Below are 57671 nucleotides of genomic sequence, written 5' to 3' on the forward strand. Positions count from 1 at the left end.
ATTGCACCCTAAAGTCATAGAATGGGCTAAGAAAGAAGCTAAAAAAAGAGGTGTGGGCTATCAAACCATCATAAACGAAATACTATTGGCTAAAGCTGTATAAGTAGGTGTTCTACTAGCTTAGGACGTGAGGCACCAAATTCAATTCAATGAGTTGCATAGTTGATGGTTGGATCTGGAGTTAGTGATTCAAAATGTCTATTTCTGTCTGAATGCAGTTAACCAAAATAATATAATATTGGTATCAATTACGACATGCATTTCTTTACGCCACTCTCTTCTTCTTATGTGGAGTTATGAGCGCAACAGTGAGTTCTAAACCCAGGGGCTTAAGAAGGCGGTTGAGTGTGTCTTGAGTAGGATTATGTGCGGGATTGATTGCACGTAAAATGTTGGGACTTGCCACTTTCACTTGTTTGGAAAATTCTTTAACTCCCATGGCTCTGATGATTTTACCGAGAGCTTCTTGAAGGGTGATGCCTTCTTTAAGGGCTGCTAATAAAAACTCACGGGCAAATTTGGGATTTTGTAAATCTTGAGCTAATCCCTCATTCCAATCTTTGCTTCTTTTTGACATACCACTTACCTCTTCTTGTAATCAAGCCACAGAGCTTGAGCTTTTTTAATGTCACGACTCTGAGTGCTTTTTGATCCACCCATGAGCAGTAAAATTATTTTTCCACCATCCAAACCAAAATAAATCCTAAAACCTGGTCCAAAATCCAATCGAACTTCGAGCACGGCATCACCAACGGACTTGTAGTCACCCAGGTTGCCTAACTCGAAGCGAAAGATGCGTGCCTGAACGCGAGCCTTAAAAACATTGTCCAATGAGTCAAGCCACTCCCTGAAGGGAGACTTGCCTGAATCTGTGACATATTCTTTAACTGTTAAAGGCTTTTGCATCTGACTTCAGTGATATAAGTATCATATATGATAACTAAATACAAGCATCAAAAGCAGGTAAAGCCATGGTTGGAAAATGGTTGGGTAGAAACAGAACGTAAAAAAACATAGCTATTCGAACACCTACACTTAAGTTTGTTAAATACTAAATAAGATAAGGACCAGGAGGGGGTAATTCACGGGCGGAGGCTCTAGATAATTTGTGGAATTAAGTAATTGGTAAAATACAGAGAGAAGAGTTGGCTAAAATGATTAGGTACGGAACCTTAGGTACTCATGAGAGTAGAGGTTCGTCTGTCAGGACGATTGGTGCCGACGAGAGGACTTGAACCTCCACACCTTACGGTACCAGATCCTAAGTCTGGCGTGTCTGCCAATTTCACCACGTCGGCGTAAGATGATAAACTTTATAGATTTCAATAATCTAACTAGCTTTTATGCGCCTGTCAAATCATCACTTTTTGATCTGAAAATCGCCTGTGTGCCCAGAGTGTGCCTAGTCGGCAGATTTATGATAGTTAAAAATGAAAAAATAAAGAATAGATCAAACTTCGTTGTCTTTAAGAACTTTTTTTACAGTGTTAAGATCGGTTTCAACATGGGTAATTCTTTGTTCATGATTGTTCACAACCACTTCATGCTGTAGCACTGAGGTGGAGACTTCAAGTGCTGTATCAATCTTACTATGAATTTGCTCCATTAGAACTTCTAGACGGTGCGTTTTATCATCAATACGTTTTGTTAAAGTTGATTTAACTTCATTAACGCCAAGAATGAGGTTCTCAAAAATAGTGCCAATGTAATTGACCATCTCTTCTTTGGTCAAAGATGAGGATTTCATTTTAACAGGTTTTGGTTTTAAGATTTTTTTCTTTTGCACCATAAGGAGTCCCTTTAAAAAATTTGATTTAAACTAACAAAGGAACAACTAATAAGAAAGGGGAATTATATGTGTAACCCGTCTGGCGTGTCTGCCAATTTCACCACGTCGGCGTAAAGTGATTACTCTATTAATTTCAAAACTCAAAGGCAAGTACAACGATATCGCTTAATAAAATTCCCACCGTATTTGCCACAAGATCATCAGCCGCAACTTCACGATCAATCACCGTCTCTTTGGCTACACCTAGGGCAAAAGTTGTGAGACTTGCGTACAAAACAGATTTTAAGCGGGGTGTTTTGTATTTTTGAAAAATTTCGGTAAACGTAAAAGTTAATCCGTATGAAACCGCAACATGAAGTTGATGATCTGCCGCTTTGATATCAAACGGTCTTAAATCTTTCACGGCAGATGCTGAGGCTAAAGCTGATGCCGTAGCAGAAACTGAACTCAACATTAATAAAAAAACCAGACCAGCTTTAAAACACATGTCAGCTGTAGGTTTCCATCGTCGGACACGAACAAATAAGATTGCGATCGCCATGAGGATCATTAATGCGCGAAACACTTGGCCAAAATTTATGTTGTTTAGTCCATGGAGCGGGAAATGCCGCGCGTTCTCTTGAATAGGGATGTTCCCATTTATCAGCTATCACAGTGGCTGCTGTATGGGGAGCATGTTTTAACATATTGTCATCACGATCAAGTTTTCCATCTTCAATTTCTGTGATTTCTTTTCGAATTGAAATCATGGCATCACAAAAACGATCCAGCTCCCCTTGAGTTTCACTCTCAGTAGGCTCAATCATCATAGTACCAATAACAGGAAACGAAACAGTTGGTGCATGAAAGCCGTAATCCATAAGGCGCTTTGCAACATCCATAACTTCAACACCACTTGTGACTTTTAATGGTCTAAGATCCACAATGCATTCATGAGCCACAAGACCATGAGAACCTCTATAAAGAACGGGATAATATTTATCTAATTTTTTAGCTACGTAGTTAGCATTTAAAATTGCAACCTCTGTCGCTTTTTTAAGCCCGAGTGCACCCATCATTAAAATATAAACAAATGAAATGGGTAAGATACTAGCACTTCCCCAAGGAGCTGCAGAAATTGCTCCCACGGATTGTTCACCACCAACTTTAACCATGGGATTACTTGGCAAAAATGCAGTGAGATGTGATTTCACACCGATGGGGCCCATACCCGGACCACCACCACCATGAGGGATACAAAATGTTTTATGAAGATTAAGATGACAAACATCTGCGCCGAACTCGCCCGGTTTACATAATCCAACTTGGGCATTCATGTTAGCGCCGTCCATGTAGACTTGACCGCCATGTTGATGAACCACATTACAAATATCAATGATCGTTTCTTCAAACACACCGTGTGTTGACGGGTATGTGATCATCAGTGATGAAAGCTGTTTACTATATTGCTCAGCTTTTTTTCTAAGATCATCAAGTCGCACGTTACCACTTGCATCACATTCCACACCGACAACTTTGAGCCCTGCCATAACTGCACTAGCAGGATTTGTTCCGTGAGCTGAGTTAGGAATTAAACAAACATCGCGATGCCCCTCACCACGACTATGATGATATTTTTGAATAACAAGAAGCCCCGCATACTCGCCCTGTGAACCCGCATTTGGCTGCAGTGACACTCCGTCAAAACCAGTAATATCAGCAAGCATGGTTTCTAATCGGTCAGTGAGTTGTCTATACCCTTTTACTTGTTCTGCTGGCACGAATGGATGAATCTTACCAAACTCTGGCCAAGTCACAGGAAACATTTCAGCCGTAGCATTAAGTTTCATTGTGCATGAACCAAGTGGAATCATTGATGTGGTGAGCGAAAGATCTTTTGCCTGCAGTCTTTGCATGTATCTTAGCATTTCAGTTTCAGAATGATATTTGCTAAATACGGGATGTGTCAGATATTCAGTTTGACGTAAAAGATTTGTGGATAATACCTTTTCATTACTTATGAGTGATTCAACTGATGGAACTGTTTCACCTAATGAAAAAACTTGAAGTAGATCTTGAAGATCTTTTGTTGTGACTGTTTCATCTAGACTTACACTCACACATGTATTGCTGATTTTTCTAAAATTCATTTTTTGAATTTGTGCATGACTTAAAATTTTTGAGAGATCCTCACCCACTTCAATTTTTAGTGTATCAAAAAATGGAGTGGCGACTTTATAACCCAACTGTTCAAGACCGTAAGCTAAAGTTGAAGCTAAGCCATGCACACGTTGAGCTATTTTCTTAAGCCCCTTAGGGCCATGATAAACCGCATACATGCTTGCCATAACAGCCAACAATACTTGGGCTGTACAGATATTGCTTGTCGCTTTTGCTCGACGAATATGTTGCTCACGTGTTTGAAGAGCGAGTCGCAAAGCAGGTTTTCCATTAGCATCAATTGAGACACCAACAATTCGGCCAGGCATTTGACGTTTAAATTCATCTTTTGTCGCAAGGTAAGCTGCATGGGGGCCACCAAAACCAAGTGGAACACCAAAACGCTGTGTGTTTCCAACAACAATATCAGCTCCAAATTCACCTGGTGATTTGAGCAAACATAGACTCAAAAGATCAGCAGCAACAACGGCCATTGATTTATTTGCATGAGCTTTTGCAATGAAACTTGCATAATCGTAAACAACACCATCAGTCGCAGGATATTGAAGTAAAACGCCAAAAATATTTCCGCTAAAATTAAATTTTCGATGATCGCCGACAACAATTTCAATACCCAGCGGATTTGCACGAGTGCGAACTACATCAATTGTTTGTGGATGACAGTCTTCAGACACAAAAAAAGTTTTTGCACCTTCAACCGCATTCGCCAAACAAAGTGTCATTGCTTCAGCAGCAGATGTGCCCTCATCAAGCATGGATGCATTTGCGATTCCCATACCTGTTAAATCCATAATCATGGTTTGAAAATTTAAAAGTGCCTCGAGACGCCCTTGAGCAATTTCAGCTTGGTAAGGAGTGTATTGAGTGTACCATCCAGGGTTTTCAATAATGTTTCTTTGAATGACAGGAGGTGTGATGCAATCGTTATAACCCATGCCAATATATGTTCTAAAAATCTTATTCTCACTGGCAATGGCGCGCATTTCACTTAAAGCTTCATACTCGCTAAGTGCAATTCCCGTTTTTAGCGGATTTTTTGTACGAATAGCTGGAGGCACGGCATTTTTAATCAGCTCGTCTAAAGAAGCATAACCCACAGATTTCAGCATTTCCTGAATTTCTACTTCGTTGGGACCAATATGTCGGTCTACAAAAGCGTCTGTGGATTTAAACGGATCTTCAGATTTATTTTGGCGTGGAACTTGGGTCATACCCCCCCTAATTTTTATTTCTTAACAATAAGTTTTTCGTAATCAGCCGGGGTCATTAAGGTTGTTAATTCTTTTTCACTATCCATCTCAATGCGAATAAGCCAACCATCTCCGTACGGATCATCATTCACGCTGCCAGGATTATCCATTAACACTTCATTCACTTCGACAACTGTACCTGAAATGGGTGCAAATAAATCACTCACAGCTTTTACACTTTCAACGACGCCAAAAGGTTCGTTCTGCGTAACTTTTTGACCTTCTTCAGGAAGTTCAACGTAAACAACTTCACCTAATGCATCTTGTGCATATTCGGTTATGCCTACAGAGACCAAGTTTTCATCAACTTGTGCCCACTCGTGATCTTTTGTGTATAAAAATTCTGTTGGAACTGGGGTATTGGCCATTGTTTTCTCCTCACAATTTACTTCTGTATAAAGGGTGTTTTTACTACATGTGCCCTAACGTTTCGACCTCGAATTTGAACAAAAAATTCTTTTCCTTCTTGTGACAATTCCACAGGAACGTATCCAATGCCAATAGGCTCTTTAAGTGTGGGCGACATCGTTCCACTTGTTACCTTGCCGATTTCAATATTGTCAAATGAAATCAATGGGTAATCATGCCTTGGGATTCCCTTTTCCACCATTTTAAAGCCTACAAGTTTAGTCTTCAAACCTGCGAGCTTTTGCTTTTCAAGTGGCGCTTTACCGATAAAATCACCCTTTGAGAACTTAATAACCCACCCAAGCCCCGCTTCTAATGCCGAGGTGAGAGCCGTGATTTCATTGCCATAGAGGGAATATTTCATCTCTGTGCGTAATGTATCACGAGCGCCGAGCCCAATAGGCTGAACACCAAGATCTTCGCCTTTATTTAACAAATCGTTCCAAAAGCTAACGGCCTGAGCATTGGGAAGAAATACTTCATATCCATCTTCACCTGTATAGCCAGTACTGGCCACATACCAAGTCTGACCAAGTTGTGTATAAGTTTTAAACTCATTACGCTTAAGAGCTTCAACTTCCGCACCTAAAATATGCCCTAGAAGTTTTCGAGCCTTTGGGCCTTGAATGGCAATTTGTGCCCACTGAGCTGATTGGTTTTCAATAACAGCACCTTTATTATTACTGCTCATCCATTCAAAATCTTTGTCAGCATTAGAAGCGTTAACACACACGAGATAGTTCGTATTTTTTTCAATGCAATAAATAAAAATATCGTCGACCAAACCACCCTGAGGATTCAAAAGCAGTGAATATTGAGCTTGGCCATTTTCAAGTTTACTAACGTCGTTGCTCGTAAGCCACTGAAGTGTTTCAAGAGCTTTTGGGCCTTTAACGAAAATTTCGCCCATGTGACTTACATCAAAGAGTCCGACATTTTTTCGAACAGCTTCGTGCTCCTCAATGACACCTTTGTATTGAACAGGCATATGCCAGCCAGCAAAATCCACCATGCGGCCGTTTAGTTTGATGTGCTCGGCATTTAAAACTGTTTTTCTTATTTCACTCATTTAATTTTCCGATTCCCGCTCTATTTAAAACTTCAATGATGAGTTCTTCATTTTTAATAGCAATCAAATGAACACCATCGCACATATCTAAGTAATCGCGCACAAGCTCAGAGGCAAATTTAATTCCTTCTTCACTTGGATCCTTCGCATCTGAAAGTCTTTTAAAAAGTTCATCGGGAACAAAAATACCAGGGACCTTGTCATGGAGAAATTGCGCTGTTTTAATTGAACGCACTAATAAAATACCAGCAAGAACTTTTGTTCCAAATGGACGAACCTTTTTCATAAATTCTTCCATCAAAGTTCGATTATAAACAATTTGTGTCTGAAAAAACTGGGCACCGGCTTTAATCTTTTTTTCCATGCGACGAATTTGTGGTTCCATGGCTCGTCCACCCGGATTCACCACTGCCCCCGGAAATAAACCCAGTTTGCCTTTGAGTTCTTTACCGTTAAGATCTGTTCCTATATTCATTTTATTAATAAGGTTTAGTAGACCAACGGCCTCTACCTGAAAAACTCCTTTAGCATCGGGAGTATCACCTGCAGCTACGGGGTCGCCAGTGAGAGCAAGAATGTTTTTTATTCCAAGCCCCTTAGCACCTAAAATATCAGATTGAAGACCTAAAATATTTCGATCACGACAAGTAAGTTGATAAATTGGTTCAATGCCTTCACGCACTAAAAGTGCGGAGCAGGCCAGGCCACTCATACGCATAAGTGCTCGTTGATTATCAGTGACATTGAGTGCATGCACGTAGGGTTTAAAGAGCCTTGCACTTTTGTAAAAGTGCTCAAGGTCTGTTCCGTGAGGAGGAGTAACTTCAGCAGTGATGACTTTCTTACCCGCCAGGAGTGCTTCTTGAAAGGTCATAAAAGTCTGTGTGCTTCTTGGTGAAAAGCTAAATCCACAGTATTTTTCAGTAGCATGGCCACGGTCATTTGCCCAACACCTCCGGGCACAGGGCTCAGGGCGGCAACTTTACCTTCACAAGATTTAAAATCCACATCACCCATCATTTTGCCATCGATGTGATGCATTCCCACATCAATGACACATGTGTGTGAACCAAAATAACTGGCGTCAAACATTTCTGGCTGACCCGCTGCCACAACAACGATGTCTGCATCTTTAGTAAATCGTTTGATGTCTTTGGTTTTGGAGTGACACATCGTAACTGAAGCGTCAGCTGCTAATAAAAGTTGGGCCATAGGTTTACCGACGATGTTTGATCGACCAATGACCACAGCGTTTTTGCCACTGACTTGAATTTTGTAGTGCTCAAGGATACGCATAACGCCAAAAGGTGTACACGGCTTCACTCTTGGGCGCCCTGAAAGTAATAGCCCTAAATTTTCTGGGTGAAAACCATCGCTATCTTTAAGTGGATTCATCGCATTAAGAACTGCTTCAACGCTAAAATGTTTAGGCATGGGAAGTTGAACAAGTATGCCGTTAACTTCGGTGTCAGTATTGAGGCGTGTGATTAGTGAATCAAGCTCTTCTTGATTTTCTTCTTTATCTAAAGCGAATCTCAAAGATTGTATTCCCACCTCAGCGCAGGCTTTTTCTTTATTTCGCAGATATATTTTTGAGGCAGGGTCATCACCAACAGATACGACCGCCAATTGTGGTGAGCGCTTATATTTTTGTTTGAAGCGCGCAGAATCTTTTGCGACTTCTTCTTTAACTTGTTTAGCAACCGCGCGTCCATCCAGCAGGAGCATGGGGGCCTCCGGATTGTGAAGATGATAAATTTCAATAACTTGACAGTTTTATCGCGTCTAAGAGTCTATGACAAGCATGTTTAGAGATCTTACACACATGAACTTATTGCCCGTTGACTCAACGTAAGTATTTGATTATAGTGGCTTTGACGCTTGTTACGCGTTTTTAATACGGGCTTATCTAGCCTCATAACGGAGATTCGAATCATGGAAAAAGTTAAAATTTCAAAAGATGGCGAAAGTATCGACTTTATTCAAAGTGAAACTACACCCGTAAATCCCAAAAAATTTCGCGCCTCTGTTGAAGTTGAAAGCTTTTACCGATTTGTATTTGAAAATGATCTGCGCAAAGAATCTCTTGAGATTATCGAGAGAATAGCTGCAAAACGTAAAGTCATCAAAATGGCTGCTCGTGCCAGTGCAAAAAAAGCTAACGCAGCAAACTAAGATATAAAACCATTATAATTTAAACGCCTTGTCCGGATTCACAACGAACATCCGTATTATTTCGGACACCTGCAACTCACATCTCTATAAATCAATCTAAAACCAAACTTTACTTTGCACTTCGTCATGTAGACGGAGGATTTTATGATTAAAAACAATCGCGGACAAAGTTTGATCGAATATCTCATTATTGTGGCCCTCATTGGCGTAGGAAGCATCGCAATCATGAGAGGGCTTGGGCAAACCATTTACGTACGTTTTGCTAATATCACCAACGCTCTTCAAAATAAAAATGTCGAGCTCAATACTGAAAATGTAAAAGCTGAACATTTTCAAAAACGAGGGCTCGATGATTTCTTTAAAGCCGCTGGGGATTAAGGCTCAAAGTAGTCTTGAGTTTCTGGTTTCAGCGATAGCCGTCATACTCGTAATGTTTATGGGGACAAGTGTATTGCTTCATGGTTTCGCGACACTCATGTGTGCTCGCTTAGCCAGCTCTCATAGTCGCTGTCTTGTGACTGAAACAAATCCACTCATTTGTGAGAGCAAAACAAGGAATGCTTTAAAAACTTATTTTGGTTTTAAAAATATTGTCATACAGACAAAAAAAATACGCCAAATCGTGCGCACTGAAATCAACGCTCAACAATTTAGCGGTTTAGTAATACGTGCGAGCTATGACCTAGAACCCAGTGAATACAAACGAGTATCCCATGGGAAATAAAGGGCAAAGTCTGATTTTATTTTTAGTATTATTTCCCGTATTGCTCACAATCAGCGGGGTTATTGTTCGATCAGGACAATCAGCCCTTATACTCACCCAATCAGAAAATCTCTGCTCACAAATTGCACTTGATACTCTTGCTGAACAAGCCAAAGGAATTGAAACACTTGGTAAACTTAATCCCTATGCAAAACAAATTATTGATATGAAAAGAGAAGTTGAACTACTTATTCTTGCAGCAACAACCCAACCTCAATTTCTCCCCGCTCTGATTCAAGCACGTAAAACTTTAATTGCTTCTCAAAAAATCATCGCCATTAACCAACAAAACATTAAGCGCCAAGCTCTTGCACGATCATTTGCACGCATCAATAAGCAATTGCCTAAAAAATATCGTGGGAAACTCTTGTTTCGCTGGAATCCGGCAATGCCACTAATCTTACTTAATCAGAAGTTAGGATACGAAAATGAAACTGGAGCACCACTGGAATTGCCATTTGATTTTGAATTACGTTCAAAGCTTATCGGCACAGGGAAATTAGAAACTGAGAAGTTCTTATTACCCTGGCAAAATGCCGACGGTGAAAAATTTAAAAAATATTCAAGCTTAAGTTTAACCTGCAATGCATATATCAAAATGAAAGGAATTGGTGAGCCATGGGAAGTACTTCTCACAAAGGACAAGCCCTCATTGAAACTGCTATAGGTATTATTACTTTGGTTTTATTCATAAGCATGGGTGCACAGGTAAGTTTTATTTTGCTCAAAAACTTTAGGCATCATCATCTTGAACATCAAACGCCTCTTAAAAGTAAGGAATTGCCTTTTGAGATTATGTGGTCAAAAGATTTGATGTTTTTTAAAAAACAAAGTGCGCGCAAAATTGAGAAAACTTACAAAGATAATGGCTGGCAAGTTGTTCAAAAAACAAATTTAGGCACAGATATTTTACTTTTGATGGAAAAAGATCATGAGCAGATTCTAATTAACAATGAAATGGGAGTTAAGTTATGAGAGAGAAACTGCAAAAACTAATAAATGATAAATTTACCAAAGAACATTACATCCTTTTAGGTACACTCATCTTAACTGTTCTCATGAGTTTATGGATCGGTCAAAAACCTGTGGCGCAAGCCGAGCAAGAAACCACAGAGGTCAGCGTATTAATTCCAAAAGGTTTTCTTATGATTCCGCTACAACTGGCAAATGGAGACTCAATAGCAAGTCTGATTCATCGCAATGCCGTTATTGATGTTTTTAAAGCCGGACAAAAAATAGCTTTAGCTCAAAATCTCAGGGTTTTAAAACTTCCTCAAGAAGATGGGGCCCTCTTTGGTGCTTTGGTTCCATCAGATATTGCCGGAACACTGCAAGAAATTTTTAGTAGCCCGAAACTCAGGGGAGCAATTCGGACACTTAACTCGGGGGTAACGAAATTTAGTATTCCCAAACCCCGCAGCTCTTTACTTACAGAAATACATGTGGATGAGGATTTATGAAAAAATTATTTTTAATTATTTTAGTTAGTATATTTTCAATTGAGAGTTTTGCACAGCAAGTGTGGGTAACATCATCTCAATTATCATCACGTGATCAGCTGATTAAATTAGCGGATATTAGAAGGCCTGAATTTCAAGATATTGACCTTATCTCATGGCATGAAGCCCAATTAGCACACCCAATTACTAGAGAAGAACTAACGACACTTTTGCAGCAAGAAGAAAAGGCAAAAGATTTAAGCCTTAAAGGTGACTTTAAAGGTAGCCTTGGTCTTTACTTAAAACTTTTAGGTCAACTTGAAACTCTACCGAATGTTGCCGGAATAGAAAAAATTACTTTTGCGACTTTAGTTCGAATTGCTGAAATCAGCACTGTATTAAAAAAACAAGATGCCGGCTCTTGGTGGAAGCAGGCTCGGGGCTTTGTAAAAAATTTGAATTTTAAAGACCAGCAATTCTCGCCACAGGTCATAGAAAAATTAAAATCAGTTAAATTTAAAATGAATAAAATAATTTTAACCATTAACACCAATCCAAACGACATCCTTTACATTGATGGGCGAAGAATTTTTTGTTCGCAGGCTAATTGTGAGGTTTCAGTATTACCTGGTATTCATTTAATTGCGGCAATTTCCCCTGGCTCACAATGGGTAGTTCAAAAAATTAATATATCTGAGAGTGACAAAATTCCCAAAATATCTTTTTTATTTGAACCAGTAGTAACAGGTGATTGTGATCATCCACGCTATGTAGGGAAACAACTTCCTTCCAAAATAAAATTGCTAGCTCGTTTTCAAGGTACTGTATGTGAACGCGTATATGATGGCAAAAAGTGGTATTCAACGCAGAAAAAACCACTAGAAATGTATTTACCGGTAACGACATCTCAATTTGAGAATTTTGAAGCACCCACACAAAAATCTTGGTTTCAAAAAATGGTTCGCTCACCTTGGTTTTGGATAGGCGCTGGTTTAGTTACTGCGGGTACAGTGATCGCTGTTAAGAAAAGTCAAGAATCAGAAACAGTTATTGTCCCAACTCACACTAATAAATAATTTATTAGCGACCTGTAGATGTATTGGTTGGAACATTTGCTCCGGGATTGAAATAAGATGGTGTGGTTCTAACTCCACCAGTTACATCGAGGCCGAATTGAAAACCGGATGGACTACCATTATACCCACCGCCACCACCAGAACCGCCATTTAAACAATTCATTGAACCTGATCTTAAGCAGGCAAGTTGTTGTTGGGATTCCATGATGTTCTTAATGATATTGTATTCAAGTTCAGATTGACGACGCTGTTGATCCATCATTTGTTGCATGGCTTGTTGTTGAGCTTGCATCATGATTTGATTGTATTGAGCTCCACCAAAAGCATTTGCACCCATAAATGGATTTCCCACTTGTCCGTTTGCATAGGGATTAAATCCACCGGAACCATTAAAAGAAGGATTAAATTGCGAGTTTCCAAATGGATTAAATTGTCCGTTTGCACCTGGGTACGTGGTGTGAGGACCAGGATACATTGAACCTGGAGGACAAAAAGAGCCTCCTGAAAATCCGGGAGAGCAACCATAATTTCCGGGTCCACCGGGGCCGAACTGACCGTTTGGCCCGAACTGACCGTTAGCTCCACCATTGAGACCAAGTTGCGCCATGATATATGGATTGCCTGCAAGAAATGGATTCATCGATGCATTCCCACCAATACCACCGGGGCCACCAGGGCCACCGGCTCCGTACATAGCTGCGAGCCATGGTGGAAGACCATTGGCGCCAAAGTTTGCGTACACACCAGCATTTATGCCAGCACCTTGTCCGCCATTCGGGCCAAAATATCCGTATGGATTCATAAAACCTGGATTATACATTCCACCGCTATTTGGATAGCCGTTTCCATTATAGACATTACCGTTAATGCCATGGAACTGACCAGCGGGAGGAAATGGAGAATTATACATTTGTGAACAACCGTAAGAACCACTTCCCGTTCCGCCATTGATTGATCCGTAAAGACCGTAGGCGAAAAATGGAAACCCCGCAGAAAAGGGTGATGTCGCTGCTGAATCTGGTGGAACGTAACCTTCCTCAGCTAAAATATCTGCTGCATAGCGGTTGTACTCGCCTTGTTTTTTCATTGCGTAAATTCCAAGCCCAGCACCGACGGCTAATGGAATATAACTTGTCCATGGGCGTTTGTATGAACCACGCGCTCCATCACAGTCGCGGCAGTTTGTGCCAGCATTATCGGCGCGCATATCTTCGTCATCGATATCGTATTCGTCTCGTTCATTGTCGTAAGCTGAGTTAAAGTCACCAGATGCTTCTTCTGCTTCACGAATTATCGGAACTGAATCTTCTTGGACACTAGCCAATGTTTCTCTTGCTTCTTCATATTCACTTGCAGCTGTGCGACAGCCAGAAAGATCATTTTCTTTTTTGACTGTACTTGGAACACATAATTCGGCGGTTCCGATTTCTTTGCCTCTTGAACTATTGATAGCTTCATTACAACTTTGACGTGAAGATCTGGTAGTCATCACGGTTTCGCATTTCAGTTCGTCTTTTTGACCCTGACTAGCTTTAACTTTATTTGTACCTTCAACAAGTTTGTCAAATGAGCTGATTGTGATGGTGTCTTTTAATTTTCCTAGAAGTGCATCTGACTTTTTATCAAAGTTCTTCTGAGCTTTATCTAATGCTTCTTGAGCTTTTTTAGCTGCCTTAGATAATCTTTCAGAATTTTTCTTAAGCCTTTTTAGTTCATGATTACGCTCAATGATGTCGTCTTTTCTATGGCCCTTCCAAGGTTTACCACCGTAATCGCATTGTTGTTGCAAAAACTGTTGTCCACCTGGTTGGTACATCATGTTTTGTTGGCCGTAACCAACTTGGGCTTCTGCTCCGAAGCCAATGATAACCACCAGTGAGAAACTTAAAATATTCATAACATTCTTCATGAACCTGCTCCCTATAGATGTACGGTTCCAGTACTCTTCTCGACACCTTTGCAAATGAACTTAATGGCTTAGGACTTAAATCTAGGTTTCGACACCTGGTCTGGTTCTTTATCATTTTTTTGACTAAAATTTAGACATGCAACACATTATTCTCGTCGTCGACGACGAAAAGGACATCATTGATTCTCTTGAGCGCCAATTTCGTAAGCAATATAAAATTTTAAAGGCCACCTCAGGAATCGACGCCCTTCGTATTTTAAATCAAGAATCGGTTCACCTCATTTTAAGTGACCAGCGCATGCCTGAAATGACTGGTGTTCAACTTTTTGAACGAGCCCAAAAACTTCAACCTGATGCTATTCGAATTTTATTAACCGGCTATACAGATGTGGAATCTGTCATTGCCGCAATTAACAATGGTCAAATTTATCGATACATTACTAAACCTTGGGACCCAATTGATTTAGATATTATCGTCAAAAAAGCACTTGAGACTTTTGATTTAAAATTTGAACTCAAAGAGAAAAATAAAAAATTAGAACAAGCCCTTGAAGAACTCAAAAGCCTTGATCAGGCAAAAAGTCATTTTATGTTACTCATAGGGCATGAGCTTAGAACTCCGCTGACTACAATTTCTTCTTTCACTGAACTTTTGTTAGAGGAAAATCTCAAAGATGATGTTAAAAAATATGTTTCTCGAATATCGCAAGGCACAAATCGTTTGAGTGAAATAATTTTTGATGTTTTAGATCTTTTAGGTGCAGAAACGGGCCAGACAAAACTGAATAAATCTAAATCAAATTTGAGTGAATTAATTAATAACACAACAGATGAGTTTAAAGATTTGGTTAAAAAAAGATCATTAAAAATAAAATCAAATCTAAAAGCAAATAATGCTTTTTACGATTCTACTGTGATTAAAAAGGTATTTAAAAAAATTCTGCACAATGCTTTGAAATTTTCGACTGAGAATAGCGAAGTGATCATTTCAACAAGCGATGATAAAGATGGTGTAACTTTAAAAATAACAAATGACGGCGCACCTATTTCTCAATCTAAAATTCAGCAGATCCTAAAGCCCTTTACACTTGACGAAGACATCATGAATCACAGCCAAGGTTTGGGCCTCGGACTTTCTGTTTGCCAAAGCCTCCTTAAACACCATGGCTCGCTCTTAGTTGTTGATTCCCATGGGAATCAGACGTCCGTCGGATTTCACCTCCGGACAAATGCCTAAAGCACTCATTATATTCATTTTAAAGCCTACGCATAGTTTGCACATCTAAAAGGCATGTGGAAAACAATATTAATTTCTTTAACTCTACTATCTCAAAGCGCTTGGTGTGAAAACGTATTAGTAACACTTAGCCCTGGGGAACAAAAAATACTGCCCATAAGTCATATGACTACAATGACTGTGACGAATCCCAAGGCTGCCAAAGTAAGCATCATAAAAGGTGCAATAAAGATTACAGCAGTTCGCATAGGCACCACTCACGTTTTCACCAAAGGTGGTAAAACAAATATTGAGATAGTTGTTCACAGTTCAAAACTTAAGAGAGCAAAAGCGCAGATATCTCATTGGTTAAAAAATGTTCACGGAATCACGTTCTTAATCAACACCAATCACATTTTATTACAAGGAGAAGCATTTCGACTCTCGGATTGGCAAGTGCTTCACAAGTATAAAAAACTTTTTAAGTCGCAAATTAAAAGCGAAGTTAAACTTTCACAAGAACTTCAACCTGCGTTGAAAAAGGCAGTGAATGACGACCTCAATAAACGCTCAATTTCTTCAGCCTGGACAGAAAACGACAACGGAGAAATCTCAATTCAATCAAATATGAATAAAAAAGAAAAAACAGCCGTTAACGAGGTTATTGAAGATTGGGGCTTACCAAAGGCAAAATCTACTCATGCTTTAGAATTAAAACCTATGATTGAAATTGATGTGGTTATCGCTGAAGTGAAGAAAAACTCGTTAAGCACTTTAGGCCTTCAATTACCAGGCAGCTACTCTGCTACTGTAATCCCCACGAGTGATCTCAGTTCAGCAGCTTTTGCATTTAATCCGTTAGATATTGTTTTTAATGCTGCCTCTTCTCGTGGCGGCGGCCGAGTGCTTGCGAACCCAAAGCTTTTATGCCGAAGCGGTGAAGCAGCTCACTTTGTTGCTGGCGGCGAGATTCCAATTAAAATAATGAATACTCGAATTCACGATGTTATTTGGAAGCGTTATGGTGTGATTTTAGACATCACTCCACTTGCAGATTATCAAAATCGCATTTCAACAAAACTTGTAACCGAAGTTAGTTTAATTGATGACAGTCGCGTTATTGATGGAATCCCCGGGTTATTCACCAATCGCATAGAAACTCATTTTGATCTCAATGGTTCAAAAACAATTGCTCTCTCTGGTCTTATTAAGAGCGAATTGGGTCGAAGCACTACATCGAACTCACTTTTGGGAGAAATACCTATACTGGGAGAACTTTTTAAAAGCCGAGATTATAAAGATAGTAAAACCGAACTTGTAGTGTTCGTAACACCACGAGTGATTTCACCTTACGACACAAATCAAAAGCCTCCTCAAATTCCTCAGTGGAGTGATGATGACTTATGATGCATGAAAAAGCTTATTCAATTATTCAAGATACATTAGGAGATATGGGAGAAGAAAACTTAGAAAGTCTTCTCAAAAAGAATATTCAAAAAAATATTATATCAAATAACCATGAATCATCTAAACTTTTCACATCACTCTTTGAAGAGCTAGAAGGTTATGGGCCGCTTAAAGAATTAATGGAAGACAAGCTGATCACAGAAATACTGGTAAACGGACATCAGCATATCTATTATGAAAAAAATGGGAAATTACATTTCCACAACTCTCAATTCACATCAGAAATTACACTTAATCGACTCATCCATAGGCTTCTTATAAAAATGGACAAAACTGCCGACGCTCGTCACCCGCTTGTTGATGGCACAATTGATAATGGTACTCGAGTTCACATTGCCCTTGCCCCTGTGACCGAAGTTCCAACTTTAAGTATTCGTCGTCACACATTTCGAAAATGGACACTAAATGATCTTGTAAATACAGGTATGTTAACTAATGACATGCTTATAAAATTTAAAGGATGGATCACTGATAAAAAAAACATTCTCATCTGCGGCTCTACTGGTTCTGGTAAAACAACTCTCATGCGTGCAGCCCTTAGTTGTGTTTCCGAGCAAGAGCGTATTATTACACTTGAAGATACTGCTGAAATTGGAAAACTTGGCCCCCATGTTGTGAATTTAGTTACCCGTGAGAATCCTGACGATATGTACCCTGCGATTAATCTTCAAACGCTTTTGCGACATAGTTTAAGAATGCGACCTGATCGCATTATTGTAGGAGAAGTGAGAGGGGCCGAAGCTTTAGTACTATTAGACGCTTTGGCAACTGGGCATCAAGGCTCAATGTGTACGCTTCATGGGGCCACCGCGGCTCAAGCACTGAGGCGTTTAGAAAGTCTTGTTTCAAGAGCAGCACCTCAATGGGATATTTTAACAGTCAGACAACTTATTGCTGATGCAATAGGGATAATTATTGTCGTACAAAAAGAAAACGGCCTGAGAAAAATTACTCAGGCCGTTGAAATTTCAAGTTTTGAAAGCTTTGGCTTTCTCTTAAATCCGTTGATTTAAGATGCCCTCATCATGCTTCCTTGTTTAAGTGGAACATCATTCTCATCTAATTTTAGTGAACCTTCTTTTTCAAGAGTGCGCACTATTTCGACAAGCTTGATATGAGCTGATTCAATCTCGATGGGAGTAGGTTTTAATATCTCGAGAAGATTTGTAACTTCACGCTTTTTGAGATCGCGAAGTGTATGTGTTGCAATTGCAAAGGCTTCGGGCGGGAGACCCTTAAGACAAATCGCTAATGTACGTTCACTCAATCGTGTTGTGGCTTCACAAACTACGAGTGGATCCCATTTAAATATTTTTTCTGTTGTAAGAATTTTGCTTTTTATCATAGTGCCAAATTCTTTATCTTCAGCGATGATCATATTGATCAAATTTTCTCTTTTTTTACTTAAGCAAGTTTCCAAAAGAGCTAATAGCTGCTGAACACCACCTGGTTTGCGATAACGTGCAAGCATTGACATAGGAAAAACTCCTCCCCCGTTATGCAGGGCTCAATGACAAGCACTGCATTTATTACGCTGTTAAATCAAGTCGCTGACCAAACCCGGCCGGCGCTTCTGCCTTAACTGCTGTTTCTGTTATCGGTGTGACTGGTAACGGACTCGAAACCACACGTTGAAAAGCTGGTCCGCTTTCTACCGCATTTGGTTCAGTCATCCGTCTTGGTTTTGGAATTTCTCCAGAAATCAAAACCTGCCGCGTCGACGCCGGAATAATCTTACTGATCTTCTCCATGAGCCACCTCCATGTGTTCTGGAAAGAACTTATAATTAACTATCGGCGGGTCAGGACTAAACTTGAGTCTTGTATTTTATTATTTTGTCGATTTTTTTAACAGGACTAAAGTGGTGTTCAAAACCCCTTAATATCTTGGCTGAATTCAAATTAAGGCGTATGGATAAACTTATGTTAAGCAGAAAATAATTTGTGAATTACTTATGTTGCCTGACAGCTCAATTTCGATTTTACGAGCATCAAGACCCGACAGCTAGCTCGATTGCTCTTGGTAAGATTGTGTACACTACAGGGGCTACACCGGGTTGTTCGCCATCCATTTCAAGATAAACATCATCTACTGTTTCAATGGTTATTTCTTTACCTTGGTAATGATGAATTCCTGGCAGGTTTATAAATGTACCGTCGTACATACGATGGCCCGAAAGTACGATTTGATATTTAGGCATAGGTTCGCAAATAATTACTTCGAATTTTCCGTCATCTACTTGTGCCATGGGGGCCCAGCACATTCCTGCGCCGGAGTAACTTCCGTTTGCTACAAAGACATTTAGGCAAGCGCCATCATACACTAGTTGTTTATCGACATGAATTTTCATTAATTGACCTTTGGCAGCCAAAAAACTTAAAGCGACATTACCAAAATAGGCAATTTGAGGCGGAACAAATCGAGGGGTGTGATTTACTTTGCGCGCAACAATACCAGCAAGGCCTGCGGTAGCGATATTGAGAAAAAATCTTTTTTGTTCACGACCGAATTCATCTTTGAAATAGGCACAGCCTACATCAATTTTTTTAAAAATTGGATTTACCAAAACATCTACGGCTTCTCGATAATTTTCAGGAATTTCTACACTCTTAATAAAATCACAACCACGGCCTGCGCTCAAAATTCCAAGTTTTAAATTTGGATTGATCGGTTCGTTCTTCTCTGTAAATAAACCATTAATGACTTCATTGATTGTACCATCACCACCACCCACTATGAGAAGTTCTGTATCTGACATTGCAACTTGTGTGGCAAAGCGTGTGGCATCACTAGTTGTTGTAGTCATGAATTCTTCTAGTTCGCCTAATCGCCCCTTCACTTCATCGCGAATAGACTTCCACATACTCAAAGTGCGACCGCCACCTGATGCTGGGTTTACGATAATGGCTGATTTCAAGTTGTAACTCCTGTTTGCGGATTCACCACAAGATTTTGTGGGTTCACAACCTTCACGTGTAACTCTGCTAATTGATCGCGAGAAACTGTGCTTGGGGTACCAGACATCTGACACGCGGCTTTTTGTGTTTTAGGAAACGCAATGACTTCTCGAATTGCTTCTGTACCACAGAGAATCATGACGACGCGATCAACTCCCCAGGCGATTCCGCCATGTGGAGGGGTTCCGTATCTTAAGGCATCTAAAAAGAAACCAAACTTATGTTGAGCTTCTTCTGGGCTGATATGTAAGGTTCTAAACATCGCATCTTGAACTTCTTTTCTATGAATTCGAATACTCCCACCAGCAATTTCGTAACCATTACAAACCAGATCATAGGCTTTGGCTTTAATGTCTTTGAATTTATCTTCATCACCTTTAACAAAAGCTTCAAGATCTTGATCTTGGGGTGATGTAAATGGATGATGTCTTGCAGCCCAACGCTTTGCCAATGGATCAAATTCTAAAAGCGGAAAATCTATAATCCATAAAAGCGCATCTTTACTTGTGTCGATGAGTTTGAGTTTATGCCCGAGGTGTAAACGTAAGACACTTAAAGTTTGACAAACAACATTGTAATCATCGGCCACCATCAATACGCAGTCACCTTTTTTGGCACCAATAGTTTGGCAAAATGATTCTAATTTTTCAGGAGTAAAAAATTTTGCAATGGGAGTATTAAAAGTATCTTCCCATTTGATCCACACAAGGCCTTTGGCACCAGATTTTTTAGCCATATCTGTGAGATCATCAAAATCTTTACGAGAAAATTTCGCTCCACCTGGAACTGCAATCCCCTTCACCGCACCCTTACGGCTAAGCGCTTCGTCAAAAACTTTAAATCCAGAACCTTGAGCAAGTGAGCTGATGTCTTTGATTTCCATTCCAAAACGTGTGTCAGGCTTGTCATTACCGAAACGATCCATGGCATCTTGAAAAGTCATGCGTGGTAATGGCAATTTTAAATCAACTTTTTTAATTTCTTTCCAAATGCTTGCTACCGCGCGCTCATTGACATCAATGATGTCGTCAGCATCAACGAACGACATTTCAATATCAACTTGGGTAAACTCCGGTTGACGATCAGCGCGCAAATCTTCATCTCGAAAACAGCGGGCAATCTGAAAATAGCGATCAAAACAAGAAATCATCAAAAGCTGCTTTAAAGTTTGTGGGCTTTGTGGAAGTGCAAAAAAAGTCCCAGGATTTACTCTTGAAGGAACCAAGTAATCGCGCGCTCCCTCAGGAGTGCTTTTCCATAAAATAGGGGTTTCAACTTCGATAAAACCTTCTTGATCAAAAAAGTTTCTTACCAAATGTACAAATTTTGAACGCAAGAAAAGCTTTTTTTGTAAATGCGGTGATCGAAGCTCTAGATATCTGTATTTTAGCCTGAGCATTTCGTTTACAGATTCATCATCTGGTTGAAACGGAAGTGTTTCTGCTTCTGATAAAATTTCTAATTTCACCGCTTCAACTTCAATTTCACCGGTTTGAATTTTAGGATTAATCATTCCGGTTGGGCGTTTTTTAACAAGACCTTGAATGGCGAGTACATACTCACCGCGAATATTCTTCGCTGTTTCTAAACCTGATGCTTGCGGGTTAATGACAACTTGAGTGAGCCCCTCGCGATCACGCATATCAACAAATACAAGTCCCCCATGGTCTCTGCGTGTATTGACCCAACCCATAAGGACCACGGTTTTTCCGTCGTCGTTGGCTTTGAGGCTTCCACACCTATGGGTACGCTTGAGCTTTGAAATAAAAGAACTCACGATAATCTCCTTAACAACTCTATTTCTAAATCATCTAATTTAATATTTTCTTGAGTTTTAGTAGCCATGTTTCTAAAAACTGCAAAGCCTTGATCAATCTCACTGCCACCCATAATTAATGAATATTGGGCTTTTAATTTATCAGCACGCTTCATTTGTGATTTCATACTTTTACCTGTGTAATCAAGCTCTACTCGCACACCGCTATTTCGAAGTTTTTGAGCCAATACGAAAGCCAAATCTTGGCCTCGATCATCTGGTAAAACTATAAAAAGTTTAAGTTTTGGTCGAAATTGCTCAATGCGATCAGCGATAAGTAAAATAAGCCTTTCTACTCCACCAGCAAAACCAACCGCTGGTGTGTCAGGGCCGCCAAGTAGACTGACCAGTTTATCGTAACGGCCGCCTCCACCAACGGCATCTTGCGCACCCAACTGACTACTTGAAATTTCAAATACAGTGCGATTGTAATAATCGATTCCACGCACAAGACGTTTATCAACTACAAACGGTGTTTTGAGTCGCACGAGATGATCGCGTACTGAATCAAAATGTTCATGACAAGGTTGGCAGAGAAAATCAAGCATACACGGTAATACCGCAGCCACTTCTTTACATGTTGGATTCTTACAATCAAAAACTCTCAGCGGATTTTTTTCTAAGCGTATCTGACAATCAGGACATAAAACATTTATTGATGGCGTAAGTATTTTTACTAATTGTTCTCGATAAACGGGGCGACATGCTTCACAACCCAGACTTGCTAGTTTTACATTGAGGCCTTTGAGTTCAAACTTTTCGTAAAGTGATACGAGCATTCCGATAAGTTCTGCATCAATTTTTGGCGAGGCTATTCCTAAGACTTCGATTCCGTATTGATGAAATTGCCGGTATCTTCCTTTTTGAGGCCGCTCATATCGAAACATAGGGCCCCAATAATAAAGTTTTTGGACTGGTTCATTGTTTAAAATATTATGTTCTACAAGACTCCGAACCACACACGCAGTTTCTTCTGGCCGAAGGGTGAGGCTATCGTCGTTTCGATCTTTGAACGTATACATTTCTTTGGTAACAATGTCGGTGGTGTCTCCTACAGTGCGCGCAAATAGGGCTGTAGGCTCAACAATTGGAGTTTTGATTTCAGTGTAACCGTAGGCTTCAAAATGCATACGAATGAGTGTTTCTGCATGCCGCCAAGCAAAGATCTCGGGCTCTAAGACGTCATTCATTCCTTTAATAGATTTTATATTCATAAACGATTTTCCATTGTCAGAACACAAACATACGTCTGTCAGCTGTGAGTGTCAAATAGGCCTTTAAAAGTTGGCTCTTCTAGTGTAGAACCCTTTGTATGCCAAGTTTTACTGTAGAACACGATACAAAATTGTCAAAAACTGAGGCCTATCAAAAGGTCCAGGATTATCTCCGCAATAGCGAGAGTATTAAAAAGCTGGATAGTGACCTAAAGTATGATTTTGATGACGCGACTCATTCAGGCAAAGTCAAAGGGTCAAAGTTTGATTGTCAGCTTAAGATTACGGGAGACAGCCCCACAAAGGTTGCGATCACTGTAAATCTCCCACTGCTACTCACTCCGTTTAAGGGTAAAATACAAGAAACACTGCAAAACAAAATGTCTCAGCTATTAGGCTGATAAAAGTTAAAGTTAATGAAAAAAACAACCACCAAGAAGCCAGCAGAGCAGGTTAAGAAAAACCCTGCTAAATCAAAGTCAAAGAAGAGTAAAACCACTCTTAAGCCTGAAGTACTACAAGAAGAAAAACTTGATCCCAATATTGATGATTTAGATGCAAAAGCTTTGGCACCGACAGAAGAAAGTGTGCCCAATCTTGATGCCCTTCAAAAATATCTCAGTGAAGTTAGAAAATATCCGCTGATCTCAGCTGAAGAAGAACATCGCTTAGCTGTAATTTATAAAGAGACCGGTGATCGTAAGGCTGCTGAAGCCTTGGTTACTGCAAATTTGCGTTTTGTTGTAAAAGTAGCAGCAGAGTATTCTAAGTTTGGTGCTCGCATGATTGATCTGATTCAAGAAGGTAACGTTGGACTCATGCATGCCGTAAGAGAGTTTAATCCCTATAAAGGAATTAAACTGATTACTTACGCTGTTTGGTGGATACGAGGCTATATTCAAGAATATTTAATGAAAAACTACTCTCAAGTGCGCATAGGCACGACACAAGCACAGAAAAAACTTTTTTATCACCTCAATAAAGAAAAAGCCAAACTCGATGCTCTCGGAAATGCCCCCGATGTGAAGTTATTAAGTTCACGTTTAGGTGTTACTGAAAATGATGTCATCGAGATGGAAAAACGTATGTCTGGCCGCGATCTCAGTCTCGATACACCTCAGGGCGATGATGATTCTGGCAGTCGATGGATAGACACACAATCAGATCAAAACGCTACTTCTATTGATGATGTATTGGCACTTTCAGAAGAGAAGAAAATATTTTACCGAGAAATTGAAAAGATAGTTTTAGAACTCAATGAAAAGGAAAAATATTTATTACAGTTTCGCGTTTTAGGTGATCCGCCACAGACACTTCAAGAAGTGGGCGATCATTTTAAAATTACGCGAGAACGAGCTCGTCAGCTAGAAGAACGATTGATAGAAAAAATCAAAGAGCACTTTCAAAAAGTCATGCCCGATTATCAGATCAATTTACCAAAAGATTAATTTAAGCTGGTAGCTCTTCATCACCAAGATGAGTAACGAGCTTTGCGCGCAATCGAGCTACAGCTTGTGCATGAAGCTGACTCACGCGGCTCTCAGTTACATCAAGAACTTTGCCTATTTCTTTTAAGTTAAGATCTTCGTAATAATACAAGCTCAATACAAGACGTTGCTTTTCAGGCAACTCTTCAATGGCATTAGTTACGATGTCTTTAATGGTCTTAAGATTGAGTTGATTAAATGGATTATTAATACGGCAAGATTCAAGTAAATTGAGAATTGATTTCTTATCAACGTTTGAAAATGTATGAGTGTCATCAATCGATAAGAGTGAAACCGGACGCACTTGATTTACAAGATCGTAGAATTCATCCATCGACATTTTCAATTCAGCTGCTACTTCTTCATCAGTGGCAGCGCGACCCATTGTTTGCTCAAGAGCTGAATACGTGCGATCTAAAAGCTTAGATTTATCACGCACTGAACGAGGCACCCAATCTTGAGCACGAAGTTCATCGAGTATTGCTCCTCGAATTCTAAACTCAGCATATGTTTTAAATTTATTATCGCGGCTTGGATCGTATTTTTCGATGGCGTCCATAAGGCCAATAACACCACTAGATATGAGGTCATCTAATTCAATATTCGATGGCAACCTCACCGCAATTTTTTGTGCGATAAACTTAATTAATGGAGCGAACTCCATAATGAGTTTATCTTTTTGTTGTGGTGTAAGTTTATTTGGTTCTTCTTTGTACTTACGCAGAAGATTGCTGCTCATGGATATTTACCCCTTAACCCAAACGTCCCCGATTTAACATTCCGCTACCCTTGTCTTATTTTAACAAATAAGTAGCGCTTTTCGTTATTATTTTTGACACTAGTTTACGCAACTCCCATTAATTGCTCCCAGAAGAACTGGATCCCACCTTTGACTTGGCTTGAATTTTGAGAGCTGCTTATTTTTTCTACCATCTTTTTTATAGACTGACTGGCGGGTGCCTCTGGAGCGGTTTTAATAACCAATTGCTGGCTTTTTGTCGCCCTTTTAACCCCTACATCAGTCGGAATACAGCCTACATAGTCTAAACTCACATAGAGAAACTTCTGGCTTACATCGCTAAGTCTTTGAAACACGGCTAAGCCTTCTTGCTCATCGCGCACTTGGTTTGCGATAATCGAAAACCGCTTTTCTTGGTGATATGTATGCAAGACTTTGATCAAGGCATAGGCATCAGCAAAACTTGCTGGATCTGGCGTTACTACGACATAGATCTCTTGAGCAGATGTATTAAAATACATGACGTTGTTATCAATGCCAGGTGCCGTATCAATAAGCATATAATCAAAATGGGTTTTTAGAGAACTCAGCTGATCGAGCATGATACGTTTTTCGCGCTCACTTAGATTTTGAAGTTCGTTAAATCCTGAGCCTCCAGGCAAGAGCCAAATACGGGGCTCAATCTGAGTTACAACTTCGTCAATGCGTTTATTACCTGAAAATAAATCTCTGATTGAATGGTTCGCTCGTGTTCCAAACATGATATCAACATTGGCCATGCCCAAATCACCATCAAGGATCAAAACATTGTGACCCATGCGACTTAATTGAACGGCCATGTTACATACCATTGTTGTTTTACCAACTCCGCCTTTGCCAGATGTAATGCTTATTGTTCTGGTCTGACGACGATACCCTGAAATATTACTCGATGATGTGGCTGACATGATTACTCCTTAAACGTTTCTTTTTGTGATTTTGTAAATGAGATCTAAAACACGCTCTCGTGTGGCAAGCTCTATGTCTTCTGGAATTTTTGACCCTATTCCAAAAGCATAAAGTGGTTTTTCAGTTTTTCTTTGAATATTGTATAGAAAACCATGTGTATAACTTTCGTCAATTTTTGTAGGTAAAATATCATCAAACTGCGTCACTTGATAACGGTTACAAATTTCATATGCATCAATGTCTTTGGCTGTACAACTCATTACCAAATGAGTTACGCGCACCATGTCTCTGGGAGGCATGAGTGTACGAATTTGATCGATCTCTCTAATATCTTTGAGTGAGAAACCCGGATAATCAATCAAGATCATATCGTAACCCGCATAACGTTGGAGTAATCGTGGAAACTCCATGGCATGTTTTACTGTTTCAAATGGGATATTAAGAATTTGTGAATAAATTTTTAATTGATCTGCAGCTCCAACCTTAAAAGTATCGGCTGTGAAAATTGCGACTTTCTTTTTTTCGTGCATGACTAGCTGGCTAGCTATCTTTACTAGCGCCGTTGTTTTACCATGACCACCCGGACCAACAAAAAGATGAAGCTGGCTTAGCTCTGATTGTCGTTGCCAGCTACCTACAACATGGGTGTGGCTCATGATATAACGTGCAACCCATGCATCAATAAGTGAACGTTTCTTTTTCTCTAAACCCGTTAACTCTTTGTCAGCTTTTTCTAAAATCTCAACGATATAACGAGAATCAATACCTGCTGTTTGTAATTTTTCAAAATTCGCAGCTAATTCAAAAGGCAATCCATACTCAGCACCAGGATGTTGAGTTCGTGGTTTAGAACTACCATTTTGCATTTGACCAAGAAGTTCACGAAGAGAATCTACTTCATTTCTAAGTGTGGTGACTTCGTCAGTTGAAGTGTGTGATGACGCCTGATAAGTTTTGGTCACGGGACCAACACGAATTTGCGCTTTGTTGGCTGCGTCTTCAAGAACGTACGAACCTGTCCGCGCGAAATCTTCTAAAATGTCATCGACACGACGACCACTTATTGGTTGCTCAAAAGCCTCTTCATCTTGGATATCGATATATTTAGCTGAAGTGGGTCCACGTTTTGTCGGAATTTTTATACGCGCTGCTTGCGTGCTTAAGCTTATTTGATCTAAATCTCCCGCACTACGGGTTGCAATTGCAGATTGTCGCTGATGATACTTGTTTACGGTTGTATCAATAAATGTCTTTTGGTGTTTTGCGCTCTTTGCACGAAAACGTTCTCGAGATTCTTCTGGAATTCGACTTTCTGCATATTGTCTTTTTTGAAGTGCTTTTTCAGAAATTGCAGCTGTGATTTCAACACTTCCTCGACCAGCGAGGCCGAATTTTTTATTATCTTTTGCATTAAGAATTATCGCCTCGGGCCCGAGTTCTTGCTTCACCAACTGAAGCGCTTCCTTCATGGATTTTGCTTCAAATTTTTTAACTTGCATCTCTCACCCTCACTACATCCACAGATTTTACGTTTGCTGTGGCCGTTAATTCATTATGCGACAAAACTACGAGTTGTGGAATAAATCGCTCTGTCAATTTTCGCAAATGGCGACGAATTGTTGGGTTAGTTAATAAGATAGGTTGACCCGCCATTTGGGGATTACCTTCGATAGCTTTTGAGACAGCGTGCAAAATTTGTTGTGCATATTGCGGATCAAGGACTAGTTGAACACCTTGCTCTGTCTGTAATAACGAATTTGAAATAACTTCTTCCACACGACGGTCTAGTGAAAGTACAGGAATCAGACCATCGTCTGTGGTGTATTTTTTAGTTATGTTGCGTGCGAGTGCTTTACGCACTGATTCAGTCAACATCTCACCGTCTTTACTCTTAGGTGCTTCATCAGCCAATGTCTCAAATATTGTAAGCAGATCTCTAATTGAAACTTGCTCGCGCAATAAATTTTGAAGTACTCGAACCACTCCACCTAATGGCAACACGTTGGGAACAAGTTCTTCCACGACCTTTGGATTGGTTTTTTGAAATGATTCAATAAGACGTTGCGCTTCTTGGCGACCCAAGAGCTCATGAGCATGACTACGAATAACTTCAGTTAAGTGAGTAGCAATAACAGTGGGAAGATCTACCACTGTGTAACCAGAAATTTCTGCTTCTTCTTTTTGAGTAGAAGAAACCCAAAGTGCAGGAAGCCCAAATGCGGGTTCTGTTGTTTCAATGCCTTCGATGGGCTTTGAAACATTACCTGGATCCATGGCTAGCATATGATCAGGAAGAAGTGATCCTCCCGCTACTTTAACACCCTTAATAATGATCTGATATTCACCGGGCTGTAATTGCAAATTGTCACGGATATGAACGCTAGGAACTACAATTCCAAGATCTAATGCAAATTGTTTTCTAATGCTGACAATTCTCTCTAATAAATCACCGCTTTGATCACTATCAACGATATTAATAAGACCATAACCCACTTCAAGCTCGAGCATGTCGAGTGGCAAAAAGTTTTCAATTTTTTCTTTATCAGGTTTAAGGGCGGCCTCTTCAAATTTACGTTTTGTGTCAGTAACTTCATCAGATTGCATGCGCGTAATTACCCATGAAAATACACCTGCACCTGCAGCAAACAAAAAGAATGGCCCCTTAGGCATTCCAGAAAACAAACCTAAAAATGCCAATATCGCACCAACAATGCCAATAGCTCGAGGGTGTAAAAAAAGTTGTGATGTAAGTTCATTTCCTAAGTTTTTACCTGAGGAAGCGCGTGTAACAACAATACCAGCTGCAGTAGAAATAATAAGTGCTGGAATTTGAGAAACAAGACCTTCACCAATTGTGAGTTTTGTATATGTTTCTGCTGCAATGCCTAAACCCATGCCCTTTTGAAGAACGCCAATGAGTAAACCGCCGATGATGTTTACGAAAACAATAATAATACCGGCGATGGCATCTCCGCGAACAAACTTGCTGGCACCATCCATGGATCCATAAAAGTCCGCTTCTGCTTCGATATTTTTTCTACGTTTTCTCGCTTCTTCATCATTGATTAAACCAGCATTAAGATCGGCATCAATTGACATTTGTTTACCGGGCATCGCATCTAATGTGAATCGCGCTGCAACCTCAGCAACGCGCCCGGAACCCTTTGTGATAACAACGAAGTTAATAATAACCAAGATTGTAAACACGATCATACCGATGATGTAGTTGTCACCGACAACAAAACTTCCGAACGCTTGAATCACACCACCCGCTGCTGCCACACCTTCATTGCCATGTGATAAAATTAAACGAGTAGAAGCGACGTTTAAACTGAGACGAAAGAGAGTTGTAATTAAAAGCATGCTAGGAAATACGCTAAATTCTAAAGGCTTGGTTGTATAAATACTTACTAAAAGTACAAGTAAACTTATTGTAAATGACAATGTCAAAAACATATCGATGAGGAGTGGTGGAACCGGGACCAGCATTACTACGAGAATGCCAACGAGGCCCACTGCAATCATCATGTCAGTATTGCGGGTGTATTTACTTAAACCTTTTAGAAAATTATAAAGTTCATCCATTTTATGCGCCACCTAAGCCGTTGGGATTCTCTTTTGCGATTTCTTGGCTAACTTGTTGAATTTTTCCTTTGATTCGATAAACGTAAGCTAAGACTTCTGCCACGGCATTGTAGAGTGATCGTGGTATAGGGTGCCCAAGCTTTATATTTTTAAACATATTGCGCGCTAAAGGCTTATTCTCAACGATGGGAATATTATGTTTTCGCGCAACTTCTTTTATTTTTTCTGCAATAAAATCTGCACCCTTTGCGACCATCACAGGGGCTGCCATAGCAACGCGGTCATATTTTAATGCAATTGCGATATGTGTTGGATTAGTAATGATAACATCGGCTTTTGGAACTTCTTCCATCATGCGTCTTTGTGAAAGTTCACGCTGAATTCTTTTAATTCTTGATTTAATAAGCGGATCACCCTCACGTTGTTTAAACTCTTCTTTAATTTCTTGTTTTGTCATGCGCATGCGTTTTTCTAAATCCCAGCGCAAATATCCGTAATCAAGGGCTGCTACGAAAGCCATTAGAATACAAATTCCACCAATGAGTTTAAATACGACTGTCCCCATATAAACTAAGATCTGAGCCGTTGACATTTGTACAAGTTGAGGGCTAAATGCGATTTCATTTTTTACAATGAAGTAAGCGGTAATCCCGACAACAGCAATTTTTATTACAGATTTAATTCCCTCAACAATACTGCGCATATTAAAAATTTTTGTGAACCCTGTAATCGGATTAAGTCGTTCGATATCAAAGTTGATATGATCCCAAGCAGTTAAAAAACCAATTTGGAGCACGGTTGCACCAATACCCATCACAATCGTGATTGCAAATACTGGAAGTACAATCATGCCACCTTTAATAAATGCAAGTTTAAGAGGAGGAAGAATATCACCATGTCTTGCGGCTGCAACAAACTGCTCGGTAAAGGCTAGAGAAAATAGACTTTGAATTTCGAGTAAAAATTGACGCGACATAAAGTAAAACACACTAGCTACACCGATGAGTACTAGAATACTTGTCACTTCACGACTTTGTGCGACTTGACCTTGCTTACGAAAGTCTTCACGCCGTTGTGTCGTCGCTTCTTCACTTCGTTCTTCTAAACTATCACCACCGTCAGCCAAAAATTACCTCAAAAGTTTTTTATATATTTAAATATCTCAGCACTTACATCGACAAAATCTGTCTGCATTGTTGATAAAAGTAGCGGGATACTAACGATAAATACAAACAACCCAACTAAAATATTCACCGGAAAACTAATTACAAAAACATTCACCTGAGGAACAGCTCGACCAATAATACCCATGGCGATGTTCAAAAATAAAATAACAGCGATCATTGGAGCCGCGAGTTTAAAGCCAATTGTAAATACCTGCTGAATTATTACAGATAATGAAGCCATATTTTCAGGATTAATACTTAGCTGTGCCAAGGGCACTAAACTGAAACTTCGATATATTGCTTCAATGAGCATGTGATGACCGTTGATAGCTAAAAAAAGTAGAGTTGCAAGAATCGTTAAGAATTGTTCCATCACTGAACTAGCTTCACCTGAAGTGGGGTTAACAAGTTGTGCCGTGCTAAAGCCCATACTAAAACCTAAAAGCTCACCAGCTACGTCTACCGCTATGAAAATTAAGCGCGTTAAAAAGCCCATGAACATCCCTAAAAACGCTTCTTTGGCAACGAGTAAGAATATTTCATCTTCCCAATTTATTAGTGGCATTTGTGTGGTTTTAATCAAAACTGGAAACAAAATGAACGTTAACAATAAACTCAATAAAACTTTAACAGATGAAGGAACATGACGAACTCCAAAAATAGGAATGATAGCAATGCACGTTGAAATGCGAATGAGCATCAACGCGAAGAGAGCAATTTCAGTTTCATTAAATCGATAAACTTCGAACAAATTCCTACCTCACGTACGTTGTAATATTCTCAAACAGTGTGGTGGTAAAACGGGTGATAACGTCGAGCATCCAAGGCGCGCAAACTACCAGAGTTACGGCAATTGCTAATATTTTTGGAATAAATGAAAGTGTGGCCTCATTGATTTGTGTGATGGCTTGAAAGACACTCACGATCAAACCCACAATAAGTGCACATGCCAATAATGGCGCGGCTAAAAGCAGAGTGGTCTTTATCGTTTCTTGTCCTAAAGTCATTACTAATTCAGGTGTCATATTTTAACCAAAACTCTTTACTATAGAGCCCACAATGAGTTGCCAGCCATCTACCAAAACAAAAAGCATAATTTTAAAAGGTAATGAAACTACAATGGGCGGAACCATCATCATACCCATGGCCATCAATACGCTGGCCACAACCATATCGATTATTAAAAATGGAAGATAAATGATGAAACCAATTTCAAAGGCAGTCTTTAATTCTGAAATTACAAACGCAGGAATCAAAACTAGAGATGGTACATCCGCACGTGTTTTAGGTTGGTCAATACGACCCATTTTTAAAAATAAGGCCAAGTCGGTATCTCGGGTTTGGGCAAACATAAATTTACGAAGAGGTTTCATCACCTCTTCACCTGCTTGTTCTTGTGATATTGCATTTTTCAAATAGGGTTGAAGTGCTTTTGAATTAATGTCTGCTAAGAAAGGCGACATGATAAAAAATGTCAGAAATAATGAAAGCCCCACAATTAATTGATTTGGTGGCATTTGCTGTGTACCAAGTGCTTGACGCAAAAATGCCATGACTACAACAATGCGAGTGAAACTTGTCATCATGATGATAATGGCAGGAGCTAAAGTTAATACTGTTAAGAGAATAATGATTTTTAAAACATTCACAACTTCTTCAGGTTTTTGTGTTGATGTAAAACCCAAACTTATTGTGGGGAGCGTAACTCCACCGACATTTTTTGCCTGAGCCTGAACCAGTACAGGCATAACAAGCGAAAATAAGAATATGCTCAACAAGAAGATCTTTGTGATTCTCACAATTCCCTCATTGATTTTAATCGCTCACCTACGATTTCACGCAAGCCGCGCATACTGAATTCTTCGTCTTTATCTGAATTAGTGATCGCATCTAAAGTTGCCTTACGATCAACCTCACCTTGAACTTTATTTGCCAAAGCTGAATTAAATTTCGCAGGAGATTTTCCACCAGTGGCAATTGCCATATCGTCATCAAGGAGTGCGAGTGTTTTTAAAATCGTGATGTTATTATCTGTCACACCAATCAGCACTGCCTCACCAGCTACTTTTACAACTGCCAATGAACGTTTAGCACCCAGATGATGTTGCGCCATAACCTCAATCATACGATTGCGAGTAGATAATTTTTTTGAACCTGGCCATTTTTTAAATGCGTAGTATCCACCACCTATTACGGCTAGTACTATTGCCAGACTCATGAGCATACGTGGTAGAAGTGCTTTTTTAGGCTGAGCTTTTTCTTTATTCAGTGCTTGCTCAGTTTTGAAAACGGGTTGAACTTCTTCAGTTGTCGCAGTTAAGATTTTTTTCTCAGGCAATGCAATTGGTGTGAGCGTAACTGTATCACCCATTTCACCAGCTTCTTTACGCATCATCTGATCAATCAGTGCACCTGGCAATTCTGTTGGAATTGTATTTGCCGCTGTAGCCGTAGGACTCGTTGTAGCTGGAGCCGTAACTTTAATAAAAAGTTTGTTAGCGCGGGATAAAACAGCCGTTGAATTTTTAAATTGAGTAGCTTGATTGGGAGGAGTCAAAATAATTTGACACTTCAGTGCATCAGCTGTTGCTTGCGTCGTGTAAAGATGATCGACCATGCTATCGCTGATCTTTGTTATTCCCTTTTTAACTTTAGTTATAGCTGAGGGAATATTTACTTCAATGGTGCGGTTTGAATACTCCAAGGTGACGCCAGCTTCAACGACATCTTCAGCAAACGTGAGCTCTACAAAAAAATCTTGTCCGATTCTCTTTGTCGAGATATCTGAAAGAGAGTTTCCAGCTTGAGCTTCTTGGGTACTTAAAATAAACCCCGCGACTAGCACGAGGAATGAAAAAAACAACCGCGACATCTTACCCCCTTTTATTTCAGCTGCTGGATGCGTTCCATTGGCGAAATAATATCAGTCAAACGAACACCGAATTTTTCATTAACAACAACGGCTTCACCGCGCGCCACAAGCTTGTCGTTTACCAAAACTTCCATTGGCTCACCTGCGAGTTTGTTTAACTCGATGACGCTTCCTTGGCCCAAAGCTAATAGATCATGCACAACCATTTTGGTTCTTCCTAACTCAACAGTTACTTTGAGTGGAATATCCAAAATCAAATCAAGATTGCGAGGCCGTGCTGTTTTATCACCTTCAGCAAAAGCATTTAGGGCCTCGTCATTGGGCATACCAGCTGCCGCAACTACTGGCCCTGGTGTTACCTCTGAATCTTGATTCGCGGCTGCAATAAGATCATCAGCTGCTGATTTGTCTGCCATTTAATCCTCCCTCACGTATCATATCGCGTTGCTAAAACGCGCGTTATCTGAACAGCCACATTACCGTGACTGACACCGTAAAATGCCTTCATTTTCTTTACACCTTCTACTTCAACGTTCAATTCACCTGTGGCATCTTGATCAAGCGGGATTACATCCCCAACTTGCATGTTAAGAAGATCACCCATGGTGATTTCAGTGACGCCAAGATTAACCCGCACACCAACATCTGTTTCTAAAAATTGTTTTTCTAAAATTGCTGTCCAAAGTTTTTTATCTGTTTGATCTGATTCCACCTGAAAGCCACTTGAAAGTTTTTGTTTGATGGGCTCAATGGTGGAATAAGGAATTACTAAAGTAATTGTTCCGTTCGCATTCTCAAGTTCAACGTCAAACGTAGAAGCAATAACAACGTCTGTTGGTGGAACAATACCTACGAATTGTGGATTAACTTCAGTACGAACAAAACTTGCATCGATTTTCCCAACTGATATCCAAGCACTCTCAAGATCACTCATCGCCAACTCAACAACACGGCGAACGATACTTAATTCTATAGCAGTAAACTCTTTGCCTTCGATTTTTGTATACGGTCGATCTGCTCCACCCAAAAAACTATCTACCAATGCATAGGCTAGTTTACTTTCAACTACTACTAGTGCTGAACCACGTAAAGCATTGAACCGTAAAACGCTCATGCATGTTGGAACTGGCAATGTATTGATGAACTCACCAAATTTTAAAAAATCTGTAGATGCATGATTAAGTGATGCGATCTTACGAAGTGCTGATGAAAGCGAAACTCGAAACGCTCGCATGAAGCGTTCATAGATGACATCCAGTTGCGGCATGCGACCGCGAATAATTCTATCTTGACTGGTGAGATCATAAACAATGACTCCAGAGGCAACTCCACCAGAGGCAACTCCACCTTCAGTGGCGACTTCCCCCTCGGAAACCGCCGCTAACAGTGCATCAACTTCATTTTGTGAGAGTACCTGATTCATTCGCGCTGGTCCCCTTAGTTTACAATAAAATCTGTAAAATAAACTTTCTTGATTTTGCCTTTAACAAGAAAGCTATTTACTGTTTCGCGCACTTCATCTCTTAAAAATTCTTTACCTTCTTTGGTGGTGACTTGATCGTAAGTTTTGCTTGAGAGAAGAATAATGATGATGTCTCGAATCTGAGGTTTTCTTTTTTCAATTTCTTCTTCTACTTTACCGCCATCAACTTCAAGCTCCATATTGATCTTTACGAGCTTATTGCCCCGTGTGCCGGCAAGATTGACTAAGAAAGTTTCCATTGGAATAAGTTTACCGATGTATTCTTGATGTTCCTCATCAGTGGCTTTATTCGCCTCATCTTCTTTGACGCCATCAACAATATCACCAATTTTTGGCTTAGCTTTTTCAGCTTTATGAGAGGTCCAGAGAATTCCCACCACTGAAGCCATGACCATCATATTAAGTACGGCAATGATGATCAGAAGTATGGGCTTCTGAGGTTCATTAGTTACGCGCTTCTCCGCCGTCGGCGTTTCAATTTCATCTTCTTTTTTTGCTGCATTATTATCCGCTGCCACAGCACGTCCTCCCTGACGATGAGGTGTCATTCATCAAACATATAGACACCTTCGTGACTGTATAAAAGCAATGGCGGTGCCATATAACTTTCGTCGAGAAATCCCGTGGTCTAGTTTTTCTAACTGTTTGAAAGTAGTAGGAAGTGTTTGCTCTAGCCTTTAGTCAGTCACCGCCAAGATTGACGGTTGGGGAGTCAGAACTTTGGCGGTTTTAAAATTATTTGCAGCACTTTATTTGTTTAAGAGATGAAGGTGCCTATTTTTTTACTTATTCTGAATCGTCTGCTGAATCAATGGATGCATATTAGGATTCGCAGCCAAAACTGATTTCATTGAAAAATGAAACGGGTCATTTTCAAAATTAGTTACAACACCACCGGCTTCAGTGACGAGTAAACACCCTGCAGCTGTATCCCAAGGGGCAAGTTGACGTTCCCAAAAACCATCATATACGCCCGATGCAACCATACACATATCAAGTGCCGCTGAACCTGCACGACGAATTCCGCGGGCTTTTACCGCGAGCAATCTAAAATCTCTTAATTCTTGATCAAGATATTCATTGCGTGAATAACTAAACCCCGTTGCAAGTAGACTATCTTCGATACGATCTGTGCCACTAACATGAATGGGCTTGCCGTTAAGAAATGCACCTCGACCACGAATTGCTGTGTATATTTGTTTTAATAAAGGAGCATACACAACACCAACCTCAACAACGCCATTTACCTCTAAACCAATTGATACACAGTAAAATGGAAAACCATGAACGTAATTTGTAGTTCCATCTAATGGATCAACAACCCACAATTCAGCCGCTCGATCTGAGCCAGAATAACCCGCCTCTTCACCTAAGACCTGATGTGTTGGATATGCTTTGTGGATAATTTTGGTGATAACCGCTTCGCTCTCTTTATCAGCCTCAGAAACTAGACCTGCACCCTCTTTGATACTGACAAATTTGAGTCGCCGAAAGTACTTCAATGTAATCGCACCGCCTTTTTTTGCGGCGTCTAGTGCAACTTTAAGTGCTTTGTCTTGCTGTCTCGTATCCATTGATAAGATCTTAAAGCACACTTCAGGTCCTTTGTCCAAAAAACCGGGTACATGCAAGTCACCTGATTGACACTTGGTCGCGTCAGTCTGTACCATATGACTATAAGGTAGGTGCTTTCAAAAAGGGCATTAAGTGACTTTAACAAAAAGGGTAAGGGAATGTTAAATCAAACTGGCGGATCAAGAACAGATACACTAATCAAACTAGTTCTAGTGTTTTTCCTATCACTACTTTCTTTCTCAGTGGGAACTTTCGTAGGAAAACAATTTAGTGATAGCCAACATAAAATTGCCGATCTCGAAAGTACCGGTGAAGAAGAGCGCAACACGGCTTCTATTCCCGCTGACGTAGCAAAAGTCGAGCCTAGTAGTGCAATTTCTGAAGAAGAAATTTCCAAACTATCAGATGAGTTTGTGAAAAAAGAAAAATTAGAAGCTGCCCCTGCTCCAGATACCGCTACTGCAAAAAATGAAGCTGGATCAGAAGGTCTCACGGGCACTGCAGTGGGCGAAGAAGCGCCAGTTGCTGAAGTTAAAAAGAATGAAACTGCTGAAGTTAAAAAGACAAACACCGTACATGATGAGATCGCAGATATTTCAAAGCGACTTGCCACTGGCGAAAAAATTGAAGCTCCAAAAGCAAAGCCCAGTCGTATTCCTTCAAGCCTAACTAAAGATCTAGCTAATTCAGTTGTTGGAAAGTTTACGATTCAACTCTCTGCACATGCTACAGAAGAAGAAGCAAAAGCTAAATCACAAGAGCTTGTTGATAAGGGCCTGAGCGCATTTTATATTCCAGCTGCGGTTAATGGCAAAACATGGTACCGCGTAAGCGTGGGTCAATTTGACGATGCTAAATCAGCAAAACACGCTCGAGCAGATGTAGCGAAAAAAGCGGGCGCTGAGTCAGCAATCGTTCAAAAAATCGGAAATTAATAAATAAACTACAACTAAAACACATCTTGATAGCGCCGCAAAACGGCGCTATATTTTTATCTCATGAACACCAAACGAGTTGAAAAGCCTTGGGGCTATGAATTGATTTACGCAGTCACAGAGCGCTATGTGGGCAAGGTATTACACATTAATAAAGGCGAAGCCCTGAGTCTTCAGTACCACAACTTCAAGGATGAAACGATTCACATCCAAAAAGGTAAAATCAAATTTTTGACAGCAGCGAATCCCGACGCTCCACTTACAGAAACCATCTTATCACCTGGCCAAAGTTTCCATATTACACCAAAGCTCGTTCACCGCATGGTTGCACTTGAAGACACCGACATCTTAGAGGTGAGCACTCCTGAACTTGACGACGTTGTGCGCCTTGAAGATAGGTACGGCAGAAACAAGTGAAACGATTCGCCATCATCATGGCTGGCGGTAGTGGCACTCGCTTTTGGCCAAAGAGCACTAAACGCTCACCTAAGCAACTTCTCCCCCTCACATCTCAACGATCACTTTTGCAGATGACCAATGATCGACTTAATGGGCTCGTCGATAAAACACATCGCTGGGTAATCAGCACCAAGCTTTTAGAAAAAGACATCAAAAAACAACTTGGCGCGGTTAAGATTCTTTCTGAACCTGTTGGGCGTAACACCATGGCCGCAGTTTGCTGGGGAGCATGGAGCATCGCGCAAAAACACCCCGATGCATTAGTTGCTGTGTTACCCGCAGATGCACACATCACTGAAAATAACGCATACAAAGCTGCACTTAAAACCGCATTTGAAGTCGCTGATAATGAAAACCGCATTGTGTGTTTGGGAATGAAACCCACCTATGCAGCAACTGGTTATGGCTATATTCAAGCAGGCCAAGATCTGCAAGCTGGAGGCCTTAGCATTGTAAAGTTCATCGAAAAACCATCACTCCAAACCGCAGAAACACTCGTAAGTTCAAAAGATTTTTTATGGAATGCTGGGATCTTTGTATTTAAGGTGAAAACTTTTATTGAAGAAACTAGAAAACATGCTCCTGCATTTGCAAAAATATTTGATTCGGTGATGAAAACCCCAAAACGTTTAAATTCAGTTTATAAAACTATCCCCAAAGAACCTGTTGATATTGCACTTATGGAAAAAACAGATCGCGGAGCCGTATTGCCATGCGATTTTGGTTGGAATGACCTTGGTTCATGGACAGCCCTAGAAGAAGTATTAAAATCAAACTTTCCTGGTGGTGTTATCAATTCAGAGTGTGACTCTATCTCTATTGATTCCCATGGAAATATCGTTGATGCACCAAAAGGTAAATTTGTCGGCCTCATAGGCGCTGAAAATCTAATTATTGTTCAAACACCCGATGCACTTCTGATTTGTTCTAAAGATAAAGCCCAAGATATCAAAAAACTTGTTAGCCTTTTAGAACAAAATAAAAAACTTGGCAAAAAACTACTTTAAAATTACTCAGCTGATGCAGGACTCGTTGAATCTTTTTGAGTTTTGTTTGGGCTAAGCGCACCCTCCACACGGGTGACTCGTCCATCAAACTTTTCATCGATTTCAGTACGAATGACTTTGCCCGCTCTGTAATAAACCCAGAGATCAGGTTTACCATCAGAATTTCGATCTACTTCTTTTTTACGTAATTCATTTTTAAAATAATGTTTCCAGATATTGGTATCACCATCTGCTTGAATTTTTCTTTTAATCTCACCTGATAATAAATCATATTCAGAAACCACATCTACTATGGCGTCGTAATCTAAATCCATTTCGGTTTTAGACATTTTTCCTTTTTCCCAATGTTTAACGAGGTCAACTTTTTTATCGCGGTTAATATCAAAGAGCTGCATCAAAAGTTGTTTTGTTCCATTCTCATTTTTTATGAATAAAACAAAAATATCAGGGCTTCCTTTGCCTGCTGAATCTATTTTCTCTAGAATATTTTCTGGCCCAATATTTTTGAGATAATCGTCTAATTTAATATTTTGAACCAAGGGCTTTTTGTCTTTTTCAGTATCTTTTTTTTCAGAATCTTTTTTCTCGGTAACTTTTTTTTCTGAAGCGGTAGGCACTGGCGCCCCAAGTACTGTTACAGATAATGTTAATGTGATAAGTCCCACCAGAAATTGCATTTGTTACCCTCCCCAAAAGCGCACCGTGCGAGTTGAAAAATCGTAACTAATATTTCTATTTTTGGCAAGCCGCATTAGATGTAGCGAGCGACGCGTTATAATATATGTGAAGAAAAATATCCGAGTGATAGTGTGTAGTTATAACCATCCACATTAGAGTACTGATAATATTTTACGGCTGCATTATAGCCGAAATCTTTAAACAAGACGCCCATAATACCCAGACCTATGTCTTGAACAAAATAAAAGTCAGAACTTTTCTCAGACATTCCCATTACTGAAGATTTAACTGTCTTATAGAGCGACCCCGCTCCAAAAGTTACATACGGATTAATATGATTGTTGAATTCATAACGATACTTTGCCTCAAGAGTCATGAGCAAATCAGATTGCTGAACTGACACTGTTGCATTTCCGTCAGTGGGGTAAGGTAAATAAGAAAGATGAAACCCGGCACCATAGGGCCCTTTAAACGCCATGACATCACCACCATATGAATATTCACTTACGCGATCTTTTTCACCAGTAGGTGGTGTGTAACTTGTTTTTCCAAATTGTGGGCCCAAATAAAAATCAGCAGCGTATGAAGTTACCCCGAATAAATTTAGACTCATAAGAATAAGAAATAGGCACAACACTCGCATTTTATTCTCCACGATTCACCATTCTCGGTGGATTAATTTCAAAGCCTTTACACGGTTTGAAATTTTGAATGGTTAATTCATCACCAAATACAGATAGAACCTCACTACAGACATCAGGTGATAATTTTTCATCATTAAAAAAAACTGAAATGGTTTCGCCCATGCTCATGAAATCTGTTTTTCTATTTTTTGTGAAATTCTCAGCAAACCGAGGTAAAAAATTTAAAATCGCTATTTTTGTTTTTTCAGCGCCCCAGATATTTGACAATCGATAAAAAAATGAAGCGTAAATACTACCAATCTCATGTTGCTCGAGTCGACGGCGCGGACTATCTTCATTTAAATTATGATCAACAATATCTTTTAATTGCTGTTTTTTATTTCCGGCAACATTTTTTTTCACCTGCACATCACGAGAAAGATTCTTTTTGGCCGAAGGCAACATCCATGCAGGATTTTTTGAATACTCATAAGCGAAATAATCAGCTAAACCTTCATTCAGCGCTGAAGCTAACAGTACGTTTACTTTAGCTAGCTGTTCTGGCGTTAAGTCTGTGATGTCTTGTGGGTCAGGAGTAAGTTCAGCCGTGCGATCAGCCAATTGTGTCATCACAAAATTTGTTTTAGCATGAAAAATTCTATGAAAATACTCATGGGCAACGATACCGCCGTTAAATCCCAAGGGTAACTCATCTCTTTTATAAGGGTGGTACACAAAGAGATCCAACATCGATATATAGGCTGCATTGTTAGTGATAGGATATGTTTCAAATCTTTTGTCTGTAAAAATATGCTCAGGGTCAACAATTACAGCATAGGGAAATTCCAACTTATCATTTGCATTAAACCCGTCATAAAAGGTTTTTGTTCCTTCGGTATGATACATGACCGTTGAGAGTAATAAAGATGTGTAGTCTGTAGGGATAAGCACATCGCCAACAGTGGCGAAATGAGCAGATGGCGTATTTTGGCCACTGATTTTTGTATCGATGATACCCCAGTCTTTAGCTTTAAGATTTTCAACTTCATGTGAAACTTTGCCGCCATACTTTAAATTTGCCACAGAGCCTGTCATAGACTGAATATCACTTACCGATCTTAGCTCGACCGTAGTAAAGCGATATTGCCCCTGGCCGTCTTCAAGTGGGATTCTCACCTTATAAATCCCGTTATATTTTGGCTCTTTTTTAGTGCAAGACATGGCTATAAACACGATGGCCATTAAGACTGAAATTTTACAGATTACGCGCTTCACAAGTAGTCTCCGAGAGAGTAAAGACATAGCAATACTGAGGCCATGGAGGTGCGTAATATATTGAGATTTCGCTCCTTTTTTGAGACAAAAAGCAGCTAAACCGCATAACTTGAGGCTATTTTGGGCACCCTGACGTTTGATTTCGCAAAAGAACTTAATCCTGAGCAGTGGTTTGCTGTGGAATCAACTGACGGCCCCGTCTTAATTTTAGCTGGAGCAGGAAGCGGCAAAACTCGAGTTTTAACCTATAGAGCTGCGCATCTTGTGGCCACTGGCAAGGCACATCCCAGTGAAATTTTAGCCGTCACATTCACCAATAAAGCAGCTCGAGAAATGCTTGAGCGCACAAATAAGTTACTCACGCGCATAGGCGTTGATCGCACATCAGAGCCTTTATGGATAAGTACATTTCACTCATCATGTGTGCGCATTTTACGTCGCCATGTAGAATTACTTGGCTACGGTTCAAGCTTTGCGATTTATGACGACGGTGATCAGCTCTCAATACTTAAAAAAGTTTGTAATAATCTAGGAATCAACGACAAAATTTACCCTCCTAAGAGTTTTCAATTTCAGATCAATCAAGCAAAAAATCAATTTATAGACCCAGCAGAAATGAAAAAAAGGAAATTTCATTTTATGGATGAAAAAAACGCCACCGTCTATGAAGCTTATGAAAATGAGATGCGAAAAAACAACGCTCTTGATTTTGGCGATTTACTTTTCAAAACAGTTGAGCTCTTTCAGCAACATAAAAATCTTTTAGAAGAATACCAAGAGCGCTTTCGCTACATCATGGTTGACGAGTATCAAGATACAAATCGTGTTCAGTACCTCCTTGTTCAACTTTTAGCGCAAAAATACGGCAATCTTTGCGTTGTTGGTGATGAAGATCAAAGTATCTACTCATGGCGAGGGGCTGATATTTCAAATATTCTTAACTTTGAACGTGATTTTCCAAATGCGAAGGTTGTTAAATTAGAACAAAATTATAGATCAACAAAAAATATCGTAGAAGCCGCAAGTCATGTCATTCGTAACAATACTGAAAGAAAAGATAAAATCTTATGGACTGAAAATTCTGTGGGCGAGCTTATCACCTTACGTGAAGAACCCACTGAACAAGACGAAGCTAGAAGCCTTGTGCGCGAAATTAAAACATTAGCCCAAGATGAAAATCTTAATTTTAATGAATTTGCTGTTTTTTACCGAACTAACGCACAATCAAGAGTCATTGAAGATCAACTGCGCAGTCATCAAGTGCCTTACAAAATTATTGGCGGCATGAAGTTTTATGACCGCGCTGAGATTAAAGATATGATCAGCTATCTAAAAATTATCTTAAATCCCAGAGATAGTATTAGTCTCAAAAGAATTATTAACACACCCGCTCGGGGCATCGGCAAAACAACAATTGAAAAGTTAGAAAAATATTCTGATGCGCAGGGGCTTTGTCTTTACGATACGATTATCCCTGCCCTTGAAGAAAAAATACTTGATCGAGGTGCCACAAGAAAAGTTTTAGAATTTATGGAAATGCTCACAAAACTCATTGAGCAAAATAAAAACGCCTCACCTATTGATGCCTATCACTCGATCTTAGATGCTACTCAGTATGTAAATAAATTACGTCTTGAAGACACACCCGAAGCTCAAGCTCGAGTTGAAAATTTAGAAGAACTCGATTCAGCTATTGCTGAATTCCAAAAAGAACGTGGAGACGAAGGTACACTTCAGGCCTTGCTAGAAGAAATGGCTTTAGTTACAGACGCTGACAAACACAATATCGAACAAGTACATGCAGTGACACTGATGACCCTACACGTATCAAAGGGTTTAGAATTTCCGGTGGTGTTTGTTGTTGGTTTAGAAGACGGGTTATTTCCTTCATCGCGAACAATAGAAGAAGGCGATGGCGAATGTGAAGAAGAACGCAGACTTTTTTACGTCGGCATGACTCGCGCACGCCAAAGACTTTTCTTAAGTTATGCTCGTACTAGAAAAGTATGGGGCAATGATCAGATGAACCCACCGAGTCGATTCTTAAATGAAATTCCTGAAAATTATTTAAATAAAATTTCATCCCTACAACGACCATCAACTTCTAGTTGGCGTGCTCCCACATTAGGTCGAAACTCGTGGTCAAAACGCAGTAATGATACATCTGCAGATGCCATGCCTTCATACGAAGATTTTGGAGATGCCCATAGCGATATGGATAGTGATGCAGCCAATGGTTTTAAAAAAGGAATGCGTGTCAGACACCCGAGCTACGGCGTGGGTGTGATTCATCAAGCCGAGGGAAATGGCGATGATCAAAAAGTCACAATTTTGTTTCCAGATAATTCGATCAAAAAATTTGTCGTAAAGTTTGCAAGGCTTGAGCGCGCCTGACAAGAAATGTTCTATTTCACAGCCTCAATTGGCAAACCCATTTGATGATCAATACTAAGATTATTCTTAGCATTTTTTAATTCTTCCCACTCGTGCTCATAATCACCCACGTCACTAGGCTTGAGCATCTCAACCTTTGGATCTCGATAAATTCCTTTTCGACTATCCCAACCTACAAACTCACGAACACCCTTGGAAGCTGAAACCATAAAGTTTGGTACAAGAGTTGTTTTTCCGCCACCACTGGGAATATCAAGGGACAATGTTGGCATGGCAAGACCTGAAAGATGCCCCCACATTTCACGCATGATCTCTTCACTACTTTCAACTGTTGTGCGTAAGTGATCAGTGCCTTCACTTGGATCACACTGAAACATATAATAGGGCTTCACTCGCAAATACAAAAGTCTGCGGTTAAGCGCTTGAATGATCGCAGCATTGTTATTCACACCATTGAGTAAAACCATTTGATTTAAAACTGGAATCCCGTGATCAACAAGCAATGTAAGTGCTTGCCTTGCTTCAAGGGTGAGTTCTTTTGGATGACTAAAGTGACTCATCATATAGACAGGCGCATAACGACGCATGATTTTACAAAGATCTTCATCAATACGCATTGGGCAAACAACTGGCATTCGTGAGCCAATACGAATAATTTCAATATGCTCAATACTTCGAATATCACTAAGCACACGATCAAGAAGTGAATTTGAAAGTGTAAGCGGGTCACCGCCCGAAAAAATCACCTCACGAATACCGGGGTGAGAGCGTATATATGACAGGGCTTTTTGATATTCATTTGAATTGATGAAACCTTCATCTTGGCCGGTAAATCGCTTTCGCGTACAAAACCTGCAATAAACACTACACGTATCAGTTACTAAAAATAAAACCCGATCAGAATAGCGATGAATTAGATTTTGCCCGTGGCTATGAGTTTCTTCAGCCAGCGGATCAAGCATTTGTTGCTCACCAGCTTCTACCTCTAATACATGAGGCAGCATGATGCGCTTTAACGGATTCATAAAATTACTTTGATTTTTTTTAGCAACACTATTTGATTCTTCAATTTGAGCAGCAATACTTGCGTAATAAGGTGTTGTTGATACTTTAAAGATGCTTTTAAGTTGTTCAAAACCTTTGATTTCATCAGAGCTGAGATTAAATACTTTTTCAAAATCTTCTTTTTGAGTCAGTCGATGTTGAAGCTGCCAAGTCCATTGGTACCATTGATGAGAATCAATAGCCTCATATGCACTAGCTTTCTTTGTGGATAAGAAATCAAACTTCATAGTGACGACATTTGTCGCTTATAGGGGTGCGTTGTGTCAAGTTTTGATACATGTCTAACCCACATAAATCATTAAGGAATTCTAATCCACTTTAAAGCTCTGTTTGAAGACCTGTGATTTTTAGTAATTCACCCATGGCGCATACCCTTTTAAATTCTCAATGATTCTCGACGCCTAGGCAAAAACAACTCGTTGGCGTGGCCTTTGGAATAAGAACAGTCATGACGGCCTAAGCGCTGCAAGTTTATTTAAAAGGAGAGAAGCGATGAATCGCCTACTTGTCACATTAATTCTAACGCTGGTTTTAGTTGTTTCATTTATGAGCACCGCACAAAGTGCAGTTACAGACATACCCTATAACGTAGAGCTACAAGAAATTGCGACAAAGCAAACGGCGCAAACAACAGCTGAATGTAGTGGTGACTGTCTTACAACGGATAAGCAGAACCCAACTACTCCTGAAACTAAAAATACAAAAGACATTGCAGCCGTCATCGCAATTGCAGTGCCGCCTGCCGTACCGACTACTGATAAAGCCAATCAAGAAGCACTCGAAGCAGACATCTATGCATGCGAAAAAGATAAAGAAGGTAATCTTCTCTATGGAATCAACCGCGGAAAATGTCTCACCGAAAAAATTAAACAACTGGTTAAAGATCGTAAACATCGCGAAGACATCATGGAAGCCATGGACGATCTCGAAGTTGCCTATAATGATTTTCTCATGGGCGAAGATGACGAAGATTCATTTGAACGCGATAATGACGAAGACTCTGATTCAAGTTCATTGCGCAGAAGTCGAAGAAATAGTCGAAGAAGTGATCGCAGCAGTGCAAATTCAAGAAAACGTGAAGTTAAAAAATTCGAAAAACTTATTGAAGGACTTGATAGCCGCACGGTAAAGAATTCAAACGTACGCGCACGTGCACGTGAAATCTTGCTCTTTGGCAAACATCTTGTTTATAGCAATAACGTTGCTCGCGTTGAAAATTTAAAAATGCAAATTAAAGGTGCTTTAGAAAATAAAGACTACTCAACAGCACAAAATCTAGTTAATCAACTTAATGATCGAAATCTAATGAAGAATCTTTTTGAAACTAGAGGCGATGCACTTGTTGCATTAAGAAACTATAATAAAATTTCATCCAAACTTGACCCCCAATATGATTGGGCAATAAAAAATTCGAATGAAAATCTTATCTCTGCAATGAATAGAATCTCTTCTGCTCAAGATAGCAGTAGTGACCCACGACAATATCAACAAGAATTAATGAAATTACGTGCCGCCATTGAAACAAGAAGTCGCAGTCAAGTTAACGAAGGTGGAACTGTTGCTAATCAAAATACAGGAATGTTTGGCGATATTCTAACTGAGCTTGGAGTGAATCGTCCACGCACACAAAACCAAAATGGAAATGGCACAAACTCAAACGCTGATTTTGGATTTAACTACTCACCACGTTCATCAGGTAATGCTAATAGAATTTCACTAGAAGCTTTTGATCTCTCGTCTACAACCACAAATAACAGCTCTGGTAGATCTATTTTTGATACCGGCAGTACAGCCCCAGGAAGTAGATTAGGTAATTATCTCAACTCAAATCCTGCAGCTCAATATGCCGTAGCTCCTGTTGGTCAAAATTATTTACCAACTACAAGCTTGGGTCGTAATTAATTATAAATTCTCTAAGCGAAATGAAAACCCGATTGTTATAAAAGTCAGCGGAATTGGCCCGAGGCCTTGTGCGATTTCAAATCGCGCATCCGTTGCAGGGTGAAGTGAATAATACGTGCCCAAAGCTAAACCCACGACACCGTAGTCTTTAACTTGACCCACAAATAAATAATGATCATCACCTATAAATGATCGAATGTAGGGCCCCCAACTTGAGTTCTCGTAATAAGTTTGAAAACGAGGGCCGATTGTTCCGATATAATGGGTTTCTCCATTTTGGGCTGCAATCCTGATTGATGCATCAATATAGATCATGTCGTGTTCATTGTATGATCCGATTCTTAAACCAGAAAAACCTTCGACTAAAATATAACTTGAAGTACTAAACGCCGTACCAAGTGAAACTCCTATATCAAATATTTGAGGTGAATACGGTTCATCTTTAATTGGACTCACATACTGATCTATTTGTGCACTTGCATTTATAGAGATGCCAAGTACTACAGACATGAGGGTTATTGAAATTTTTCTGAAAAACCGAGGTTTCATTTCATCAGGCTAACAACACTCAACTGAATTAGACCAACAAAAAAGCCTTAAAAATAAAACCCCTGGGTTTCCCCAGGGGCCCTGCTCGCCGCCGCTCACTGATGCCAGCTGCTTTTCGTAGTTGTTTATCAGAGCTGCAAAATCGTAGATGCCGTCGAGATGCAATTAAAATGCGATCAGAAGTTGATGGCGGCTTTCGAAGTTAAACCGTATGCAAAATCATTTCTAAAGTTTTGTCCGGGTGTTCCTGTCCATGCACTGCCGGGAAATAAAAATCCCATAGTGGTGGACCACATAAATTTATCTGTGGGATGATAATTGATTCCTAAATCTGCTTCAAAACCTATAGAGTTACCCACATTTCCATTGGCTGCTGACGTAGCAGGCTTTTGTAATGTTGCATATGCAACTGTTCCAAGTAGATCATACTTTTCGCCCAACGCTAGCTTGATATTTGGCGCGAAGTAAATGGCGTTACTGATCACTTCAGTATCTAGACCACCTAATTCAGAAACTCGTGAAGCTGGATTTGAAACTCCAGCAACTTGTGCAACTCGGCTACCCGCCATATTTGTTTTCAAAAGATCGTATTGCCCGAGTGCATGATTAAACATCATCATGGCGATATCATAGTTTGGGCTGAAGAAATAACCTTCAAAGCGTGCTGTGTCTGGATCATCCCCACTGGCAACACCAGCGAGTAAATTCAAAGTAAGACTACCCGTACGATAACCAAATTGCCCTGCTAGACCAAAGCCTGACATCTCAACTCTCTCAAGACCACTTGGTGTTTGAATTTTCACACCACTGTAGCCATTTAAGAAACCAAGCTCAGCACCTAAATTAAAGTTGTCGGTGTTTTTCTTCACAAAGAAATTCATGTTGTATGCTTGATAACCATCATAGAGAATCGCAGGTTGTGCAGCACTACCAAAATTTGAAGCGGGAAAATCATTACCACGGCTTGGTGTACCAGCATCACGTGGTGCCACTCGTGAATCAAACAAAAATCCCATAGCAAAATCTGTCTCAGGATTACTGTACTCAGCGGTCACAATATAATCGTTGATGTCATCTTCTGAAGTGAGAGCTGATTCACGCACTTTACCGTATGCTGGAGTAATAGTGATGTTACCCATGACAATTTTATAAGCCACAAGATCTTTTGTTGAGAGCCAGTGATCAAACGGGCCATTGCCAGCATTGTAAGCCATACCAAGACCAAATTCAAAAGGCACTCGCCCAATAACAAGTGCACCGAACTCGTGGATCCAATCCATGTAGAGTTCGTTCACTGCAATGGTTTGACTTTCTTGAGCAGTTGATTGAATTGCTGAGGGTGTCCCTTGAGTACTTGTAGAACTTGTTTGTGTTCCTGAGTAATCACCTAAAGGTGCACCGGCTTGGTTATTTGAAATTGAATTATTAAAAATATCAAACCGAGCTTTGATGTTAAGACCATCGGTTGCAATAATTTTTGGTTTTAAGACTAAGTGATTCAAAATGTAGCTGTTTTCAATACCGGCGTTTTTATCGAGTGTGAGGTTTTTAATGAAGATTCCCTCAGCGCGATAATAACCAGACCAGCCAATGTCACCAGCATGTGAGAAATTCAAATAGCCAATATTTACGAGTAGTATGAGAACGACGCGCATAATCACGCAGCTAACCCCCCTAAAAGAATTCATAATTCCTTGATTCATTTGGTATGTCTCCAGAAGAAAAATGTCAAACGTTAAACAAAATATAATACGTTACCATACATCACAATATGTTAACGGTTCAGCTTACAAATATAACGCGTCACGCTAAATCAGCGTCCTCGACGTTGTTGTTCTTCTTCGTAGTATTTCTTGTAGAGGAGATCGTATTCCCTTGAACCTTCAAAAATGCCTTTTTTCATGGAGGTAATTTTTTGACGGACAGCATCATCAACCGAAGTCTCGCGTTTTACATATTCAATCACTGCACGCTTAGCCTCACGGATAACTTCATCTTCATCTGTATATTCAACAAGATCATCGTTCCAAATTCCGTCTACAATTACGTGGGCTAAATGGGTTTGACGATCTTCACTTAAAATCACAAAACTATTCCTTTTTGTTTCGCTAACTTTTGTTTCAACATTGGAAACATCTTGCGACGATCAAACCCGCCTGGGTTCTGGATTTCAAGCTCATCCATCATGCGGTGAACTTCTTGTACCAGATCATCTTCTCGCTTAAAGTCTAGGTTCACAAGTTCAATTGCCCGAGCAATAACTTCTTTCTCAGATTTTTTAAATTCAATGAGTTCTCGCTCTTTGAGTTTATCAATCACGTTATGAACTAAACGATCAATTTGTGTAGGATGTAGTTTCATCGAAATTGACTAAATGCCCACAACCCTTCAATGTCAAGAGAGATGGTAAAAAAACGTTGGGCTATTATTCTCATTATCACTTCTATTAGTTTGCTCGCTCTCGGAGCCTTTGGCCTTGTAATATGGGGAACAAGGTTAAATACGACTATTAAAGACAGACTTGCAGGTAAACGTTGGGCAGCACCTACTGAATTTTACGCAGCGCCGGAACGTTTTCTTAAGGGCCAATCTCAGATTTCAAAAACACTTTCCAGTACACTCGAGCGCCTTGAGTACCAAAATATTTTAGTAGAAAAAAAACTGACCCCAGGGGATTTCACCAAATGGACTCCAGAAATTTGTAAGCAAAAAGTTCAAGCTGGTATTCCGGATGACACGGTTACATGTTGGGCTATTAAACCACGACAACGCAGCGGTGGCGCACCACCGACTAATACACAAATTGCTACTGAACGTGCTCTGCAAGTTTTAGCTGTAAACGCTGAAGATGTGATTGTGGAAGTTTACGAAGGTGAGCCCCCTCAAACTGCTGCTGTTATAGAATTAGAACCAGAACTTTTTGCACAATTTTATGGCGGTCAACCTGTACTCAGGCAAATTGTTTCACTAGGTGATGTACCACCGCACCTGCTTAATGCGGTTTTAGCTATTGAAGACAGTGCCTTTCTCACCCATCGAGGTGTGAGTTGGTCTGGTATGTTAAGAGCCGCTTTTAGAAATATAATGAAAAGGCATGTTGCTGAGGGCGGAAGCACCATCACACAACAACTCATTAAAAATTATTTTTTAACACCAGAGAGAACTTTTAAACGAAAAATTACAGAAATTCTAATGGCACTGCTTTTAGAATCGCAATTCACTAAAGATGATATTTTAGAAACCTATATTAATGAAGTGTATCTAGGTCAAACAGGTCCGTTTGAAATTCACGGAGTTGGAGTTGCAGCAAAAAACTTTTTTAACAAACGTGTTGGTGAACTTTCCATTGGCGAGAGTGCTCTGCTTGCCGGTAGCATTCGAGGCCCCAATACGTATAATCCGTTTAAGCATGCTGTAAAGTCTCAAGCACGTCGCAATGTGGTGCTTAAACGCATGCGTGAGTTAGAATTAATTAGTGCTGAAGAATATGAATTGGCACTTAATGAAACTTTACCCATTGAGAAAAAACAATTGCTGCGCGATTTAGCGCCATTTTTTATCGACTCGGTGAAATTCCAACTTCAAAAGCTAAAACTTTCAGATCTTGAGGGTTTGCAAGTTTACACCACATTAAATTTACGCGCACAACAAGCAGCAACGGCATCAGTAACAGAGGGCTTAGCGCAAATCGAAAAACAATATGCCAGCATTCAAAAAACTGAAAAATCTAAAAATATAAAATTACAAGCAGTCCTTATTTCAGCTGATCCTACAAATGGTTTTGTTGAAGCTGTTGTGGGGGGGCGTGCGTATAATGAAACCCAATTAAATCGCGCTGTAAATAGCCAACGTCAAGTTGGAAGTATTTTTAAACCCTTTGTTTTTTTAGCGGCGTTTTCGAGTAACGACCAAAATGGGTCACCCTACACTCCACTCACTCAAATACTAGATGAACCATTCACTATAAAATATGACAAACAAAGTTGGACCCCTCAAAATTATAAGAATGAATATGAAGGAAATATTCCGCTTTATCGCGCACTCGAAGGAAGTCTTAATGCTTCAACGAGTAAAATTGCACTTCAAGTTGGAATTCCAAAAGTTATAGATGTGGCAAGACGTGCAGGTATTGATACGTCACTTCAAGCAGTTCCAAGTATAGCACTTGGGAGTGCGGGGTTAACACCCCTTGAAGTTTTGCAATCATATTGCACTCTCGCAAGACGCGGTGAACTGAATCCGTTGACATTTATTTACGTTGTTATGAATGCCACGGGCGATATTTTATACGAATTTAAACCTGCACGTTCACAATCCCTTGACCCCATTGAAGTCAGGCAAACTGTTTCACTGATGGAAGGGGTGTTTTTACGAGGAACAGGGCGCGGAATTCCCGCACAAGGATTCACTCACCCGGCAGCAGGAAAAACTGGAACCACATCAGATACAAAAGATGTTTGGTTTGGCGGATTCACACCACTTCACGCAGCCGTTGTGTGGGTTGGTTTTGATCAGCCCACACCTACTGGTTTGACAGGTGCCACTGGGGCAATTCCCCTCTGGACTCAATACATGAAAACTTATGCATCACGATATCCACCCGTTGATTTTGCCATTCCTGAAGGTGCGAGTATTGTGGCGTTTGATCCGGCCAGTGGAATGTTGGCTAAGCCTACGTGTGCTGTTCAAGTGAGGCATGTTTTTAAAAACGGAACTGCCCCAAGTTCTGAGTGTTGGTTGCATTAATTTTAATCACTACCACATCTGACCAAGCTGGTGACATTGTGACACTCCACGTCCAAATCGGCTCTGAATTATAAAAATCACTCCACGCTAAACCATTGAAATTACTGACCCAGGACAAAATGCACCATGGCTTTGATCTTGCTTAGAATACTCTGTTGGCGTTGTTACAAAACATATGAATCAAAGGCGATCGGTAGTGGCATTCGTAGTTCGTTGGAAGTATTTCTACCCCCTCTTAAGACTCTTGGGAGCCGTGGGCATCGCTTTAGTTTTGCTCCGCTTTCACTTTCATTATTTAGAAGGAGCACTTTACGATGCTCGCGTTAGATTTAGCCCCTCACCTTCTATCACCGGACAAGTCGTAACAATCGCAATTGATCCAAAAACCGTTTCAACATTTCAAGGTGAACCAGATACCAAAGACAACATCAGTTTACTTGAACAATTAAAAACAGAAAGCCCACAAGCAATCGTTTACATGGCCGACCCCACTCAATGGGTTGGGAGTATGCCCGAAAAAACAAAGTTCGCACTTACAGCCGCACAAATTCTCAATTTCTTTTTCACCACAGAACAAATTGCACCCGTTGGAAAATACACACAACAAAGACTGGCAAAGCCTTTTGACAATCTCTCGCTCTCGCCCGCACCAATTACTCGCGATAATATTACGTTTGCGGGAGATAAAGTCACCAGACGTGTACTCTTAGCTTTTGAAGGCCAATTGGTTTTACAGCCTATTTTAGCTAACCTTCATAATCAGATTGTTCACCCCGCAGCTTATCGCGGGAGTTTTGAATCAGAAGGAAGTATTTTTAATTATATCCGCTATCGCCCCACTGGAACATACAAAGCACTGAGCTTTGTCGATGTGAAAGATGGAAGATTTCCGAAGGGCTATTTTAATAATAAAATTGTACTCATCGGTCGCGACACACAACTTGATACTGACGATTACATTCTCACACCGCACTCCCGATACCCGCTTGCGATGTCACGGCTTGAAGCACAAGCAAATATTATTGATACACTAATCGAAAATAATGGTGTTGCCCGCGCACCAACTACGGTTGATATCATTTTGTCAATTCTTGTGGCTTATTTGACGGTGCTTATTGTTTGGGGAGCTAGCCCCATTGCTGGAATTGCGCTCTTGTTTTTACAAGCTTTTGTATTTTGCATATTTGCATACTCACTCTTTGCTGTCTTTGGATTATGGATCGACATGATTCATCCGTTGATGGCGATTTTTGTTTCTTACTATTTCTTTATTCCCTATCGACTTATCAAAGAAAATAAAAAGAGCTGGGAGTATTATCAAAAAAATAGACTTCTCACCCAAGTTGAAGAACTCAAAACTAATTTTCTCTCTATGATGAGTCATGATTTAAAAACTCCCATTGCGCGCATTCAAGGAATGGCCGAAATGGCTCTCAACGATAAGAAAAATCTTTCTCAAGAACAGAATCAAGCGCTAAAGACCATCATGCGCTCAAGTGAAGAGCTCGGCAATTTCATTGGCAGCATTTTAGATTTAAGCCGCATTGAAAGCAAAGAAGTGAAACTTCAAAAAACAAGTCGTGACATTAACTCAGTGGTAAAAGAGACCATTAAAAAATATGACTTCAATGCTCGCCAAAAAAACATCACTCTAAAAACTGAATTAGAACCACTTTTTAGCCTCAAAGTTGACGTAGATCTTATTCGTCAGGTTTTTAGTAATCTTATAGAAAACGCCATTAAGTATAGCCCTGAGAATTCTATTATTAAGATTTCATCAAAAGAAGAGAACGGCCAAATCTTAGTGCGTGTAACTGATGAAGGCCCCGGTATTGACCAAGATGATGTGGACAATATCTTTCTTAAATTTTATAGAAGTAAGGCCGCAAAAGCGTCTCCTATTAAGGGGTCGGGTTTGGGACTTTACTTAGCAAAGTATTTTATCGAACTTCATAACGGAACAATAAACGTGGAATCTCAACCAATGAAGGGATCCACATTTACAGTGCAATTGCCGCTGGTATAAGCGGCCAATGCTAATTAAGGGAGCAAACGAATGCTAAAAGTACTTGTAGTAGATGATGATCAAGGGCTCAGAACTTCAGTGCGAGCAGCACTTTCTTCAGCAAACAAGTTTGAAATCGACGAAGCCGCTGACGGACTCGAAGCTGTCACCAAGGTTCGTGCCGGTGGAGTGAGCCTTGTAATTCTCGATGTTGACATGCCAAATCTTGGTGGGATGGACGCTCTCAAACTGATCAAAGAATTTAACCCTGGGATCATCGTTATTGTTCTCACGGCCTACAGTAATATCGAAGACGCCGTTCGTGCCGTAAAAGAAGGTGCGTACAACTACATCGCAAAACCCGTTAAACAAACCGACATCATTGAAATGATCGACAAAGCAATGGCTGCTCATGATCTCATTGAAAAAGTGGCTTCAAGTTCTCCTATTTTGACACTAGAAGGTGGCCGAAAATTTGTGGGCACGAGTCGTGAAATGCAAAAAGTTTTTAATATCATTCATAAACTCTCAAAAGTGAACACTCCCGTTCTCGTACGTGGTGAATCAGGTACAGGCAAAGAACTTGTTGCTCGAGCCATCCATTTTAACGGCTCACGCAAAGACGAAAAATTTGTTGCGATTAATTGTTCTGCTATTCCAGAGAATCTTTTTGAAAGTGAACTCTTTGGTCATGAAAAAGGGTCTTTCACAGGGGCTGATCAACGAAAAATCGGCAAATTTCAATATGCAGAAGGTGGAACTCTCTTTTTAGATGAAGTAGGAGATCTCTCACCCAATATGCAAGTGAAGCTCTTACGTGTTTTACAAGAAAAGAAGTTCACCCCTGTCGGGTCAAACCGTGAAATTGAATCAGATGTGCGCATCATTGCAGCTACAAACAGAAATCTTGATGAAATGATTAAATCAGGTCAATTCAGAGAAGACTTGTTTTACAGATTAAATGTTATTCCGGTTGTTCTTCCGCCCTTGAAAGATCGCAAAGACGATATTGATCGCCTGCTTACTTTGTTTATCAGCAAGTTTAATAAGAGCCACGCTAAAGAAATCACAGGTGTCACACCTGATGCCGTCACAGCGCTTAAAAAATATGAATGGCCTGGTAATATTCGTGAATTAGAGAATGTCATCGAACATGCTTTTATTATTGAAGGTAGTAATTGGATTACACTCACAAGTTTGCCTGAGAAAATCACAGGTGAAATAACAGAGGGCAGCGATTCTTATGATACCCAAGCTCTGATTAAGTCTTCAGAGGGTATTACCCAAGAGATTTTTGATTTTAATCGACAAAAAGAAATGTTTGAAAAAGAATTTATCATCAAAGCTTTGAAAGCATTTAAAGGACGAATTAATCAAACAGCTCTGCACGCAAATATTCCAAAAAAGACACTCTTACGTAAAATTGAAAAATACGGAATTATTGCTAAGGAGTATTCAGAAAAAATCTAAATCAAGCGTCAAGCTTTTTCGTAATACTGAAAGATAAAACTACATAATGATCTGTTGCATGCATGAGCAAAGACATTATTCGTACAATTTCTTTAAGTTCAAACTGTTTCAGACTTGCCCCCATTGCAATGTTCAGGTTAAAAATACCTTCCATTTCAAATAAACAGGGGAGTTCTGTTTTTGATTCCACAGGCTTTTACAACTCGCGATATGAGTGAGGCATACAAATGGCTTCAGAGTCTTCCGCCGACTATTCGAGAAGAAATGAAATCCATGGAACAAGTCGTATCGCTTTATCTGCGCGCCAAGAGATTTGGCGGATCTGTACCCACCACAGATGAATTGAATCAAGCGCCCAAATTTCATACTGAAACAGAAGCCCCAAAGAGCAGTCAAGATTTTCAAAAAGCACTCAAAGGTTTAAAACATGAATTAGAACAATTTGATTTTGCGCCCTCGCCACAACCGCCACAAGCTCAAGCTCCGGCGAATACACAGACCAGCAATGAATCAGCTGAACCTCCACTACCACCACAATCAACGCCCAATATACTCTCAAGCCTCAGACTTGACCCCAAGAGCCGCCAGATTGTGAATGAAGTCAGAGAGAGCTTAAATTTAAGCTCTGATATGGAAGTCATTCGCATGAGCCTTGTACTTGCGCACAAAAAACTCAAAGATCTGTCGTCATAACCAAAATAGGGCTTTCTAGGCATGCGGGTTGCATTGTTTATTCTTATGCACAAACGAACTTTATTTTTAGCTGCATTAGTATTGGTTTTGGCAGCCCTTTTGGCCCCAATACCACAAGCCCAGGCAGGCGGTATTTCAACCTCATGCTTTAAATTACTTCACAAAACTTTGAACTTTATTGAAGATAGTTTGTTTCCTGTTAAGTCCACATTACCAGAATATATTCCCGACCCTTCAATCACACATGTTGATCCAACTCTTATTGGTCAAAATTACCATGAAACAAAATATAATTTTAAAGTTAAAAGTTTAGAACCCGGCTTTGGCCCTCATGATGCTGACTATATTCATGATCCTTGGCACCAATCTGTGAATCGAATTTACCCCGTGAATGGTCGGTTTTATACTTCGAGAGGAATGTTACCCGAAGGTGCATTTCCAGAAAAATATTTAGATTATGTAATGACTGAAAAAGGTGATTTTTACGCCGCTTTTCAACATACGGGTTCAACCGTGATTCGCCACTCCTCATATCTTGCGGGAGCACCCGTTGCAGGTGCTGGGCAGATTAAATTTCATGGGGGCATTCCCGTTTACGTAAACAACAATAGTGGGCATTACAAACCCGACACGGTTTTTCTTAAACAAGTTTTATTAAGACTTCAAGAACTCGGATTTGATCTAAGTCAAATTGTTGTAAATGTAACGCCACACCCCTAGCAAAGGCCCCTTTGACATGCCAACCGATTTACACTAATCTGAACCCCAACTTAGCACTATTTTTCTTATCGTGAAAAAGCCACTTTGACCAAAACCATGGGTCTTAAAAGGTATTGTATGACAGACACACAAACTGATTATCGCAACACACTTAATCTTCCTGAAACTGACTTCCCCATGAAGGCCAATTTACCGGTAAGAGAACCAGAACAAGTTAAAACTTGGCTTTCACAAAAGACTTACGAACAAATTCAAGAGATGAATAAATCCAAACCTCTCTTTGTCATGCCCGATGGCCCTCCCTATGCTAACGGCAATATTCACGTCGGCCATTGTCTAAATAAAATTCTTAAAGACATCGTTATCAAATATAAATCCATGGCGGGCTTTCGTTCAGTGTTTATTCCTGGTTGGGATTGTCACGGACTCCCTATCGAACACGCTGTTGCAAAGGAATTAGGAAACAAACGTCGTGAAAAATCTGATGCAGAAATCAGAAAACTTTGTCGCGAATACGCCAGCAAATATATTGATCTTCAAAGAGAACAATTTAAACGACTTGGCATTTTAGCTGATTGGGATCACCC

At 40.0% G+C, this 57671-nt stretch carries 59 protein-coding genes and 1 tRNA gene (1 of these 60 running past the window's edge); 22 read left to right on the forward strand and 38 right to left on the reverse strand.

The window, feature by feature from the left end:
- Positions 1-265 precede the first annotated feature (265 nt).
- The 10 genes from SGI74_01155 to folD all read right to left on the reverse strand — a co-directional run bounded on the left by SGI74_01155 (position 266) and on the right by folD (position 8404).
- Entirely contained in the window at positions 266-577 is a 312-nt protein-coding gene (locus SGI74_01155) for a hypothetical protein (GenBank protein MDZ4676089.1), read from the reverse strand.
- Between the two features lie 5 nt (positions 578-582).
- Positions 583-906: a type II toxin-antitoxin system RelE/ParE family toxin gene (locus tag SGI74_01160; GenBank protein MDZ4676090.1), complete on the reverse strand. Its 324-nt coding sequence runs from the start codon at positions 904-906 to the stop codon at positions 583-585.
- A gap of 307 nt (positions 907-1213) precedes the next feature.
- A tRNA-Leu gene (locus SGI74_01165) sits at positions 1214-1298 on the reverse strand.
- A gap of 152 nt (positions 1299-1450) precedes the next feature.
- Entirely contained in the window at positions 1451-1789 is a 339-nt protein-coding gene (locus tag SGI74_01170) for a hypothetical protein (protein ID MDZ4676091.1), read from the reverse strand.
- 133 nt (positions 1790-1922) lie between these two features.
- Positions 1923-2243 carry a hypothetical protein gene (locus SGI74_01175; protein MDZ4676092.1) on the reverse strand — a complete coding sequence of 107 codons (321 nt, stop codon included), beginning with the start codon at positions 2241-2243 and terminating at the stop codon, positions 1923-1925.
- A gap of 34 nt (positions 2244-2277) precedes the next feature.
- Positions 2278-5160 carry an aminomethyl-transferring glycine dehydrogenase gene (gene gcvP / locus SGI74_01180; protein MDZ4676093.1) on the reverse strand — a complete coding sequence of 961 codons (2883 nt, stop codon included), beginning with the start codon at positions 5158-5160 and terminating at the stop codon, positions 2278-2280.
- A gap of 14 nt (positions 5161-5174) precedes the next feature.
- Complete coding sequence (gene gcvH / locus SGI74_01185; GenBank protein ID MDZ4676094.1) at positions 5175-5567, reverse strand: glycine cleavage system protein GcvH; 393 nt, start codon at positions 5565-5567, stop codon at positions 5175-5177.
- A gap of 17 nt (positions 5568-5584) precedes the next feature.
- On the reverse strand, positions 5585-6676 hold the full coding sequence (gcvT, locus tag SGI74_01190; GenBank protein MDZ4676095.1) for a glycine cleavage system aminomethyltransferase GcvT: 1092 nt from the start codon (positions 6674-6676) through the stop codon (positions 5585-5587).
- Positions 6669-7550: a methylenetetrahydrofolate reductase gene (locus SGI74_01195; protein MDZ4676096.1), complete on the reverse strand. Its 882-nt coding sequence runs from the start codon at positions 7548-7550 to the stop codon at positions 6669-6671. Before SGI74_01195 ends, gcvT begins: the two co-directional genes overlap by 8 nt.
- Positions 7547-8404, reverse strand: a complete 858-nt coding sequence (gene folD / locus SGI74_01200) for a bifunctional methylenetetrahydrofolate dehydrogenase/methenyltetrahydrofolate cyclohydrolase FolD (GenBank protein ID MDZ4676097.1) — start codon at positions 8402-8404, stop codon at positions 7547-7549. Before folD ends, SGI74_01195 begins: the two co-directional genes overlap by 4 nt.
- Before the next feature lie 207 nt (positions 8405-8611).
- Between folD and SGI74_01205 the strand changes: the two genes are divergently transcribed.
- From SGI74_01205 to SGI74_01235, 7 genes are all read left to right on the forward strand, one after another.
- A complete protein-coding gene (locus SGI74_01205) occupies positions 8612-8851 on the forward strand; it encodes a hypothetical protein (GenBank protein MDZ4676098.1) in 240 nt (79 codons plus the stop codon).
- A gap of 144 nt (positions 8852-8995) precedes the next feature.
- Positions 8996-9229 carry a hypothetical protein gene (locus SGI74_01210; GenBank protein ID MDZ4676099.1) on the forward strand — a complete coding sequence of 78 codons (234 nt, stop codon included), beginning with the start codon at positions 8996-8998 and terminating at the stop codon, positions 9227-9229.
- Positions 9201-9575, forward strand: a complete 375-nt coding sequence (locus SGI74_01215) for a hypothetical protein (GenBank protein ID MDZ4676100.1) — start codon at positions 9201-9203, stop codon at positions 9573-9575. Before SGI74_01210 ends, SGI74_01215 begins: the two co-directional genes overlap by 29 nt.
- Positions 9565-10281, forward strand: coding sequence for a hypothetical protein (locus SGI74_01220; protein MDZ4676101.1), 717 nt, complete (start codon positions 9565-9567; stop codon positions 10279-10281). The genes SGI74_01215 and SGI74_01220 overlap by 11 nt, the downstream gene beginning before the upstream one ends.
- Before the next feature lie 29 nt (positions 10282-10310).
- Entirely contained in the window at positions 10311-10589 is a 279-nt protein-coding gene (locus SGI74_01225) for a hypothetical protein (GenBank protein MDZ4676102.1), read from the forward strand.
- A complete protein-coding gene (locus tag SGI74_01230) occupies positions 10586-11074 on the forward strand; it encodes a hypothetical protein (protein ID MDZ4676103.1) in 489 nt (162 codons plus the stop codon). Before SGI74_01225 ends, SGI74_01230 begins: the two co-directional genes overlap by 4 nt.
- The gene (locus SGI74_01235) at positions 11071-12129 is read left to right on the forward strand and encodes a hypothetical protein (protein MDZ4676104.1); all 1059 of its coding nucleotides are present in this window, start codon (positions 11071-11073) and stop codon (positions 12127-12129) included. Before SGI74_01230 ends, SGI74_01235 begins: the two co-directional genes overlap by 4 nt.
- 4 nt (positions 12130-12133) lie before the next feature.
- Here SGI74_01235 and SGI74_01240 read toward each other — a convergent pair whose 3' ends face one another.
- Positions 12134-14038, reverse strand: coding sequence for a hypothetical protein (locus SGI74_01240; GenBank protein MDZ4676105.1), 1905 nt, complete (start codon positions 14036-14038; stop codon positions 12134-12136).
- A gap of 136 nt (positions 14039-14174) precedes the next feature.
- Between SGI74_01240 and SGI74_01245 the strand changes: the two genes are divergently transcribed.
- Genes SGI74_01245 through SGI74_01255 form a run of 3 tightly spaced genes read left to right on the forward strand, consistent with a single transcriptional unit; the run spans position 14175 to position 17734 of the window.
- Entirely contained in the window at positions 14175-15275 is a 1101-nt protein-coding gene (locus SGI74_01245; GenBank protein MDZ4676106.1) for a hybrid sensor histidine kinase/response regulator, read from the forward strand.
- Between the two features lie 54 nt (positions 15276-15329).
- Complete coding sequence (locus tag SGI74_01250) at positions 15330-16661, forward strand: hypothetical protein (GenBank protein MDZ4676107.1); 1332 nt, start codon at positions 15330-15332, stop codon at positions 16659-16661.
- On the forward strand, positions 16658-17734 hold the full coding sequence (locus tag SGI74_01255) for an ATPase, T2SS/T4P/T4SS family (GenBank protein MDZ4676108.1): 1077 nt from the start codon (positions 16658-16660) through the stop codon (positions 17732-17734). Before SGI74_01250 ends, SGI74_01255 begins: the two co-directional genes overlap by 4 nt.
- Here SGI74_01255 and SGI74_01260 read toward each other — a convergent pair.
- The 5 genes from SGI74_01260 to hisS all read right to left on the reverse strand — a co-directional run bounded on the left by SGI74_01260 (position 17731) and on the right by hisS (position 22708).
- Complete coding sequence (locus SGI74_01260) at positions 17731-18198, reverse strand: FliG C-terminal domain-containing protein (protein MDZ4676109.1); 468 nt, start codon at positions 18196-18198, stop codon at positions 17731-17733. The genes SGI74_01255 and SGI74_01260 overlap by 4 nt on opposite strands.
- Positions 18199-18250: 52 nt before the next feature.
- Positions 18251-18472: a hypothetical protein gene (locus SGI74_01265; GenBank protein ID MDZ4676110.1), complete on the reverse strand. Its 222-nt coding sequence runs from the start codon at positions 18470-18472 to the stop codon at positions 18251-18253.
- A 239-nt stretch (positions 18473-18711) separates the two neighbouring features.
- A complete protein-coding gene (locus SGI74_01270; protein MDZ4676111.1) occupies positions 18712-19638 on the reverse strand; it encodes a diacylglycerol kinase family lipid kinase in 927 nt (308 codons plus the stop codon).
- On the reverse strand, positions 19635-21455 hold the full coding sequence (aspS, locus tag SGI74_01275; GenBank protein MDZ4676112.1) for an aspartate--tRNA ligase: 1821 nt from the start codon (positions 21453-21455) through the stop codon (positions 19635-19637). The genes SGI74_01270 and aspS overlap by 4 nt, the downstream gene beginning before the upstream one ends.
- Positions 21452-22708, reverse strand: a complete 1257-nt coding sequence (hisS, locus tag SGI74_01280; protein ID MDZ4676113.1) for a histidine--tRNA ligase — start codon at positions 22706-22708, stop codon at positions 21452-21454. Before hisS ends, aspS begins: the two co-directional genes overlap by 4 nt.
- 416 nt (positions 22709-23124) lie before the next feature.
- Between hisS and SGI74_01285 the strand changes: the two genes are divergently transcribed.
- Positions 23125-24156, forward strand: a complete 1032-nt coding sequence (locus SGI74_01285; GenBank protein ID MDZ4676114.1) for an RNA polymerase factor sigma-32 — start codon at positions 23125-23127, stop codon at positions 24154-24156.
- 1 nt (position 24157) lies between these two features.
- Here SGI74_01285 and SGI74_01290 read toward each other — a convergent pair whose 3' ends face one another.
- The 13 genes from SGI74_01290 to SGI74_01350 form a co-directional block, all read right to left on the reverse strand.
- Positions 24158-24934, reverse strand: a complete 777-nt coding sequence (locus SGI74_01290; protein MDZ4676115.1) for a FliA/WhiG family RNA polymerase sigma factor — start codon at positions 24932-24934, stop codon at positions 24158-24160.
- Positions 24935-25038: 104 nt separating this feature from the next.
- Positions 25039-25881 (reverse strand): MinD/ParA family protein, encoded by an 843-nt coding sequence (locus tag SGI74_01295; GenBank protein ID MDZ4676116.1) that lies wholly within the window; start codon positions 25879-25881, stop codon positions 25039-25041.
- Between the two features lie 9 nt (positions 25882-25890).
- A complete protein-coding gene (gene flhF, locus SGI74_01300; protein ID MDZ4676117.1) occupies positions 25891-27381 on the reverse strand; it encodes a flagellar biosynthesis protein FlhF in 1491 nt (496 codons plus the stop codon).
- Entirely contained in the window at positions 27371-29467 is a 2097-nt protein-coding gene (gene flhA / locus SGI74_01305) for a flagellar biosynthesis protein FlhA (GenBank protein MDZ4676118.1), read from the reverse strand. The genes flhF and flhA overlap by 11 nt, the downstream gene beginning before the upstream one ends.
- A 1-nt stretch (position 29468) precedes the next feature.
- On the reverse strand, positions 29469-30593 hold the full coding sequence (gene flhB, locus SGI74_01310) for a flagellar biosynthesis protein FlhB (protein MDZ4676119.1): 1125 nt from the start codon (positions 30591-30593) through the stop codon (positions 29469-29471).
- An 8-nt stretch (positions 30594-30601) separates the two neighbouring features.
- Complete coding sequence (gene fliR / locus SGI74_01315; protein MDZ4676120.1) at positions 30602-31384, reverse strand: flagellar biosynthetic protein FliR; 783 nt, start codon at positions 31382-31384, stop codon at positions 30602-30604.
- A gap of 4 nt (positions 31385-31388) precedes the next feature.
- Positions 31389-31658, reverse strand: coding sequence for a flagellar biosynthesis protein FliQ (fliQ, locus tag SGI74_01320; protein ID MDZ4676121.1), 270 nt, complete (start codon positions 31656-31658; stop codon positions 31389-31391).
- A 3-nt stretch (positions 31659-31661) separates the two neighbouring features.
- The gene (gene fliP / locus SGI74_01325; protein MDZ4676122.1) at positions 31662-32381 is read right to left on the reverse strand and encodes a flagellar type III secretion system pore protein FliP; all 720 of its coding nucleotides are present in this window, start codon (positions 32379-32381) and stop codon (positions 31662-31664) included.
- Between the two features lie 47 nt (positions 32382-32428).
- The gene (gene fliO / locus SGI74_01330) at positions 32429-33505 is read right to left on the reverse strand and encodes a flagellar biosynthetic protein FliO (protein ID MDZ4676123.1); all 1077 of its coding nucleotides are present in this window, start codon (positions 33503-33505) and stop codon (positions 32429-32431) included.
- A gap of 11 nt (positions 33506-33516) precedes the next feature.
- Complete coding sequence (gene fliN, locus SGI74_01335) at positions 33517-33831, reverse strand: flagellar motor switch protein FliN (GenBank protein MDZ4676124.1); 315 nt, start codon at positions 33829-33831, stop codon at positions 33517-33519.
- A gap of 101 nt (positions 33832-33932) precedes the next feature.
- Positions 33933-34928 carry a flagellar motor switch protein FliM gene (fliM, locus tag SGI74_01340; protein ID MDZ4676125.1) on the reverse strand — a complete coding sequence of 332 codons (996 nt, stop codon included), beginning with the start codon at positions 34926-34928 and terminating at the stop codon, positions 33933-33935.
- Between the two features lie 14 nt (positions 34929-34942).
- On the reverse strand, positions 34943-35506 hold the full coding sequence (locus SGI74_01345) for a flagellar basal body-associated FliL family protein (GenBank protein MDZ4676126.1): 564 nt from the start codon (positions 35504-35506) through the stop codon (positions 34943-34945).
- A 264-nt stretch (positions 35507-35770) separates the two neighbouring features.
- Positions 35771-36562, reverse strand: coding sequence for an inositol monophosphatase family protein (locus SGI74_01350; protein MDZ4676127.1), 792 nt, complete (start codon positions 36560-36562; stop codon positions 35771-35773).
- Positions 36563-36721: 159 nt separating this feature from the next.
- On the opposite strand from SGI74_01350, the gene SGI74_01355 reads away from it, so the two are divergent.
- The 3 genes from SGI74_01355 to SGI74_01365 all read left to right on the forward strand — a co-directional run bounded on the left by SGI74_01355 (position 36722) and on the right by SGI74_01365 (position 38964).
- Positions 36722-37498, forward strand: a complete 777-nt coding sequence (locus SGI74_01355; GenBank protein ID MDZ4676128.1) for an SPOR domain-containing protein — start codon at positions 36722-36724, stop codon at positions 37496-37498.
- Between the two features lie 63 nt (positions 37499-37561).
- The gene (locus tag SGI74_01360) at positions 37562-37915 is read left to right on the forward strand and encodes a cupin (GenBank protein ID MDZ4676129.1); all 354 of its coding nucleotides are present in this window, start codon (positions 37562-37564) and stop codon (positions 37913-37915) included.
- A complete protein-coding gene (locus tag SGI74_01365) occupies positions 37912-38964 on the forward strand; it encodes a sugar phosphate nucleotidyltransferase (GenBank protein MDZ4676130.1) in 1053 nt (350 codons plus the stop codon). The genes SGI74_01360 and SGI74_01365 overlap by 4 nt, the downstream gene beginning before the upstream one ends.
- A 2-nt stretch (positions 38965-38966) precedes the next feature.
- On the opposite strand, the gene SGI74_01370 is transcribed toward SGI74_01365, so the two are convergent.
- From SGI74_01370 to SGI74_01380, 3 genes are all read right to left on the reverse strand, one after another.
- A complete protein-coding gene (locus tag SGI74_01370; GenBank protein MDZ4676131.1) occupies positions 38967-39641 on the reverse strand; it encodes a hypothetical protein in 675 nt (224 codons plus the stop codon).
- A 95-nt stretch (positions 39642-39736) separates the two neighbouring features.
- Positions 39737-40255 (reverse strand): outer membrane beta-barrel protein, encoded by a 519-nt coding sequence (locus SGI74_01375; GenBank protein MDZ4676132.1) that lies wholly within the window; start codon positions 40253-40255, stop codon positions 39737-39739.
- A gap of 31 nt (positions 40256-40286) precedes the next feature.
- Positions 40287-41540: a hypothetical protein gene (locus SGI74_01380; protein MDZ4676133.1), complete on the reverse strand. Its 1254-nt coding sequence runs from the start codon at positions 41538-41540 to the stop codon at positions 40287-40289.
- A 120-nt stretch (positions 41541-41660) separates the two neighbouring features.
- Between SGI74_01380 and SGI74_01385 the strand changes: the two genes are divergently transcribed.
- A complete protein-coding gene (locus SGI74_01385) occupies positions 41661-43934 on the forward strand; it encodes a 3'-5' exonuclease (protein ID MDZ4676134.1) in 2274 nt (757 codons plus the stop codon).
- Positions 43935-43945: 11 nt separating this feature from the next.
- On the opposite strand, the gene SGI74_01390 is transcribed toward SGI74_01385, so the two are convergent.
- A complete protein-coding gene (locus tag SGI74_01390) occupies positions 43946-45226 on the reverse strand; it encodes a KamA family radical SAM protein (GenBank protein MDZ4676135.1) in 1281 nt (426 codons plus the stop codon).
- A gap of 265 nt (positions 45227-45491) precedes the next feature.
- On the opposite strand from SGI74_01390, the gene SGI74_01395 reads away from it, so the two are divergent.
- A complete protein-coding gene (locus SGI74_01395) occupies positions 45492-46901 on the forward strand; it encodes a hypothetical protein (protein MDZ4676136.1) in 1410 nt (469 codons plus the stop codon).
- Here the strand turns inward: SGI74_01395 and SGI74_01400 are convergent, their stop codons facing one another.
- The 4 genes from SGI74_01400 to SGI74_01415 form a co-directional block, all read right to left on the reverse strand.
- Positions 46902-47450, reverse strand: coding sequence for a hypothetical protein (locus tag SGI74_01400; protein ID MDZ4676137.1), 549 nt, complete (start codon positions 47448-47450; stop codon positions 46902-46904).
- A 176-nt stretch (positions 47451-47626) separates the two neighbouring features.
- Positions 47627-49153 (reverse strand): hypothetical protein, encoded by a 1527-nt coding sequence (locus SGI74_01405; GenBank protein ID MDZ4676138.1) that lies wholly within the window; start codon positions 49151-49153, stop codon positions 47627-47629.
- A gap of 110 nt (positions 49154-49263) precedes the next feature.
- Positions 49264-49536 (reverse strand): DUF507 family protein, encoded by a 273-nt coding sequence (locus SGI74_01410; protein MDZ4676139.1) that lies wholly within the window; start codon positions 49534-49536, stop codon positions 49264-49266.
- On the reverse strand, positions 49533-49811 hold the full coding sequence (locus tag SGI74_01415; GenBank protein MDZ4676140.1) for a DUF507 family protein: 279 nt from the start codon (positions 49809-49811) through the stop codon (positions 49533-49535). Before SGI74_01415 ends, SGI74_01410 begins: the two co-directional genes overlap by 4 nt.
- A gap of 42 nt (positions 49812-49853) precedes the next feature.
- On the opposite strand from SGI74_01415, the gene SGI74_01420 reads away from it, so the two are divergent.
- The 3 genes from SGI74_01420 to SGI74_01430 all read left to right on the forward strand — a co-directional run bounded on the left by SGI74_01420 (position 49854) and on the right by SGI74_01430 (position 55671).
- Entirely contained in the window at positions 49854-52196 is a 2343-nt protein-coding gene (locus SGI74_01420) for a PBP1A family penicillin-binding protein (protein MDZ4676141.1), read from the forward strand.
- A gap of 175 nt (positions 52197-52371) precedes the next feature.
- Complete coding sequence (locus SGI74_01425; GenBank protein ID MDZ4676142.1) at positions 52372-54222, forward strand: ATP-binding protein; 1851 nt, start codon at positions 52372-52374, stop codon at positions 54220-54222.
- A 30-nt stretch (positions 54223-54252) separates the two neighbouring features.
- Positions 54253-55671 carry a sigma-54 dependent transcriptional regulator gene (locus SGI74_01430; GenBank protein ID MDZ4676143.1) on the forward strand — a complete coding sequence of 473 codons (1419 nt, stop codon included), beginning with the start codon at positions 54253-54255 and terminating at the stop codon, positions 55669-55671.
- Between the two features lies 1 nt (position 55672).
- Here SGI74_01430 and SGI74_01435 read toward each other — a convergent pair whose 3' ends face one another.
- Positions 55673-55861, reverse strand: a complete 189-nt coding sequence (locus tag SGI74_01435; GenBank protein ID MDZ4676144.1) for a hypothetical protein — start codon at positions 55859-55861, stop codon at positions 55673-55675.
- A 20-nt stretch (positions 55862-55881) separates the two neighbouring features.
- Between SGI74_01435 and SGI74_01440 the strand changes: the two genes are divergently transcribed.
- From SGI74_01440 to ileS, 3 genes are all read left to right on the forward strand, one after another.
- Positions 55882-56364 carry a hypothetical protein gene (locus SGI74_01440; GenBank protein MDZ4676145.1) on the forward strand — a complete coding sequence of 161 codons (483 nt, stop codon included), beginning with the start codon at positions 55882-55884 and terminating at the stop codon, positions 56362-56364.
- Positions 56365-56409: 45 nt separating this feature from the next.
- On the forward strand, positions 56410-57084 hold the full coding sequence (locus tag SGI74_01445) for a hypothetical protein (GenBank protein MDZ4676146.1): 675 nt from the start codon (positions 56410-56412) through the stop codon (positions 57082-57084).
- Between the two features lie 117 nt (positions 57085-57201).
- A protein-coding gene (gene ileS, locus SGI74_01450) for an isoleucine--tRNA ligase (protein MDZ4676147.1) crosses the window boundary here: on the forward strand, positions 57202-57671 show its beginning. Its footprint extends 2329 nt past the window's final position; the window shows 470 of its 2799 coding nt (coding positions 1-470); its start codon is at positions 57202-57204; its stop codon lies off the right edge, out of view.

This window comes from Oligoflexia bacterium (assembly GCA_034439615.1).
Taxonomy (GTDB): domain Bacteria; phylum Bdellovibrionota; class Bdellovibrionia; order JABDDW01; family JABDDW01; genus JAWXAT01.

What these genes read in the sequence shown, in the direction of transcription:
- SGI74_01205 (MDZ4676098.1), top strand. Translation starts at nt 8,612, where the DNA reads ATGGAAAAAGTTAAAATTTCAAAAGATGGCGAAAGTATCGACTTTATT.
- fliP (MDZ4676122.1), bottom strand. Translation starts at nt 32,381, where the DNA reads ATGCCTGTACTGGTTCAGGCTCAGGCAAAAAATGTCGGTGGAGTTACG.
- flhA (MDZ4676118.1), bottom strand. Translation starts at nt 29,467, where the DNA reads ATGGATGAACTTTATAATTTTCTAAAAGGTTTAAGTAAATACACCCGC.
- hisS (MDZ4676113.1), bottom strand. Translation starts at nt 22,708, where the DNA reads ATGAATATAAAATCTATTAAAGGAATGAATGACGTCTTAGAGCCCGAG.
- gcvT (MDZ4676095.1), bottom strand. Translation starts at nt 6,676, where the DNA reads ATGAGTGAAATAAGAAAAACAGTTTTAAATGCCGAGCACATCAAACTA.
- SGI74_01160 (MDZ4676090.1), bottom strand. Translation starts at nt 906, where the DNA reads ATGCAAAAGCCTTTAACAGTTAAAGAATATGTCACAGATTCAGGCAAG.
- SGI74_01375 (MDZ4676132.1), bottom strand. Translation starts at nt 40,255, where the DNA reads ATGAGTCTAAATTTATTCGGGGTAACTTCATACGCTGCTGATTTTTAT.
- SGI74_01260 (MDZ4676109.1), bottom strand. Translation starts at nt 18,198, where the DNA reads ATGTCAATGCTTGCACGTTATCGCAAACCAGGTGGTGTTCAGCAGCTA.
- SGI74_01255 (MDZ4676108.1), top strand. Translation starts at nt 16,658, where the DNA reads ATGATGCATGAAAAAGCTTATTCAATTATTCAAGATACATTAGGAGAT.
- SGI74_01250 (MDZ4676107.1), top strand. Translation starts at nt 15,330, where the DNA reads ATGTGGAAAACAATATTAATTTCTTTAACTCTACTATCTCAAAGCGCT.
- flhF (MDZ4676117.1), bottom strand. Translation starts at nt 27,381, where the DNA reads ATGCAAGTTAAAAAATTTGAAGCAAAATCCATGAAGGAAGCGCTTCAG.
- SGI74_01155 (MDZ4676089.1), bottom strand. Translation starts at nt 577, where the DNA reads ATGTCAAAAAGAAGCAAAGATTGGAATGAGGGATTAGCTCAAGATTTA.
- SGI74_01395 (MDZ4676136.1), top strand. Translation starts at nt 45,492, where the DNA reads ATGAATCGCCTACTTGTCACATTAATTCTAACGCTGGTTTTAGTTGTT.
- SGI74_01355 (MDZ4676128.1), top strand. Translation starts at nt 36,722, where the DNA reads ATGTTAAATCAAACTGGCGGATCAAGAACAGATACACTAATCAAACTA.
- SGI74_01390 (MDZ4676135.1), bottom strand. Translation starts at nt 45,226, where the DNA reads ATGAAGTTTGATTTCTTATCCACAAAGAAAGCTAGTGCATATGAGGCT.
- SGI74_01370 (MDZ4676131.1), bottom strand. Translation starts at nt 39,641, where the DNA reads ATGCAATTTCTGGTGGGACTTATCACATTAACATTATCTGTAACAGTA.
- SGI74_01220 (MDZ4676101.1), top strand. Translation starts at nt 9,565, where the DNA reads ATGGGAAATAAAGGGCAAAGTCTGATTTTATTTTTAGTATTATTTCCC.
- SGI74_01225 (MDZ4676102.1), top strand. Translation starts at nt 10,311, where the DNA reads ATGGGTGCACAGGTAAGTTTTATTTTGCTCAAAAACTTTAGGCATCAT.
- SGI74_01290 (MDZ4676115.1), bottom strand. Translation starts at nt 24,934, where the DNA reads ATGAGCAGCAATCTTCTGCGTAAGTACAAAGAAGAACCAAATAAACTT.
- SGI74_01440 (MDZ4676145.1), top strand. Translation starts at nt 55,882, where the DNA reads ATGAGTGAGGCATACAAATGGCTTCAGAGTCTTCCGCCGACTATTCGA.
- SGI74_01360 (MDZ4676129.1), top strand. Translation starts at nt 37,562, where the DNA reads ATGAACACCAAACGAGTTGAAAAGCCTTGGGGCTATGAATTGATTTAC.
- folD (MDZ4676097.1), bottom strand. Translation starts at nt 8,404, where the DNA reads ATGCTCCTGCTGGATGGACGCGCGGTTGCTAAACAAGTTAAAGAAGAA.
- SGI74_01425 (MDZ4676142.1), top strand. Translation starts at nt 52,372, where the DNA reads ATGAATCAAAGGCGATCGGTAGTGGCATTCGTAGTTCGTTGGAAGTAT.
- fliN (MDZ4676124.1), bottom strand. Translation starts at nt 33,831, where the DNA reads ATGCCCAATGACGAGGCCCTAAATGCTTTTGCTGAAGGTGATAAAACA.
- SGI74_01265 (MDZ4676110.1), bottom strand. Translation starts at nt 18,472, where the DNA reads ATGGAGAAGATCAGTAAGATTATTCCGGCGTCGACGCGGCAGGTTTTG.
- fliM (MDZ4676125.1), bottom strand. Translation starts at nt 34,928, where the DNA reads ATGAATCAGGTACTCTCACAAAATGAAGTTGATGCACTGTTAGCGGCG.
- gcvH (MDZ4676094.1), bottom strand. Translation starts at nt 5,567, where the DNA reads ATGGCCAATACCCCAGTTCCAACAGAATTTTTATACACAAAAGATCAC.
- SGI74_01170 (MDZ4676091.1), bottom strand. Translation starts at nt 1,789, where the DNA reads ATGGTGCAAAAGAAAAAAATCTTAAAACCAAAACCTGTTAAAATGAAA.
- SGI74_01420 (MDZ4676141.1), top strand. Translation starts at nt 49,854, where the DNA reads ATGGTAAAAAAACGTTGGGCTATTATTCTCATTATCACTTCTATTAGT.
- fliO (MDZ4676123.1), bottom strand. Translation starts at nt 33,505, where the DNA reads ATGTCGCGGTTGTTTTTTTCATTCCTCGTGCTAGTCGCGGGGTTTATT.
- gcvP (MDZ4676093.1), bottom strand. Translation starts at nt 5,160, where the DNA reads ATGACCCAAGTTCCACGCCAAAATAAATCTGAAGATCCGTTTAAATCC.
- SGI74_01215 (MDZ4676100.1), top strand. Translation starts at nt 9,201, where the DNA reads ATGATTTCTTTAAAGCCGCTGGGGATTAAGGCTCAAAGTAGTCTTGAG.
- SGI74_01430 (MDZ4676143.1), top strand. Translation starts at nt 54,253, where the DNA reads ATGCTAAAAGTACTTGTAGTAGATGATGATCAAGGGCTCAGAACTTCA.
- SGI74_01245 (MDZ4676106.1), top strand. Translation starts at nt 14,175, where the DNA reads ATGCAACACATTATTCTCGTCGTCGACGACGAAAAGGACATCATTGAT.
- SGI74_01350 (MDZ4676127.1), bottom strand. Translation starts at nt 36,562, where the DNA reads ATGGATACGAGACAGCAAGACAAAGCACTTAAAGTTGCACTAGACGCC.
- SGI74_01210 (MDZ4676099.1), top strand. Translation starts at nt 8,996, where the DNA reads ATGATTAAAAACAATCGCGGACAAAGTTTGATCGAATATCTCATTATT.
- fliQ (MDZ4676121.1), bottom strand. Translation starts at nt 31,658, where the DNA reads ATGACACCTGAATTAGTAATGACTTTAGGACAAGAAACGATAAAGACC.
- SGI74_01445 (MDZ4676146.1), top strand. Translation starts at nt 56,410, where the DNA reads ATGCACAAACGAACTTTATTTTTAGCTGCATTAGTATTGGTTTTGGCA.
- SGI74_01175 (MDZ4676092.1), bottom strand. Translation starts at nt 2,243, where the DNA reads ATGTTGAGTTCAGTTTCTGCTACGGCATCAGCTTTAGCCTCAGCATCT.
- SGI74_01405 (MDZ4676138.1), bottom strand. Translation starts at nt 49,153, where the DNA reads ATGAATCAAGGAATTATGAATTCTTTTAGGGGGGTTAGCTGCGTGATT.
- SGI74_01230 (MDZ4676103.1), top strand. Translation starts at nt 10,586, where the DNA reads ATGAGAGAGAAACTGCAAAAACTAATAAATGATAAATTTACCAAAGAA.
- SGI74_01235 (MDZ4676104.1), top strand. Translation starts at nt 11,071, where the DNA reads ATGAAAAAATTATTTTTAATTATTTTAGTTAGTATATTTTCAATTGAG.
- SGI74_01400 (MDZ4676137.1), bottom strand. Translation starts at nt 47,450, where the DNA reads ATGAAACCTCGGTTTTTCAGAAAAATTTCAATAACCCTCATGTCTGTA.
- SGI74_01240 (MDZ4676105.1), bottom strand. Translation starts at nt 14,038, where the DNA reads ATGAAGAATGTTATGAATATTTTAAGTTTCTCACTGGTGGTTATCATT.
- SGI74_01415 (MDZ4676140.1), bottom strand. Translation starts at nt 49,811, where the DNA reads ATGAAACTACATCCTACACAAATTGATCGTTTAGTTCATAACGTGATT.
- SGI74_01195 (MDZ4676096.1), bottom strand. Translation starts at nt 7,550, where the DNA reads ATGACCTTTCAAGAAGCACTCCTGGCGGGTAAGAAAGTCATCACTGCT.
- SGI74_01285 (MDZ4676114.1), top strand. Translation starts at nt 23,125, where the DNA reads ATGAAAAAAACAACCACCAAGAAGCCAGCAGAGCAGGTTAAGAAAAAC.
- SGI74_01295 (MDZ4676116.1), bottom strand. Translation starts at nt 25,881, where the DNA reads ATGTCAGCCACATCATCGAGTAATATTTCAGGGTATCGTCGTCAGACC.